Origin of the sequence: Bacillus sp. FSL R5-0443 (assembly GCF_038608285.1) — a bacterium.
Lineage (GTDB): Bacteria > Bacillota > Bacilli > Bacillales > Bacillaceae > Bacillus > Bacillus velezensis.
In genome coordinates, this window is the sequence record NZ_CP152013.1 from 1,282,769 (window position 1) to 1,339,540 (window position 56,772).

General features: G+C 46.1%; 57 protein-coding genes, 1 pseudogene and 6 riboswitches (2 of these 64 only partly in view). Of the genes and pseudogenes, 37 read left to right on the forward strand and 21 right to left on the reverse strand.

From position 1 onward, the window contains the following. The 4 genes from NYE28_RS06695 to NYE28_RS06710 all read left to right on the forward strand — a co-directional run. Positions 1-238 carry the 3' portion of an organic hydroperoxide resistance protein gene (locus NYE28_RS06695; protein ID WP_003154758.1) on the forward strand. The gene continues 173 nt to the left of window position 1, outside the view, so 238 of the gene's 411 nt are visible here — the last part of the coding sequence; its start codon lies beyond the left edge, outside the window; it ends in the stop codon at positions 236-238. A 140-nt stretch (positions 239-378) separates the two neighbouring features. After that, positions 379-1,017: a hypothetical protein gene (locus NYE28_RS06700; RefSeq protein WP_113629800.1), complete on the forward strand. Its 639-nt coding sequence runs from the start codon at positions 379-381 to the stop codon at positions 1,015-1,017. A 21-nt stretch (positions 1,018-1,038) separates the two neighbouring features. Then, the gene (locus tag NYE28_RS06705; protein WP_012117388.1) at positions 1,039-1,500 is read left to right on the forward strand and encodes a hypothetical protein; all 462 of its coding nucleotides are present in this window, start codon (positions 1,039-1,041) and stop codon (positions 1,498-1,500) included. Between the two features lie 4 nt (positions 1,501-1,504). Then, a complete protein-coding gene (locus NYE28_RS06710; RefSeq protein WP_094031673.1) occupies positions 1,505-2,632 on the forward strand; it encodes a glycosyltransferase in 1,128 nt (375 codons plus the stop codon). A gap of 20 nt (positions 2,633-2,652) precedes the next feature. Here the strand turns inward: NYE28_RS06710 and NYE28_RS06715 are convergent, their stop codons facing one another. Next, on the reverse strand, positions 2,653-3,966 hold the full coding sequence (locus tag NYE28_RS06715) for a hypothetical protein (RefSeq protein ID WP_094031674.1): 1,314 nt from the start codon (positions 3,964-3,966) through the stop codon (positions 2,653-2,655). 271 nt (positions 3,967-4,237) lie between these two features. Beyond that, on the reverse strand, positions 4,238-5,422 hold the full coding sequence (locus NYE28_RS06720; RefSeq protein WP_160223001.1) for an MFS transporter: 1,185 nt from the start codon (positions 5,420-5,422) through the stop codon (positions 4,238-4,240). An 81-nt stretch (positions 5,423-5,503) separates the two neighbouring features. Between NYE28_RS06720 and yeiL the strand changes: the two genes are divergently transcribed. Then, positions 5,504-6,175 (forward strand): transcriptional regulator YeiL, encoded by a 672-nt coding sequence (yeiL, locus tag NYE28_RS06725; protein WP_076423997.1) that lies wholly within the window; start codon positions 5,504-5,506, stop codon positions 6,173-6,175. 47 nt (positions 6,176-6,222) lie between these two features. Here the strand turns inward: yeiL and metE are convergent, their stop codons facing one another. Beyond that, complete coding sequence (gene metE, locus NYE28_RS06730; protein WP_060561787.1) at positions 6,223-8,511, reverse strand: 5-methyltetrahydropteroyltriglutamate--homocysteine S-methyltransferase; 2,289 nt, start codon at positions 8,509-8,511, stop codon at positions 6,223-6,225. 83 nt (positions 8,512-8,594) lie between these two features. After that, positions 8,595-8,749, reverse strand: a riboswitch (SAM riboswitch). 139 nt (positions 8,750-8,888) lie between these two features. Beyond that, positions 8,889-9,848, reverse strand: a complete 960-nt coding sequence (locus NYE28_RS06735) for a S8 family peptidase (protein WP_007407222.1) — start codon at positions 9,846-9,848, stop codon at positions 8,889-8,891. A 219-nt stretch (positions 9,849-10,067) separates the two neighbouring features. Here NYE28_RS06735 and NYE28_RS06740 point away from each other — a divergent pair, with 219 nt between their 5' ends. After that, entirely contained in the window at positions 10,068-10,901 is an 834-nt protein-coding gene (locus NYE28_RS06740; RefSeq protein ID WP_025284633.1) for an STAS domain-containing protein, read from the forward strand. A gap of 45 nt (positions 10,902-10,946) precedes the next feature. On the opposite strand, the gene NYE28_RS06745 is transcribed toward NYE28_RS06740, so the two are convergent. The 3 genes from NYE28_RS06745 to NYE28_RS06755 are packed head-to-tail and all read right to left on the reverse strand — an operon-like array spanning position 10,947 to position 13,906. Further along, positions 10,947-11,708 (reverse strand): energy-coupling factor transporter transmembrane component T, encoded by a 762-nt coding sequence (locus tag NYE28_RS06745; RefSeq protein ID WP_022553447.1) that lies wholly within the window; start codon positions 11,706-11,708, stop codon positions 10,947-10,949. Next, entirely contained in the window at positions 11,683-13,320 is a 1,638-nt protein-coding gene (locus NYE28_RS06750) for an ABC transporter ATP-binding protein (RefSeq protein WP_160223004.1), read from the reverse strand. Before NYE28_RS06750 ends, NYE28_RS06745 begins: the two co-directional genes overlap by 26 nt. After that, entirely contained in the window at positions 13,307-13,906 is a 600-nt protein-coding gene (locus NYE28_RS06755; RefSeq protein ID WP_069007511.1) for an ECF transporter S component, read from the reverse strand. The genes NYE28_RS06750 and NYE28_RS06755 overlap by 14 nt, the downstream gene beginning before the upstream one ends. 179 nt (positions 13,907-14,085) lie before the next feature. Beyond that, a riboswitch (TPP riboswitch) is annotated at positions 14,086-14,199 on the reverse strand. A 148-nt stretch (positions 14,200-14,347) separates the two neighbouring features. Here NYE28_RS06755 and NYE28_RS06760 point away from each other — a divergent pair. From NYE28_RS06760 to mgtE, 3 genes are all read left to right on the forward strand, one after another. Then, positions 14,348-15,610 carry a glycoside hydrolase family 18 protein gene (locus tag NYE28_RS06760; RefSeq protein WP_015239721.1) on the forward strand — a complete coding sequence of 421 codons (1,263 nt, stop codon included), beginning with the start codon at positions 14,348-14,350 and terminating at the stop codon, positions 15,608-15,610. A 90-nt stretch (positions 15,611-15,700) separates the two neighbouring features. Continuing rightward, positions 15,701-15,838, forward strand: coding sequence for a transcriptional regulator SplA domain-containing protein (locus NYE28_RS06765; RefSeq protein WP_003154740.1), 138 nt, complete (start codon positions 15,701-15,703; stop codon positions 15,836-15,838). Positions 15,839-15,944: 106 nt separating this feature from the next. Beyond that, a riboswitch (M-box (ykoK) riboswitch) is annotated at positions 15,945-16,110 on the forward strand. Between the two features lie 234 nt (positions 16,111-16,344). Further along, positions 16,345-17,700 carry a magnesium transporter gene (gene mgtE / locus NYE28_RS06770; protein ID WP_012117400.1) on the forward strand — a complete coding sequence of 452 codons (1,356 nt, stop codon included), beginning with the start codon at positions 16,345-16,347 and terminating at the stop codon, positions 17,698-17,700. A gap of 35 nt (positions 17,701-17,735) precedes the next feature. Here mgtE and tnrA read toward each other — a convergent pair whose 3' ends face one another. Further along, entirely contained in the window at positions 17,736-18,068 is a 333-nt protein-coding gene (gene tnrA, locus NYE28_RS06775; protein ID WP_003154734.1) for a MerR family transcriptional regulator TnrA, read from the reverse strand. A gap of 193 nt (positions 18,069-18,261) precedes the next feature. Between tnrA and NYE28_RS06780 the strand changes: the two genes are divergently transcribed. The 4 genes from NYE28_RS06780 (at position 18,262) to NYE28_RS06795 (ending at position 20,029) form a co-directional block, all read left to right on the forward strand. After that, positions 18,262-18,417, forward strand: coding sequence for a hypothetical protein (locus tag NYE28_RS06780; RefSeq protein WP_099566684.1), 156 nt, complete (start codon positions 18,262-18,264; stop codon positions 18,415-18,417). Positions 18,418-18,505: 88 nt separating this feature from the next. Beyond that, the gene (locus tag NYE28_RS06785; protein WP_337681396.1) at positions 18,506-18,688 is read left to right on the forward strand and encodes a stress protein; all 183 of its coding nucleotides are present in this window, start codon (positions 18,506-18,508) and stop codon (positions 18,686-18,688) included. 142 nt (positions 18,689-18,830) lie between these two features. Further along, positions 18,831-19,295: a MarR family transcriptional regulator gene (locus NYE28_RS06790; protein WP_007610911.1), complete on the forward strand. Its 465-nt coding sequence runs from the start codon at positions 18,831-18,833 to the stop codon at positions 19,293-19,295. A gap of 179 nt (positions 19,296-19,474) precedes the next feature. Then, complete coding sequence (locus NYE28_RS06795) at positions 19,475-20,029, forward strand: hypothetical protein (protein WP_007407215.1); 555 nt, start codon at positions 19,475-19,477, stop codon at positions 20,027-20,029. A 9-nt stretch (positions 20,030-20,038) separates the two neighbouring features. Here the strand turns inward: NYE28_RS06795 and NYE28_RS06800 are convergent, their stop codons facing one another. Then, positions 20,039-21,874: a DNA ligase D gene (locus NYE28_RS06800; protein ID WP_337681395.1), complete on the reverse strand. Its 1,836-nt coding sequence runs from the start codon at positions 21,872-21,874 to the stop codon at positions 20,039-20,041. A gap of 2 nt (positions 21,875-21,876) precedes the next feature. Then, entirely contained in the window at positions 21,877-22,758 is an 882-nt protein-coding gene (locus tag NYE28_RS06805) for a Ku protein (RefSeq protein ID WP_060561780.1), read from the reverse strand. Positions 22,759-23,357: 599 nt separating this feature from the next. On the opposite strand from NYE28_RS06805, the gene NYE28_RS06810 reads away from it, so the two are divergent. The 4 genes and pseudogenes from NYE28_RS06810 to NYE28_RS06825 all read left to right on the forward strand — a co-directional run bounded on the left by NYE28_RS06810 (position 23,358) and on the right by NYE28_RS06825 (position 27,153). Further along, entirely contained in the window at positions 23,358-23,927 is a 570-nt protein-coding gene (locus tag NYE28_RS06810) for a DedA family protein (RefSeq protein WP_007407212.1), read from the forward strand. A gap of 130 nt (positions 23,928-24,057) precedes the next feature. Continuing rightward, positions 24,058-24,955, forward strand: a pseudogene (locus NYE28_RS06815) (TerC family protein). Between the two features lie 276 nt (positions 24,956-25,231). After that, entirely contained in the window at positions 25,232-25,987 is a 756-nt protein-coding gene (sigI, locus tag NYE28_RS06820; protein ID WP_003154719.1) for an RNA polymerase sigma factor SigI, read from the forward strand. Then, a complete protein-coding gene (locus NYE28_RS06825; protein ID WP_007407209.1) occupies positions 25,984-27,153 on the forward strand; it encodes an anti-sigma factor domain-containing protein in 1,170 nt (389 codons plus the stop codon). Before sigI ends, NYE28_RS06825 begins: the two co-directional genes overlap by 4 nt. 6 nt (positions 27,154-27,159) lie before the next feature. Here the strand turns inward: NYE28_RS06825 and NYE28_RS06830 are convergent, their stop codons facing one another. Both NYE28_RS06830 and NYE28_RS06835 read right to left on the reverse strand, forming a co-directional pair. Next, a complete protein-coding gene (locus tag NYE28_RS06830; protein ID WP_003154717.1) occupies positions 27,160-27,354 on the reverse strand; it encodes an alpha/beta-type small acid-soluble spore protein in 195 nt (64 codons plus the stop codon). Between the two features lie 135 nt (positions 27,355-27,489). Beyond that, a complete protein-coding gene (locus tag NYE28_RS06835; RefSeq protein ID WP_007407208.1) occupies positions 27,490-28,191 on the reverse strand; it encodes a DUF1836 domain-containing protein in 702 nt (233 codons plus the stop codon). A gap of 148 nt (positions 28,192-28,339) precedes the next feature. Between NYE28_RS06835 and htpX the strand changes: the two genes are divergently transcribed. After that, entirely contained in the window at positions 28,340-29,233 is an 894-nt protein-coding gene (gene htpX / locus NYE28_RS06840; RefSeq protein ID WP_025284642.1) for a protease HtpX, read from the forward strand. Positions 29,234-29,296: 63 nt separating this feature from the next. On the opposite strand, the gene NYE28_RS06845 is transcribed toward htpX, so the two are convergent. Beyond that, positions 29,297-30,447 (reverse strand): IS3 family transposase gene (locus tag NYE28_RS06845; RefSeq protein ID WP_160223007.1). Its coding sequence is split into 2 segments (ribosomal slippage): positions 29,297-30,174 and positions 30,174-30,447, totalling 1,152 coding nucleotides; the frame shifts between segments, so codons are not numbered across the junction. 233 nt (positions 30,448-30,680) lie between these two features. Here NYE28_RS06845 and NYE28_RS06850 point away from each other — a divergent pair. From NYE28_RS06850 to NYE28_RS06860, 3 genes are all read left to right on the forward strand, one after another. Beyond that, a complete protein-coding gene (locus NYE28_RS06850) occupies positions 30,681-32,033 on the forward strand; it encodes a TrkH family potassium uptake protein (protein WP_060561776.1) in 1,353 nt (450 codons plus the stop codon). 94 nt (positions 32,034-32,127) lie between these two features. Then, positions 32,128-32,802, forward strand: coding sequence for a YetF domain-containing protein (locus NYE28_RS06855; RefSeq protein WP_041482012.1), 675 nt, complete (start codon positions 32,128-32,130; stop codon positions 32,800-32,802). Position 32,803: 1 nt separating this feature from the next. After that, the gene (locus NYE28_RS06860) at positions 32,804-32,974 is read left to right on the forward strand and encodes a hypothetical protein (RefSeq protein WP_007610936.1); all 171 of its coding nucleotides are present in this window, start codon (positions 32,804-32,806) and stop codon (positions 32,972-32,974) included. A 41-nt stretch (positions 32,975-33,015) separates the two neighbouring features. Here the strand turns inward: NYE28_RS06860 and NYE28_RS06865 are convergent, their stop codons facing one another. Beyond that, positions 33,016-34,038 (reverse strand): acyltransferase family protein, encoded by a 1,023-nt coding sequence (locus NYE28_RS06865; protein ID WP_337681108.1) that lies wholly within the window; start codon positions 34,036-34,038, stop codon positions 33,016-33,018. Positions 34,039-34,293: 255 nt separating this feature from the next. Here NYE28_RS06865 and NYE28_RS06870 point away from each other — a divergent pair, with 255 nt between their 5' ends. From NYE28_RS06870 to NYE28_RS06880, 3 genes are all read left to right on the forward strand, one after another. Continuing rightward, complete coding sequence (locus tag NYE28_RS06870; RefSeq protein ID WP_124693072.1) at positions 34,294-36,513, forward strand: PAS domain-containing sensor histidine kinase; 2,220 nt, start codon at positions 34,294-34,296, stop codon at positions 36,511-36,513. Beyond that, the gene (locus NYE28_RS06875; RefSeq protein WP_342490343.1) at positions 36,510-37,007 is read left to right on the forward strand and encodes a methylated-DNA--[protein]-cysteine S-methyltransferase; all 498 of its coding nucleotides are present in this window, start codon (positions 36,510-36,512) and stop codon (positions 37,005-37,007) included. Before NYE28_RS06870 ends, NYE28_RS06875 begins: the two co-directional genes overlap by 4 nt. 90 nt (positions 37,008-37,097) lie before the next feature. After that, complete coding sequence (locus tag NYE28_RS06880) at positions 37,098-37,217, forward strand: hypothetical protein (RefSeq protein ID WP_007408472.1); 120 nt, start codon at positions 37,098-37,100, stop codon at positions 37,215-37,217. A 31-nt stretch (positions 37,218-37,248) separates the two neighbouring features. On the opposite strand, the gene mtnA is transcribed toward NYE28_RS06880, so the two are convergent. The 3 genes from mtnA to NYE28_RS06895 form a co-directional block, all read right to left on the reverse strand. Continuing rightward, positions 37,249-38,310 carry an S-methyl-5-thioribose-1-phosphate isomerase gene (gene mtnA, locus NYE28_RS06885; RefSeq protein ID WP_052827356.1) on the reverse strand — a complete coding sequence of 354 codons (1,062 nt, stop codon included), beginning with the start codon at positions 38,308-38,310 and terminating at the stop codon, positions 37,249-37,251. Positions 38,311-38,316: 6 nt separating this feature from the next. Continuing rightward, positions 38,317-39,501, reverse strand: a complete 1,185-nt coding sequence (mtnK, locus tag NYE28_RS06890) for an S-methyl-5-thioribose kinase (protein WP_124934915.1) — start codon at positions 39,499-39,501, stop codon at positions 38,317-38,319. Between the two features lie 109 nt (positions 39,502-39,610). After that, positions 39,611-39,765, reverse strand: a riboswitch (SAM riboswitch). A 92-nt stretch (positions 39,766-39,857) separates the two neighbouring features. Beyond that, positions 39,858-40,637, reverse strand: coding sequence for a carbon-nitrogen family hydrolase (locus NYE28_RS06895; protein ID WP_015239733.1), 780 nt, complete (start codon positions 40,635-40,637; stop codon positions 39,858-39,860). Positions 40,638-40,728: 91 nt separating this feature from the next. On the opposite strand from NYE28_RS06895, the gene NYE28_RS06900 reads away from it, so the two are divergent. The 6 genes from NYE28_RS06900 to NYE28_RS06925 all read left to right on the forward strand — a co-directional run bounded on the left by NYE28_RS06900 (position 40,729) and on the right by NYE28_RS06925 (position 45,738). Further along, complete coding sequence (locus NYE28_RS06900; RefSeq protein WP_015417339.1) at positions 40,729-41,925, forward strand: pyridoxal phosphate-dependent aminotransferase; 1,197 nt, start codon at positions 40,729-40,731, stop codon at positions 41,923-41,925. A 36-nt stretch (positions 41,926-41,961) separates the two neighbouring features. After that, positions 41,962-42,061: riboswitch (SAM riboswitch) on the forward strand. An 81-nt stretch (positions 42,062-42,142) separates the two neighbouring features. After that, the gene (gene mtnW, locus NYE28_RS06905) at positions 42,143-43,357 is read left to right on the forward strand and encodes a 2,3-diketo-5-methylthiopentyl-1-phosphate enolase (RefSeq protein ID WP_124934916.1); all 1,215 of its coding nucleotides are present in this window, start codon (positions 42,143-42,145) and stop codon (positions 43,355-43,357) included. Next, positions 43,354-44,058, forward strand: coding sequence for a 2-hydroxy-3-keto-5-methylthiopentenyl-1-phosphate phosphatase (gene mtnX, locus NYE28_RS06910; protein WP_007408467.1), 705 nt, complete (start codon positions 43,354-43,356; stop codon positions 44,056-44,058). Before mtnW ends, mtnX begins: the two co-directional genes overlap by 4 nt. Next, entirely contained in the window at positions 44,016-44,645 is a 630-nt protein-coding gene (locus tag NYE28_RS06915) for a methylthioribulose 1-phosphate dehydratase (protein ID WP_014417578.1), read from the forward strand. The genes mtnX and NYE28_RS06915 overlap by 43 nt, the downstream gene beginning before the upstream one ends. 15 nt (positions 44,646-44,660) lie before the next feature. Continuing rightward, entirely contained in the window at positions 44,661-45,197 is a 537-nt protein-coding gene (locus NYE28_RS06920) for a cupin domain-containing protein (RefSeq protein ID WP_012117415.1), read from the forward strand. A gap of 280 nt (positions 45,198-45,477) precedes the next feature. Then, positions 45,478-45,738, forward strand: a complete 261-nt coding sequence (locus tag NYE28_RS06925; protein WP_003154690.1) for an aspartyl-phosphate phosphatase Spo0E family protein — start codon at positions 45,478-45,480, stop codon at positions 45,736-45,738. Positions 45,739-45,947: 209 nt separating this feature from the next. Here the strand turns inward: NYE28_RS06925 and NYE28_RS06930 are convergent, their stop codons facing one another. Further along, positions 45,948-47,465, reverse strand: a complete 1,518-nt coding sequence (locus NYE28_RS06930; RefSeq protein ID WP_046559543.1) for an ATP-binding protein — start codon at positions 47,463-47,465, stop codon at positions 45,948-45,950. 198 nt (positions 47,466-47,663) lie between these two features. Here NYE28_RS06930 and NYE28_RS06935 point away from each other — a divergent pair, with 198 nt between their 5' ends. Then, positions 47,664-48,110, forward strand: a complete 447-nt coding sequence (locus NYE28_RS06935; protein WP_007408463.1) for a MarR family transcriptional regulator — start codon at positions 47,664-47,666, stop codon at positions 48,108-48,110. A 35-nt stretch (positions 48,111-48,145) separates the two neighbouring features. On the opposite strand, the gene motB is transcribed toward NYE28_RS06935, so the two are convergent. The 3 genes from motB to clpE all read right to left on the reverse strand — a co-directional run bounded on the left by motB (position 48,146) and on the right by clpE (position 51,984). Continuing rightward, entirely contained in the window at positions 48,146-48,931 is a 786-nt protein-coding gene (motB, locus tag NYE28_RS06940) for a flagellar motor protein MotB (RefSeq protein WP_085341936.1), read from the reverse strand. Further along, positions 48,903-49,718: a flagellar motor stator protein MotA gene (gene motA, locus NYE28_RS06945; protein WP_007408461.1), complete on the reverse strand. Its 816-nt coding sequence runs from the start codon at positions 49,716-49,718 to the stop codon at positions 48,903-48,905. The genes motB and motA overlap by 29 nt, the downstream gene beginning before the upstream one ends. Before the next feature lie 169 nt (positions 49,719-49,887). Next, entirely contained in the window at positions 49,888-51,984 is a 2,097-nt protein-coding gene (gene clpE, locus NYE28_RS06950) for an ATP-dependent protease ATP-binding subunit ClpE (RefSeq protein WP_253613029.1), read from the reverse strand. A 402-nt stretch (positions 51,985-52,386) separates the two neighbouring features. Between clpE and NYE28_RS06955 the strand changes: the two genes are divergently transcribed. From NYE28_RS06955 to queF, 6 genes are all read left to right on the forward strand, one after another. Continuing rightward, entirely contained in the window at positions 52,387-53,424 is a 1,038-nt protein-coding gene (locus NYE28_RS06955) for a hypothetical protein (protein WP_060386908.1), read from the forward strand. A 97-nt stretch (positions 53,425-53,521) separates the two neighbouring features. Then, a complete protein-coding gene (locus NYE28_RS06960) occupies positions 53,522-54,643 on the forward strand; it encodes a hypothetical protein (protein WP_160223013.1) in 1,122 nt (373 codons plus the stop codon). Positions 54,644-54,751: 108 nt separating this feature from the next. Then, a riboswitch (PreQ1 riboswitch) is annotated at positions 54,752-54,796 on the forward strand. Between the two features lie 96 nt (positions 54,797-54,892). Then, positions 54,893-55,552 (forward strand): 7-cyano-7-deazaguanine synthase QueC, encoded by a 660-nt coding sequence (queC, locus tag NYE28_RS06965; RefSeq protein ID WP_003154679.1) that lies wholly within the window; start codon positions 54,893-54,895, stop codon positions 55,550-55,552. Beyond that, complete coding sequence (gene queD / locus NYE28_RS06970; RefSeq protein WP_007408455.1) at positions 55,553-55,996, forward strand: 6-carboxytetrahydropterin synthase QueD; 444 nt, start codon at positions 55,553-55,555, stop codon at positions 55,994-55,996. Next, on the forward strand, positions 55,989-56,720 hold the full coding sequence (gene queE / locus NYE28_RS06975) for a 7-carboxy-7-deazaguanine synthase QueE (RefSeq protein ID WP_003154676.1): 732 nt from the start codon (positions 55,989-55,991) through the stop codon (positions 56,718-56,720). The genes queD and queE overlap by 8 nt, the downstream gene beginning before the upstream one ends. 17 nt (positions 56,721-56,737) lie before the next feature. Next, positions 56,738-56,772, forward strand: partial view of a preQ(1) synthase gene (gene queF, locus NYE28_RS06980; RefSeq protein ID WP_003154673.1) — the 5' portion only. The gene runs 460 nt beyond the window's last position; only the first 35 of its 495 coding nucleotides appear in the window; it begins with the start codon at positions 56,738-56,740; the stop codon falls past the right edge of the window.

A 56,772-nucleotide genomic window follows, 5' to 3' on the forward strand; every position in this document is an offset into this window, starting at 1 on the left:
AGCGCTTGAGCTCGCCGCCCAAAAACAAAAAATCGACATGACCTCTGAAATTGAAGGACAGGTCAGCCTTTTAAAAGATGAGAGTGACGGAGGTTACAAAATCGGCGTAACGCTCGTCATTGATACAAAAGATCTTGACAAAGAAACGGCGGAGAAGCTAGTGCATGCCGCTCACGAGTTCTGTCCGTATTCAAAAGCAACAAGAGGAAATGTAGACGTCAAACTTGAATTAAAATAAATAACCGAACGAATATCCCGGATTTAATATCCGGGATATTTTATTAACGAAAACATCAGTAATGATCTCTTCTCTCCCGGAATAAGAATACGATATAGCACTTTTGCATAATGACACCAAGAGAAAAGAGGGAGAAATCGATGTCTCTTCCAAACATACCGAACATCACCCCCGACATTACACTCTCCAGATGTGAGACCCTGAACCTCCTTCTTTCATCCGTGGCTATGGAAGAAATCGGACTATCCCATATTCTGCAGGCGGAAGCGGAAAGGATTCAAATGTTTCTCGGCGCTTCCGGCGATCCCTCCTTGGAGGAATTGTCATCAATCAATAGAAGCACTGAACGGCTCCTGCGCACCGTCATGAAATCACAACTCCTTTTGCAGACGAAGCTTGAGGACATTATCTTCTTACAGGATTCTGAAGTCTGTATGGACCCGGACGACCCAAGCAATCCGAGTAATCCGGGCGATCCTGATGACCCGTGGAATCCGGACGACCCGAGCAATCCGAGTGATCCGGGCGATCCTGATGACCCGTGGAATCCGGACGACCCGAGCAATCCGAGTGATCCAGGCGATCCTGATGACCCGTGGAATCCGGACGACCCGAGCAATCCGAGTGATCCAGGCGATCCTGATGACCCGTGGAATCCGGACGATCCCAGTGATCCGGAAGATCCGTGTGACGGCCTGTTTTACGGCCGCATTGGCTGCTGTGAGTGCGGGGATTGTGAGGACTGCGGTTGGAAGAAAAAAGGCGGGGAGCGTTCATAAAAAAAGAGACGGGTGAAGCATATGCCGTATCCAAGCATCTCAAAAGCGAAACAGGCATCTTTTGAAGCCTTGCATTGTCTCACGATGGCGCTGTTACATATATTATCTGTGACCGTGGATAAAAGAAGGGGTTCAAATTACAAAGAAGAAATCAGGCTGTTCTCCGCATTGTGCCGCTGGCAGATGGAAACAGGCGGCCGTCTGTTTTTAATGATCAGCTTGGAAGAAGAGCAGAAGCAGATGTATGAGCGGCACTTTCTTGAAATGAAGACAGTTACGGAACGAACGAAAAAATTCATTTCTGAAAGCCCGCGCGAATTCCGGGCGCATCCGATTACGAAGCGGGCTGTCAGGCAGCTTCAGGAATGGAATACGGAAACTGCCGAACCTGCCGTCAGATGGGTGCGGCCTGTCATCATCACGATGAACGGCACTCCTGAACGGCCTTGGTTCAATCAACAACTCCAAAATCGGGAAAGGTGAGAAAATGAGCGGAAATGCTGAATGTAAACTGACTCTTTGCATGATTGTGAAAAACGAGGAGAGATACATCTCCCGTTGTTTATCAAGTGTACAAGACATCGCTGATGAGATCGTCATCGCAGACACCGGATCACAAGATAATACAAAAGATATATGCAAAAGTTTTCAGGCAAGAGTGTTTGATTTCGAATGGGAGAATGATTTCGCAAAGGCCAGAAATTACGCCCTGCAGCATGCCGAAGGAGATTGGATTTTAGTGCTTGACGCGGATGAAGAGCTCGATCAGGAGACGGGCCGTTTTTTAACTTCGCTGCTTCATGACGGATTACCGAGCCGGGGCCTTTTGAAAATCATCAATTATACGGGGAAGCAGCTCGATGAAAACGAAGCGTTTGAAAGCATGCAGCCGAGACTGTTCCGCAATCATAAAGGCCTTCTGTATCAAGGCAGAATTCACGAGAATATCTCGGCTCCCAATGAGGAAGAAAACAATGCTTTTTTCACGCTCCCATGTGTGATTCATCACTACGGCTACTTGGAGCAGGAAGAAAAGATCAAGCAAAAACATAAACGGAATATCAGCATTTTAAATGAAGAGCTTTCAGAGGAAAATCCTGATCCGTGGCTTGTCTATCATTTGGCAAGTGAATGCTACAGAATCAAAGACTATGAAAAAGCATTACATCTTGTCAACGGCTCAATTTTTCAATTTTTAAGCGAAAAACGAATGCCTCCGTCTCTCCTGTATTATTTGAAATATACAATATTGCTTGAGCTCAAACGGTATGAAGAAGCCGAACAAGGGATTGAAAAAGTGCTCAAGCTATATCCTGATTACAGCAATCTTCATTATTATAAAGGCCTTGTATTATATCATTTGGAAAAGTACAGAGCGGCAATCAAAGCATTTGAAAACGGAACGCAGGTTGAAGGAGAAAACGCTGATCACTTAATGTTAAAAGGTGCCGCCGATTTCAGAGCCTTTTATTATATGGCAAAATGCCATTCTGCATTAAACCATGATATGACGGCCATCGCTTACGCCAAAAAATCCGTGAAGTTCAATCCTCAATTTAAACCCGCGAAAGAACTTCTGTCTCAATTAAAAAAGGATCAGCGGACAAACGCTTGATCCTTTTTTTGCATGTTCCATTAAGATAATCGAATAATGTTTAAAGCTGCACCGACGCTTCCTCCAAGCAATGTGGCCGCACCCAATAATCCGAACAGCTGAAGCTGGATGGTGCTGCCTGCTGGCAAAGTCACAATAAAGGAGTTATTAAAGTTTGCCAAAGACGCGACCGGGGCGATAATCGAACTTGCAGGAGGAGTGCCGTTGATTAAAATACGCGAACTTACAAGCAAGCCGGCCGTTAAATTAATATGGTAGGAAATATAGTACCGTCCCGCCGGAGCAACGGTAAATATGGTATTTGCGGCATTAGCCGTAATATCTGCCGAAAGGTTTTGTTCATTCGGTAAGGAAATGGTCGTGCCGCCGACAATAACTGCGACAACACCGCCGCCCGTATTGCTCGCATAGCCGGAAGTTGCTGTCAGACTTGTTCCGGTGCTTCCGGTCGGTCCGGTGCCGCCAGTAGCGCCAGTGCTTCCGGTCGGCCCGGTACCGCCAGTAGCGCCGGTGCTTCCAGTCGGTCCGGTGTCGCCAGTAACGCCGGTGCTTCCAGTCAGCCCGGTGCCGCCAGTAGCGCCAGTGCTTCCAGTCGGTCCGGTGTCGCCAGTAACGCCGGTGCTTCCGATCGGTCCAGTAGCGCCAGTAGCGCCGGTGATCCCGGTCGGCCCGGTACCGCCAGTAGCACCGGTAATTCCAGTCGGTCCGGTGTCGCCAGTAGCGCCGGTGCTTCCGGTCGGTCCGGTAGCGCCAGTAGCGCCGGTGATTCCCGCCGCAGCTAAAAGTGTATAGTCAGCTGAGGCTCCAGGGGTTCCCGCCGGGCTGTTTACGTTTGCGACGTAAGAGCTTCCGTTATACAAGACAACCTGTCCGGTTGTGTAAGTGGGAGCAATCAGCGGATTAAAAGCAACAATCCCTTGAAGGCCCGCACCGGTGACCCCCGTCGGTCCGATCGATCCGGTTGGCCCCGTCGCTCCGGCCGGTCCGATTGCTCCCGTAGGTCCCGTCGGCCCCGTAGCACCAGTCGGTCCCGCCAGTGTAGGGATATTTGAGATACTGTCCAATTTTGAACCGAGAAGAAGCTCCTGTTTCATTAAGCTGTCAAGCGTATCACGGACGCTCTCATTCAGGTTAAGAATATCCGCAAGACTTGACGGGGGCCCTGTTAATCCGGGAATCGTTCCGAGCGCGTATTGGATTTTTTCCCCTTCCGCATTCAGAATATGTGCCATTCCCAGCTCTTCCATAGCAATTGACGAAAGAAGAAGGTTAATGGTATCGTCTCTGGAAAGTGTAACGACAGGGGTGATATTGGGCAAATTAGGCTGTGACACAATGTCCCTCCTTATGAGTTGGCTGAAAATCATTTTATTACGAACAAAGTTCCCCGAAATGAGCGTAAGCAGTACTGTATCAGTATATTCACTGATTCTGTCCAAGTTTCTGAATGGATTCCCTTTATAAACCAATTGAGCGGGTTATACCACTGTTTTTGATTTCAACATATATGAAGGAAATACTTTAAATATAGAGAAAATACATCGCACAGCATTCGCAAATCGGTCAAAATGACAGCGGGACATGTGATCGTCTATAAAGCGATGGCTATATATCTTGTGCGTTTCCTGTAAAAACTCTCTTTTTCATTTCAAGTTTTCTGTATAAAAGGGCGAGAAGCATGGATGGGATCGTACAAACAATCATTCCGATAAAGGCATACCGGGGTTCAATTTCATATAAAAAACCTCCGAAAATAGTAAATACCGCAGTGCTCCAGCTGAGAGCAAGCGCTGAATATATGCCTTGGGCTTTCGGGATTTGCGCGGGTGAAATATTTTTAATTAAGTATTTCATAAATGCATAGTGTCCCATCGCGAATGAACAGGCATGCAGCGTCTGCGCAATACAGAAAATGATGACATGCGGAAATGCAAATACGAGTATCCAGCGTACGGTAGCACCAAGCGCCGCCAAGGCGAGCAAAGAGCCTGCTGTAAATTGATGAAAGTATCGGTCAGCGATTGCAAAGAAGATAATCTCCGCGATAACGGCGATGTTGATAATGATTCCGATGGCATATGCGGGGGCATCGATTTCCTGCAAAAAGAGATAACCGTAATTGTAGTAAGATGCATGTGCCGCCTGCAGTAAGATAACGATTGCGAGCACCAGACCGAAATATTTGATGCGGAATAAGGCAAACATGCCCTCTTTTCTTGCGCGGTCTGTTTCCGGCCGTTTTGAAAGAACAGCTGGCGCATGCATAAAGCTGAGGCATGCGAATATCAGGGTGCCCAAAAGCAGTGCCCATAAAATCGCTTGATCTCCGAATATACCTGTAAAGACGGACAGGATGACGCCGGCTGAAACAAAACCCGCGGACCCCCACTGTCGGCTTGTCCCATAGGCCTTTAATTCGTTATGCTGTACAAGGACGCCGCAAGCGCTGTCTAAAGCAGGCATTAAAGCAGGGTAAAACACATGCAGCACTAATGTGACAAGAAGCAGGCTTTGAAAAGAATCAGCGGGAATATAACATAAAAGTGCGAGAAGCGTCCCGATTCTGGCGCCGTTTAATAAGGCTTTGCTGCTGAATTTTCCTGATAAATAAGGGAAGAATAATAATGTGGAAATCCCTCTTGCCGCCAAGCCCAGGCTCATAATGAAACTGGCTTCGGATACGGAAACCCCTTTTATATGCACCATCCATCCCGTCCAATAGGGCAGAAAAACACCCCATGTCATAAAAAAACTAAAAAAATGCAGACTCATCCAGCGATATGCTTTCATTCCCGTTCCTCCTTTAATTGGCATGTTATCATGTAAAGACATAAAGACAATATGAGATATCTCATATTTTTGGGGTGGACGATGGAAGTTTATAAAGGCGAGAAAAAGCGGCATCAGTTAGAAAAACACTCAATCGCGCATTTATTCTCTTTCCCCGCTGAAGAGTTTATGGAAGTGCGCGAATATGAGCGGGACGAATGGATTATTCAAGAGGGCAGGAGGCCTGACTTCCTGTTTTACGTGATTGAAGGAAAAGCGAAAATATATGTAACCCACCAAAACGGGAAAGTTTCTTTAATTAATTTTATCAACAAAGATGATTACATCGGAGAGATGGAACTATTACATGAAGTGTATTACACAAAAGGAATTCAAGCCTCAGCGAAGACTGTTTGTTTTGCTCTGCCTATTTACCGCTGCCGCGCGCAATTGCTGCAGGATGCGAAATTCCTGCGTGAATTGGCTAAGTTTTTAAGTGCGAAGGCAACGCTTATGGCTTCGAAATATTCACAAAGTCTGGCGTTCCCGCTTGAAAACCGGCTGGCCGATTTTATTTTGCAGACGGCTTATGAAGGGGTTTATAAAGAGAAGCACGTAACGGTCTGTGATTATTTGGGTGTATCTTACCGTCATCTCTTGCATGTGCTGACGCAATTCTGCCAAAAAGGGTATTTGCAAAAAGAAGGGCGGGGCTATCAAATTAAGCAGCATGATTCACTAAGTGAACTTGCGAAGGCGCTGAAGAATAAGTAGCACGCCCAGAAAAAACAGCCACCCGCGATTTGCGGATGGCTGTTTTTTTATACAAGCTGAGCTTGTTTTTTTCGTGCCTGTTTCGCGGCGTCGACCATATTTTTTAATGCCGCAACGGTTTCTTCCTGCTGTCTTGTTTTCAGTCCGCAGTCCGGGTTTACCCAGAAGCGGTCAGTCGGACACACTTCAAGCGCGTCATCAATAATTTGATAGATTTCTTCAGTTGCCGGCACACGCGGGCTGTGAATGTCGTATACACCGAGTCCGAGGCCTTTCACGTAAGGATGTTCTTTCAAATATTCTAAAAATCCTCCGTGGCTTCTGCTGTGTTCGATTGTAATGACATCCGCGTCAAGATCATTGATCGTATCTACGATATCTTCAAAGTTGCTGTAACACATATGCGTATGAATCTGCGTCTCATTTTGCACAGAAGACGTCGTTAACCGGAATGCTTCTGCGGCCCAAGTTAAATATTCATCCCAATCCTGCGTTTTTAACGGCAGTCCTTCGCGGAGCGCGGGTTCATCCACTTGGATAATCTGAATACCGGCATCTTCAAGCGCTTTTACTTCTTTTCTGAGGGCAAGCCCGATCTGGAAGGCGATTTCTTTTCTTGAAATATCCACACGCGGGAATGACCAGTTTAAGATGGTGACAGGTCCCGTCAGCATGCCTTTCATGTGTTTTTCCGTCAGCGATTGGGCGTAGACCGTATCTTTTACCGTCATCGGTTCGATAAATTCGACATCTCCGAAAATGACAGGCGGACGTACGCAGCGTGAACCGTAAGACTGCACCCATGCATATTTCGTAAAGGCGAATCCGGCCAGTTTTTCACCGAAGTATTCGACCATGTCCGTCCGCTCAAATTCTCCGTGAACGAGCACGTCTAAGCCGATTTCTTCCTGAATGTCAACCCAGCGCTTCGTTTCCGCATTAATAAAGGCTTGGTACTGTTCATCCGTCCAATCTTTTTTGCGCCATTTTTGTCGTGCGCTCCGCACCTCTGCAGATTGAGGGAAGCTTCCGATTGTCGTCGTCGGCAGAAGGGGAAGACCGAGTGATTCATTCTGCAGCGCCAATCGTTCTTCAAAGCTTGCCGGACGGGAGAAATCTTTTTCCGTCAGCTGATTCAGCTCTTCTTTTTGAGCTGAGTTCGCTCCTGTTGCGAATGCTTTTAAAGCCTTAAGTGCCGCTTTTGATTCTTCGATCTGCTCACTGACGGCCGCTTTGCCGGACAGAAGCCCTTCTTTTAAGACGCCGAGTTCCGCCAGTTTTTCTTTAGCGTATGACAGGCCGTTCAGCAAATCCTTTTCAAGATGCTCGTCAGGGTGTTTCGCCACCGGCACGTGCAGAAGGCTGCTTGAAGGCTGAATCCATAACTCCTCAACATCAGCGTGGCTGAGGATATCCAGAGCCGCGTCCAGGCGTTCTTCAACATCGATTTTCCAAATGTTGCGTCCGTCGACCACACCGGCTGCCAGCACTTTATCTTTCGGGAAGCCGTGCTTTTTCAGCTGCTCAAGGTTTCTGCCTTTATCATGCACGAAGTCAAGCCCGATTCCCTGTACGGGATAAGAAACGAGTTCTTCATATGCATCAACCGAATCAAAGTATGTCTGCAGGAGGACATTCAGTCCTGAAAGCTCTTTTGTGATCGCTTCATAGAGTTCTTTTGCGGCACGGACGTCTTCAGAAGAAGCTGTCACAAGGGCCGGCTCATCGATCTGAACCCATTTTACGCCTTCAGCTTCAAGTTCTTTCAGCAGCTGCACATAAAGAGGAACAAGGCGTTTTTGAATCGCTTTCGCTTCTGATTCTTCGTATCCTTTCGCAAGTGTGACGAATGTGTACGGACCGACGATGACAGGTTTTGTTTCCGCTCCGAATTCTTCTTTGATCCGGCGGTAGTCGTCAAGCTGTTTGTTTCTCGTCAGACGGAATTCAATGCTTTCGTCATATTCAGGGACGATGTAATGGTAGTTGGTATTAAACCATTTCGTCATTTCACTGGAAACGGCGTCTTTTACACCGCGGGCAATCGCAAAGTATGTATCAACGGGATCCGTGATGCTGCGGAATCTTTCCGGAATCCAGTTAAAGCTGACGGCGGTATCAAGCACATGGTCATAATGGGTGAAATCAGAGACCGGCACGATATCGATATGTTGGTCAAGCTGTGTTTTGACAGCTGATAAGAATAAACCGTCAAGTTCTTTAAGAAACGTTTCTTTGTCAGTGTTTCCTTTCCAATAAGCCTCAAGCGCTTTTTTCCATTCTCTGTTCAAGCCGATTCTCGGAAAACCGAGGTTCGAAGTTTTGATTGTTGTCATTAAGTTTCCTCCTTTAAGTGAGATGTAACAAAAAAGCCTCTTTCTCATGAGAGAAAGAGGCTTTAACTTCAAAATGCAAGCCTCTCTTATCTCTCAGATCACGTCTGATGGAATTAGCACCGTGCCTTATGAGACAGTCGTCTCGGCGCAAAAATCACGCGCCCCATTTCACAATGGAATTACGGTCGGTTGCTGTTGGGGTCAAAAGGCCAATCCCTCGCCCAACTCTCGATAAGAGAAAATATTTCAATTTTTTTGAAAAGTTACATCATTTGTTGGTTATCTTATCAGCTTATTCAGATCACTGTCAATAGAAAATCTCACATTTTAAAAATTGGTGATGTGACAAGCTGATCAATCATTATATGAGAAAAATATCAGAAAGACAGCAGCTGTGCCTGTTCGGCTCTTTCCATCAGCACTTCAGGCGCGTCTAAATACAGGAATCCGTTCCCGGCCAATGTTTTGGCGATGTCCAAAGGAAGGGTCCGCCGCACGAGCTGGGCGTAGACTTCAGCCTCAGAAAGCGTCCGCTGAAACGCGTCCTGTTCAAGCCCTTTTATTAAGGCAAGCGCTCCGCTCACATGCGGGGCGGCCATTGAAGTGCCCGTCAGCTTCCCGTATTTATGGTTGGGAAGGGTGGAGAGAATATTTTCTCCCGGAGCCACCAGGTCAATCTCTTTATTAGCGTTTGAAAATTCAGACGATTTACGGGCGATTGAGACTGATCCGACTGCGATCACTTCGTTGTAAGCGGCCGGATACGACAGTTCCTCTGTACGCTCGTCTCCGTCGCCTTCGTTTCCTGCCGCGCAAACGACCAGAACACCGCTTTTTACCGCATTTGTGACGGCTTCTTTCAATTCAGGCACATCGCTTGGCCCGCCGAGTGACATGGAAATGATATCTGCCTTTTGTTCAACGGCGTAGTTGATGCCGTTAATGATCCATTCGTATTTGCCGCTGCCGTTTTGACCGCCGAGAACTTTAACGATTAAAAGGCTTGCTTCCGGCGCGACACCCGAAATTCCGCCGTTTGAATCATTGGCGGCAATCGTTCCGGAAACGTGTGTCCCATGTCCGTTATAATCGGAAATCGCGTCTTCTTTGCCTCCGTCATCATCGGTGAAGTTTTTCCCGCCGACAATCCGGTCTTTCAAATCAGGATGATTGATGTCGCAGCCTGTGTCAAGCACCGCGATTTTAATATCCTTGCCTTTAAACCCTTTTGCCCACAACTCTGGCGCCTTAATCACTTTAATCCCCTCTGGAAGCTCGTTCACCTCCATGATCTGTTCATCCGTGACATAAGGAATCAAATGCATTTCACCATTCATAAAAAAGCCCTCCTTTTTTATGCTTGCGAGTGGATACAAGGGTGTTGCTACTATTTTATGGCAGAGCATGCCGGCCGGAAAGAGTCATTTGAAGCATTTTCATAAAAAAGGCGTAATCTATCGCACTAAAAAATTTCAAATATATGGATAGTTTAACAGCTTTTATTTTCATTCATGATCCGCTGACGGTATAATTGGAAATGGGAAAGGAGAAGAGATATGAAGATAAGTGAAGCATTATACAACTATTTTTCAGAACAAGTGGATCAAATTGCGAAAGAGTGGATCGAAACGATGGAAGATTCGGATCCGAATTCGATTTATTCTTTGACAAATCCCATCATCACAGAAGAACTGACGGAGCAGGATAAAGAATTTTACCGGCATATTAATAAAATGTATATCATGCCGAAAAAAGAATTTTTAGAAGAGTTCGAGCGGTGGGTGATTGAGCTTGCGAAAGACCAGAAGCATCTGGATACTCCCGTCCAGTATGTGGTCCGTGAATTCATGAGAAACCGGAGACTATATGTCAGTTATTATGATGCGTTTGCCGATAAACATGAATCTTCGTTTGCACAGGGAGAAAGGAAGAAATGGGAGAATTTAATTGTACAAGTATTTGATTTTACGATTTACACGTTTGTCGATCATGCCGAGCATAACTCAAAAATGCAGCTGAATGCGCAAAGAGAAATGATTTTGGAGTTAAGCTCGCCGGTTATCACACTGAGCAAACGGACGGCGCTGCTGCCGCTTGTCGGCGATATTGACACGGAGCGCGCCAAATTCATTCTTGAAAATACGCTGAGCACATGTGCAAAACGGCTGATTGAACATCTGCTAATTGACCTGTCGGGTGTAGTGGTTGTCGATACGATGGTGGCGCATCAGATTTTTAAATTAGTTGAGGCGCTGAAATTGATCGGCGTCACGTCCACTTTATCCGGAATCAGGCCGGAAATCGCTCAAACCGCCGTACAGCTCGGCATTAATTTCTCAGATATTACGATCAAGTCCAATCTCGCTCAGGCTCTCAATTATCATCAATAACATACATAACAAAACAGGCTGCCGAATCACTCCGGCGGCCTGTTTTTATACAAACAACAATGAAATGAGCCAGCTTGCGCCGAATAACAGAAGCACGAGCAGGAAAAAGCACCAGTCGGCGCGGCGCACGGTAACAGTTCTGTAAAACGTGCGGTTTCGGCTCCCCGTAAAGCCTTTAGATTCCATCGCGATCGCCGTGCGTTCCGCCTTTCTGATTGCGCCTGCCAATAGCGGAATGGTGAAGCGCCTGAAGGCGGAGAGCTTTCCTTTCAGCCCGGAATCAGACGCCGCGCCCCTGATTCTGTGCGCCTGCCGGATGATCAGGATTTCATCTTTCAGAAGAGGGAGAAACCGGAACCCCGCGATAACGCCGTATGCAAGCTTGGGCGGCAGCTTACACTGCTGAATCAGACTGAGCATGAACAGAATCGGATCGGTTGTGAAAAGAAACATCATCGACAAAGCGGAAAAACATAAAATACGAAACGCGATAGAAATCCCGAGCGCCGCGTTATCACTGTTGACGGCAATCGGCCCGAGCTTAAACAGCAGGTTGCTTCCGGTTGTCGGGACGTTTCCGAATACGGCGGCTGTCCATAAAGAACCGAAGGCCAGAATGACAAACGGAATCGTGAACAGCAGCCATTTTTTCAGCGGCACACGACCCGCCGAGAGGACGCCTCCCGCAATGATGATATAAAACAAAGCAGGGGTGTACGGATTATAAATAAACGACAGCATTATGACGCATAACAATACAGCCGCCGCCTTTATTGACGGATTAACAGCCTCCAGCCGCAAGTTCATTTCTCCGCCTCCTGTCGTGTCTCATCCATTCATACCGCAGCGGCAAAGCCAAATGCGCCTGCTCGGCGATCCTGGTGTTATCAGAAAATAAAGCGTCGGGAGTTCCCCGGAATACCAGTTTCGTGCCGCAGAGCACAAGGATCGTGTCGGCATAATCTGAGACGAGTTCCATATCGTGTGTCACCATCAAAACAGCCGTTCCTTCCTTTTGAATCTCACGGAGCATTTGCATACACTCCCGCGCCGTTTTGGCATCCTGTCCGAAAGTCGGTTCATCAAGCATCAAAACGTTCACATTGTGCATAAGCATCGTTGCGACGCTGAGCCGGCGTTTTTGTCCTTGGCTTAAAGAAAACGGATGCTGTGAGGCATGGCGTCTCAGGCCGAATCGGGTTAACAGCTGAAGAGCTTTCTCCTTTGCGGCTCTGCTGCTTTCAAAACCGAACATCAGCTCTTGAATGACGGAATCTGTGACAAACTGGTGTTCAGGATTTTGGAAAACATATCCGATCAGCCGCCGCAGCTCTTTTTCAGAATAGGAATCAATCGGTCTGCCGTCTATTTTGATGTCTCCGCCCAGCGGACGGATGAGCTTGGCCGCGGCAGAAAGGAGCGTGGATTTTCCTGTTCCGTTAGGACCGGCAATCGCGGTGATTGAACCTTTTTTTACGGAAAAGCTCACATCCTGAAAAATGACGTCTGCTCCTCTTGAGAATGACAGCCCGTGAACGCTCAGCGCGTCTTCTGCCGAAAGCGCGGCGGGCCGGGGTTCGGGCAGAGACGGTACAGGTTCGTGAAACAGCTTTTCTTTACACAATGTAAAAGGAATGCTGACGTGCTTCTGCAATGAGATTACACGCGGAATCGGAATGCCGAGCTCTATCAGCTCTTCAACCTTTGTTTCAAAGATAACGTCCGTCTCTCCGTCCATCACCTTCTGACCCGTTTCGTCAAGGACAATCGTCCTGTCCATCCACGGCGCCCAATGATCAAGCTGATGTTCGATAACGAGAAGGCCGAAGCCTTTTTTTGCTTGAAGATCTTTGATCAGCCGCACTAATTCACGTGCGGAATATGGATCAAGCTGTGCCGTCGGTTCGTCCAAAATAATGAGTTCCGGTTCCATCGCAATGATACAGGCAAGCGCCACTTTTTGTTTTGAACCGCCTGACAGCGAAGCGATCGTTCGCGTTTTCAGATGAGTGATCTCTAATTTTTCTAAAACGTCATCGATGATTGCGTCCATATCTTCTTTTGTATATTGCAAATTTTCCAGGCCGAAGGCGATTTCATCTTCGACCGTCAGCATGCAAAACTGCTGGTCCGGATCTTGAAACACGACGCCGATGGATCTGGCGGCGGGTTCTGTCAGATGTGAAAGAGGTGTTCCGTATAAAGACACGGTTCCCGATTGAACCCCATCGCATGCTTCCGGGTACAGACCGTTTAAACAGAGAGCGAGCGAGCTTTTGCCGCATCCGCTCGGCCCGAGCAATAAAGCCCGCTCTCCTTTGCGGAGCTGAAAGGACACGTTTTGAAGAATCGGCTTTTCATCCTGATCATAAGAAAAGGTAAGACGGCCGGCCGATAGAAGGGGCTCACATGCCTGCATCTTGGTTCACCTGTTTCTTTTTCTTCTTGAATTGTTTTCCGAGCGCCATGCCGCTCAGCACCCCTGTGTAAGCCAGCGCATCACTGATTGCTTTGCCGAGAAGGCCGGCAAGAAGCGCACCTGAGACCAGACGGATGAGAAGCATGACGGCTAATAAACCCGGATTCAAAACAGAGTATCCGGAAACGAACAAGTCATAAATGAAGCTCGTCACAGAAGACCCCATACCGGATAAAAGAAGCACGGGCAGGGTATACACCCGCCAGCGTGTCGCAAAAAAGACCGCTTCCGCACCGATTCCCTGTGCGATCCCGATCAGAATCACCATCGGTCCTGACGGATTTCCGAGTAAGCACTCCACAAACGCGGCGATGATTTCAGAAACGAGAGCCGCTCCCGGTTTTTGAATAATGTACGCGGCAATCACCGAGACGATAAACCAGATACCGTAAATCGGCTCATAGCTCATCCGGCCGAAAAATCCTGCCGCTATATTGCTTGCATGAGTTGATACTAAATAAATGACAGCAAATACAACACTGATGACGGACATGACGACAATTTCTCTCATTTTCCAATTTTTCATTGTGATCTCCTGCTTTCTTATCGGATAGTCGTATGTATGAAAGAGTTGATTTTACAGGCGGTTTATATTCAGTTTCATATTGCGGTGTCCTCCCCCGTTTTTTAATGAAAAATAAAAAACTGCATATCCGAGGGAATATGCAGCAGCAGAACGAAAACGCATGGGGAAAAACCCTGCGCTCCGGTCAATCTGCACTTCCCCACGCTGGTATTATCCAGATCGGGTTATAAGGGATCAAAACACGCCTGCCGCATGTTTTATCTCAGCCGATAACAGCACCCCTAGTGCGTTTCCTATACAGTTTTTTATGATGACATCATCATAGTTGATCATGTCTGATTTGTAAACAGCCTTTCTCCGAACAGAGTTTGGAATCGGACCGGATGATCATTCATAAAGATAAGAAGAGCCCTTTTGATCAAAAGGAAACGGAGGACATCTATGTTTGTTCATACAGTGCAGTCTGGTGACTCGTTATTTTCCATCAGCAGAAAGTACGGATACCCTGTTGACAGCATCAGAAGCGTCAACGGGCTTGAGGAAACGAATATCGTTCCGGGGCAGGCGCTTTTAATCCCTCTTAATGAATATACGGTTCAGCCGAATGATACGTATGCCGTTATCGCAGGTAAGGCTTATGTGCCGCAGATGCAGCTGATGCAGGCAAACCCGGATATTCCGCCGAACCGGCTGCGGGCGGGTATGAAAGTGAAGATCCCTGATATCTCTAACTATCTTGCGGGCACCCTGCAATTTTATGTCATACGGACGCCTGAAGCGGATAGAGAGTTAATTAATGATTTTGCGCCGTATTCTTCGGCGATTTCTTTGTTTGAATATCATTTTGGCCCGAACGGAGATATCATTAACGATTTAAACGACAGAACCGCAATAGAAACCACATGGCAGAACAGAGTGCGCCCGCTTGCCGTCATTACGAATCTGACAGAAGGGGGATTCAGTCCGGAATTAGCCCATCAAGTGCTGCAAAATCCGACGGCAAGGACGAATCTCGTCAACAATATCGTCTCCTTAACCGTAAGAAAGGGGTACGGCGGTGTAAATATCGATTTTGAACGGGTCAGAGAAGCTGACAGGGACCTCTTCACAGGATTTCTCCGGCAGTTAAAAACCCGGCTTTCAGAGCATCAGCTCGCGTTAACGATATCGGTTCCGGCGAAAACAAGTGATGCAGTGCCGTGGCTGAGGGGATATGATTACGGCGGAATCGGAACCGTCGTCGATTATATGTTCATTATGGCGTACGACTGGCACCACGCCGGCAGTGAGCCGGGACCCGTGGCGCCTTTGACAGAGGTCAGGCAAACGATCAATTTTGCCATCAGCAGGGTGCCGAGAAGAAAAGTGATTCTCGGTGTTCCGCTGTACGGGTATGATTGGGTGATTCCGTACCGTCCCGGAACGATCGGATCCGCCATCTCCAATCAGCGCGCCATGGAAACGGCCATGAAGCATCAATCAGTGATCCGTTATTCCCAGCAGGAGCGTTCCCCTTACTTCCGGTATACTGATGAAAATGGAAGAACGCATGAAGTGTGGTTTGAGGATGTGCGGAGCATGAGTGAAAAAATGGTTCTCGTTCGGGAGTTCGGACTGCAGGCGATCGGCGCGTGGCAATTAACGCTCGGTTTCAAACCGGGCCCGTGGCTGCTTAGGAACTTTTTCACGATCCGAAAAATATAGCTGCATGTCCTGCTCTGCAAGTGATTTTTTCTTTTCTATGATAACGGGTCTTCTTTTGGACAATCTAAAATTGAACAGGAGGTCTGTCATATGAAGAAAAGGGAAGAGCAGTATATCAACGAGGCTGAGTATGTACCGCATCCGACAAAAGAAGGGGAGTACGCGCTCATGCTGCATGAATCCTATCATTTCCTTTCAGAAGAGGATGAAAGCGATTTGCCGGAATAAGGGCTTTATGCCTTTATTCCGTTTATTTTATAGGCATGTGCTGAAATCACAAATTTAAGGTTGACACATTCCTTTTTTTTCTGTAATCTCAGTGTGTCAATTCAAATAAGAACTTCGTTAGGTGAGGCTCCTGTATGGAGATACGCTGCTGCCCAAAAATGTCCAAAGACGCCAATGGGTCAACAGGAATCATCGACATAAGGTGATTCTTAACGCAGCTGGATGGCTGTCCTATGCCATACAGTGCTAAAGCTCTACGATTGGAGGCCCCGCACGTTTATTTGCCGTGCTTGTTTTCGCCTTCATATCAGAAGGTTTTTTTTATGCCTCAAAACGTACACGACTGAGCATGATAAGGAGGTGCGGAGTATGGATTCTCCCCATTCGAGTATGTCAGAAGAAGTACCCATATACAGCCAGATAACCAGTGACGACATGATGAGGAGACAAACCGCCGCACTTCCCTTGACGGACGGCGCGTCTCCGTAAAGGAGGTACGAGTCCCGATGGTCCAAAACATGACCTATGACGAACTCATATTACGCATAATTATTTTATTGCGGGACGGAAAAATAAAAGAATTCCGAAACATGATAGATGAGCTTCAGCCCTATGACATGGCATTTTTGTTTAAAGAAATGCCGGAAAAGCACCGGGCCCGCTATCTGTCATATATGACGGTTGATGACATCACCGACATGATCGGAGAGCTGGAGCGGGAATTTCAGCTTGCCGTTTTGCATAAAGTCGGTAAAACGAAAGCCACTCTCGCAATGAATAAAATGGATAACGACGATCTCGCCGCATTGCTGGAAGAGATGGATGAAGAACTGAAAGAACAGCTTTTATCCAGCATGGAGGCTGAGGAATCAAAGGCCGTGCAGCTTTTGATGAACTATCCGCAAGAATCGGCGGGACGGATGATGACGAACCGCTTCGTCTGGATTCCGCAGCATTATACAGTAAAAGATGCGGTTGTGAAGCTGAAAAGCTTTGCAGAAATCGCAGAATCAATAAATTATTTGTACGTAATTAATGACAGCAAGCAGCTTGTCGGAGTGCTCTCTTACAGAGATTTAATTCTCGGCGAGCCTGAGGATAAAGTGCAGGATCTCATGTTTACGCGTGTCATCTCGGCCGGGGTGCTCCAAGACCAGGAAGAAGTCGCCCGGCTGATCCAGCGGTATGACTTTTTAGCCATTCCGATCGTGGAAGAAAATCATGTGCTTGTCGGTATTGTCACTGTCGATGATATTATTGACGTCGTGATTAAAGAAGCCGATGAAGATTACGAAAAATTCGCAGCCTCCGGTAAGGCGATTACATTTGATACGAAAGCGTACGTTGCGGCGTACCGCCGTTTGCCGTGGCTCATTCTGCTTTTGTTTATCGGATTGATTTCCGGAAGCATTCTGAATTATTTTGAAGATACATTGCAAAAAGTCGTCGCCCTCGCGTTTTTCATGCCGATGATCGCGGGAACGACGGGTAATACAGGCACACAGTCACTCGCCGTCGTCATCAGAGGACTGGCTAAAGAAGAAATGAATAAAAAAACCATCTTTAAACTGATTTTCCGTGAATTAAGAACCGGTATCTACATCGGCATCGTCTGTGCGATCGCGATTACGATTGTCGCAACCGTCTGGCAGAAAGACTTAACGCTCGGTTTTGTCGTCGGTTCATCGCTGCTTGCAACGTTGATTATCGGTACGATGGCCGGAACGATCGTCCCTATTATTCTTCATAAACTGAACATTGACCCGGCGATTGCATCAGGACCGCTGATTACGACGCTGAACGATATTTTGTCCTTATTAATTTATTTCGGCATTGCAACTGCATTTCTTCATGCTTTATAAAAAAAGTCCGTCTCACAGGAGGCGGACTTTTTTGATCAGCGGTTTTTATACTTAAAATGAGCATTAAGCTGTCCTTCCAGCATTTTTTTGCGGAGCTGCGGGTCGTTTTTGAGAGCCTGTTCTTTTTTTCGCATGTCTTTTAAAATTTCAGCCGTCTGCACGCCGTCTTCCCGCTTGTTGGCAATATCCATCAGCCGCTCAACGTCCGCGAAGGAATACTTTCTCGTTCCCCGTGATGAACGCTGCGGATAGATTAATTTCCGTTCTTCATAGTATCTGATCTGTCTGACTGACAATCCGGTTAATTCGCTTACAATGCCGATCGAGATTACTTTTTTATCTTTGTAAGATTGTTCGTCTGTCGTCATTTTCCCACCCCTGGATGTCTTTTACTCATATTATATAAGAAAAAAAGAGAAAAAACCTGACGCTTGTCAGGTTTTCTGACGCGGAATAGAAAATTTTAGAAAAAAAGCGGCAGAAAAATTGACAAGGTTAATGCATGGTCCTGTGCCCCGTTTTATGCTTACTGTACAGACACAATGAGGAGGAAGGATAGGAATGGAGAAAGAAAAAGCGGTTTCGCTGGCAAAAGAAATCATTGAATTAGATATGAAACGTGATGAAATGCTGGAGGCGTTCATGCAGATTGCCGGGGAACACGCTTTTCCGCTGCTCAGAGCCGTTCAGAACGGACTTTACCGAAAAACATCATAATCTACAGAAGTTTTACAATGGCTTTATACGTCTTTGATATAAAAGCGTTATTCTGATCATAGAATAGCGGAAAACAAAGGAGGCTGCCATGAGTCGTTTGCTTCAAAATGCATTGGACAAAGAGAGAAACCATTATTCCAAAAAGCTTCTGCAGATCGGAGTCTATACGGAAGAAATACTCAATTCCATGACAATTACGGAGCTGAGAAAGGAATACGCGTATTTTTTTCGGAACATTCCCTATAAAGAACGGAACCCTTATACAAATTAAATGATGTATAAGGGTATTTTTTTATATAAAAAAGAAGGAATTCTGAAAAACGGCACGAATAGAATATAAAACAAAGATCGACTCTTATGAATTGTAAGGGTTTACATTATTTTTTTATAAAAATCTTAAATACGGGGTAGATATGATGAGATTATCATTTAACGAAGAAGAAGTGATGCGTTCGATGAATTTGTACAAAGTTTTTGCAAGGGCTTTCAAGAGTGTGTCTGAACACAGCATCCGCGACAGTAAAGAACACGGTTTTAATCCGACTGAATTTGCCGTTTTGGAGCTGCTCTATACGAGAGGGCCGCAAAAGCTTCAGCAAATCGGGTCGCGTCTTTTGCTTGTCAGCGGGAATGTCACCTATGTCATCGACAAGCTTGAAAGAAACGGGTTTTTGGTCAGAGAACAAGACCCTAAGGACAAACGGTCTGTTTACGCCCATTTAACTGATAAAGGAAACGAGTATTTGGATAAAATTTATCCGATTCATTCATTGAGAATTGCGAGAGCGTTTTCAGGACTTATGCCTGAAGAACAGGAACAGCTGATAGCCTTACTGAAAAAAGCGGGCATTCACAGCCAGCATTTGCTTTTCCGTTAAAAGAAAGCGGATACAGACACTCTTCTTCACGAAGAGTGTTTTTTTTCTGTTCCGGACAGTAGAGCCTGAAGCGGTTTTTGCATAAGCTGATACAGGTCGGCATCATTATTTACCAATCATAATGTGACATGCCCCATGCCAAAATATGAGGGTGCTTTGATTATAAAGAAGGTGAACATGTGAGAAGCTGTCTGCTGTCTATATGGTACTTACTTGATCCGCTTTATTTCTTCTTTACCCGGCTGACGCTGATTGATAAACGGCAATCGAATGTATTCCGCGTCCGTTTGACTAGATATAAAGGAAAAGAAGTCATCCTGAGCGACGGAACCAGAATTAAAAAAAACGACGTGTTAGTTAAGATTCATCTTCATAATGTCAAACTCCTGAAAGAGCTGCAGCCTATTGAAAGCGCGGTCAGAAGGGGGATTATGCTATATCAGAAGGTATATCAATCCATGCCTCATTTAGCGGATTATATTAACCAGCATAAACGGAAAGACGAGATTAAGGGAGTCGTCGGCATTACAATGCTTCATAAAGGAGCGGCGAGACTCGGTTTTGATGTGATAAAACCGTCCAGCGGCTGCTACAGGCTGTTTAAGAAAGCGGCCCATATTCCGATTTTATACTTTACTGCAAAACAGCTCACCCTCAAAAACATTCCTTACTCCTGCTATTTATTTATTTCCAAAGAAAAATTGATGTGCACGTATCAGACTGAAAAGAGCTGACAAAAAGCGTCAGCTCTTTCTCTTGATTTGCTCAAGCACGATTGAAAGCGGGCCGTCCTGCGGATTCCGGTAAAAATCATAAAACGGATCTCCCTCTGTCCTGACGCGGTTCACTACTGTATCGATCGTATAATCATCAGGTGTTAAAGAGGAGTTGACTTCGCTCCAATAAAGGGGAGCCGCAACCGTTCCCAATTCGTTGCCCCGGGTCGAATAGGGGGCGATAATGGTTTTCCCTTCGGCATGCTGCAAGTAATCTAGGTAGAGCCTGCCGTTTCGGTTTTTGATAAACCGCTCTGTCGTAAAAAGATCCGGCCGCGTCCTGACGCAATAATCGGCGATGAGCATTGTGAACGCACGGGTTTCTTCATAGGTGAATGCTTCCGGTGAAAGCGGGATGTAGAGCTGAATGCCTTTATTTCCGGAGAGCTTCGGGAATGACGTAATGCTGAATGAGTCAAACAGCTGTTTCAGCACATGCGCAGCCTCCACTGCCATAGGAAAATCATTCCTTGACGGAGGATCAAGATCAATGACAATCTCTGCGGGCCTTTCAGAATGCACTGTCTGAAACGGAACGTGAAATTCAAGCGCCAGCTGATTAGCCAGCCATAAAAGTGACGGTATGCTGCTGCATACGATGTGCTCATGGCTCCCGTCAAACACGCTTGAGACAAAGTCCGGCGTGTAGTCCGGTTTGTTTTTTTGAAAAAAAGATTCGCCAGGCGCGCCGTGCGGATAACGGATCACCGTGACGGCCCGATCTTTAAGAAAGGGCATCAGAAAATCGCTCATTTTTACCATATAACTAAGGAAATCTGCTTTCGTTTTTTCACGTTTTTTAAAAACAATCTTATCCAGGCTTGTGAACTGCAGCTTCGGCGGCAGCGTTTTAGAGCGGAGGATAAGCTGCTGATACGTGCATTCCGTCCAATCCATTTCAAACTGAAAAGACACAAAAGATACTTCACGCAGCGTGTCCTGCAATATGGTTAAATACTGCACGGTCATGCAGATAGAAGGCTCAAGTGTATACTCGCCGCTTTTTTGTTTTTTTCCGTGGGTCTCCATAATGGTTCTGACGGCGTTTTTTTCTTCCGCCCGCATGCCGTGGGAAACGGACGCGATCGGGACGGCGGTGCCGTCTTTTAAAACAGAGGCCGTTACATACCCGTTCTTCGGATTAAACCCGGTTAATAGCACATGTGCCGTTTTCATATGTTTATACTTTTGCCAGTCGGGAGACCGTTTATTTTCCGCCCAGCCGCTGGAAGCCCTTTTTGCTACGATACCTTCTCCGTCATGGCGGACGACCTTGTCCCAAAGCGCATCAAAGTCAGTGTGTTCCGGAATGTATTGAATCGCTTCTTCCGCTAAGTGATGAGGGCAGGCGGGAAGATTTGCTTCTTTAAGCAGTTTGGAAAGGGCACGCTTCCGTTTCACATACGGTAATGAGACGGTGCCGGCGCCTTCCAGAACGAGGAGATCAAATGCCAGAAAGCGGCACGGCCGTCTATCAGCGGTGCTTTCAATTGCTTCCGTCCGTTTTAAACGTCCGCGGATTTGAAGATGCTCAAAGTCCGCTCTGTACGGATTGATTAAATAGACAAGCTCTCCGTCAAGCGTAATGGGGAACCTGTCTTTCATGTGCTGAAAACACCGGGCCGCAAAAGCCGTGATTTCCGGAAATTGATTCGTCAGCGTCTGTCCGTTTCTGCTGGTTAATGTAACGCCGCTTTCGTCTATGCGGAGAAGACAGCGGAATCCGTCATACTTTACCTCATAGCGCCACTCACTGCCTTCAGGCGGTACAGAGGTCAAAATCGGCTGCATCGTCAGCACCATGATTAAGACGTTCCGGCTTTTTGTCTGGTCGTCTTCTGCTTTTTGCCTCCGCCGCCTGCTGACGCGGCGTCTTTTGTCCGCGCCGGTGCAGTCTGTTCTCGATCCGGCCGCTTCGTCCGGTCAATGCTTGCCTGAAGCGCGCTGACAAGATCGATGACATCTTCGCGCGGGCCGGCAGCAGCCGGTGTCACGCCCGCTTCTTCATGTTCGAGCTTATCGTTAATTTTAGCGAGAAGGGCTTTCCGGTACGTATCTTCGTATTGTTCCGGGTCAAACTCGGTTGTCAGCTCATTAATTAACGTAATCGCCGTCTGCAGCTCTTTTTCATTAACGGCTGTCTGCTCGGGAACGCCCGGCACATGTCCGGCATTTCTGACTTCATCCGGATAATGAATGGATTCCATCACGATGCAGTTGTCATACACGCGAAGAATCGCAAGCTGCTGTTTAGAGCGGATCGTAATGGAGGCAATCCCGATTTTACCCGTCGTCCTCAGCGCTTCCCGCAGAAGTGTATAGGCTTTTGTGCCGTTATCTCCCGGCCCGACATAATATGACCGGTTAAAATAAATCGGATCAATTTCCTGCAGCTGGACAAAGTCAACAATCTCAACCGCTTTTTCTTCATGTTCCTGTTTTACGTCTTTCAAGTCTTCGTCTGTCATAATGACGTATTTCCCTTTTACATACTCATAGCCTTTCACGATTTCATCAGGTTCCAGACTCTTTTCACATCCGGTGCAGATTTTTTCGTATTTAATCGGCGCATGGTCTTCTTTATGAAGACTGCGGAATTTTATATCTTTATCTTCAGTGGCCGCAAAGAGCTTGACCGGGATATTGACGAGGCCGAAACTGATCGAACCCTTCCACATCGTGTGCATGAATAAAAACTCCTTTTTGTCTTTATTGTGGATAAACGGGTCCGTTCCATGTGTAGCAACTTATGGATGTTGCGGCGCTTCATGGAGCGGCTGTTCCATTTCCTCAGGCGGAAATGGTCGGCTGAAAAGCAAATGAATTCTTTATTTACAATCAGTGAATCGGTAAGTTCTTTAAAGCGCTGAAGTCCCTGAAAATCATCAGTGGTAATCAAAAAGATTATACAAAATCATTCCCCGGGAAATGCCTACGCATTCCCATGTAGTGACTGAGAGAATTTCCCGCTCCCATATGAACTGAATTCGCGTTCAGCCGCCGCTTACTTTTCCGGAGATCTTAAGTGATGTAAACGCCGCCAGACAAGCAATCAGGAGACAGGCGGGACGTTGTATTGCGCATGTCATTCCCTCCCGCTATACCGATCTGAAACGACTCACATTTATAACGGGCATGTCTAAAAGATATTTCAGACTCAAGGTTTTGTGTTAAAATCATTCTTAAGTTTCGGAATATAGACGTAAGCCGGGAGTGATAGATCATCGAAGATTTCATCATATCAATAATTGAAGCGTTTAAAAGTTTATCTTACGCCGGAATTTTTTTGGCGCTCAGTATAGAATTCATCCCGGCGGAAATTGTTCTTCCGCTTGCGGGCTATTGGGTCTCAAAAGGGGATATGACGCTTGCCGGGACCGTGTTTGCCGGTTCGCTCGGCGGTGTTTCAGGTCCGCTTGTCTTATATGGAATCGGCAGGCTGGGCGGTCGGCCGTTTTTGCTGAAATATGGAAAGTATATATGGATAAAACCCGAATCCCTGCAGAAATCAGATGATTTCTTTCAGAAGCACGGAGGTTTGGTCGCGTTCAGCGGCCGTTTTATACCGGGGGTCAGGACGCTGATTTCTTTACCGTGCGGCATTGCGAAGATGAATGTCTGGGTGTTCTCTCTATATACATATGCAGCGATGCTGCCGATTACATTTGCTTACGTATACCTCGGAATGAAACTCGGGGAAAATTGGAAAAGCGTCGGTTCCATTCTCGATCAATATATGCTGCCGCTCGGTATATTCATTGTGTTGCTTCTCATTCTTTGGATGTTTTTAAAGAGAAGAAAACAGCGGGCCAAAACAGAAAAAATTTCTCAATTTGTTAAAAAAGTTAAGCGTTGACAAATGATGAAACAGGCTTTATCATGAGCGTATAAACAAATATTTCTTGAAATCCCAAAGGGGAGTAGCGTCCGGATATTCCGGAAACAAAGTCGTCAATTCATGGATCATATCCATCGGCTTTGTTGGCATGCCAATCATTCATGTCTAGCAAGACCTTTGCCTTATATCGGCAAAGGTCTTTTTTGCGTAAAAAACCGCCGGTATAAGCTCGGATGATAGAAAAAAGAAACGGAGGGAATGGATTGGACTTTGCATTATTATTGGAGTATGGATGGGTTCTTCTCGTTTTAATCGGGCTGGAAGGGATTTTGGCGGCGGATAACGCGCTGGTGATGGCTGTGATGGTGAAGCATCTTCCTGAAAAACAAAGGAAGAAGGCTTTATTTTACGGATTGGCGGGCGCATTTATTTTGCGTTTCGGGTCGCTGTTCGCCATTTCTTTTCTGGTGAATGTTTGGCAGGTCCAGGCCGTCGGCGCTTTATATCTGTTTTACATTGCGGTCAGCCATTTGCTGAAGCGGTATGTATTTAAAGATAACGCCGGTCAAAAAATGCAGAAAGAAAGCGGGTTTTGGCAGACTGTCTTGAAAGTGGAGCTCGCGGACATCGCTTTTGCCGTTGATTCCATTTTAGCGGCGGTCGCGCTTGCCGTAACGCTCCCGGGAACTCAGCTTCCTGCCATCGGCGGCTTGGACGGCGGTCAGTTTCTCGTTATTTTAGCCGGCGGCGTAATCGGTTTAATTATTATGCGTTTTGCGGCATCAATGTTCGTATCCTTACTAAAAACCAGGCCGGGCCTTGAAACGGCGGCATTTGTGATTGTCGGATGGGTAGGCGTGAAGCTCGCTCTTTATACATTGGCCCATGAGGAACTCGGTATAATTCCGGCAGATGTCATCCATTCGGCGGCCTGGAAAATCATTTTCTGGGCGGTTCTGGCTGCCATTGCGGTTTGCGGATGGTTTATGTCAGGAGCAAAACAAATAGAGTCTGGCGCGGAATCGGAAAAAAGAGAACACGCGTAAAATGATCAAAAAGGGAGTCTGGCTTTTTAAAAAGCAGGTTCCCTTTTTTGTTTGAAACGCTTACATTTAAGACATATGATAACAATTTTATAACAGCATTGTTACAAAAAACACAGAGAAAACCCCCTTAATTCTGCATGGGGGCACGAAATCATGTATAGTACGTCTTATTGGCTTGTCATAATTGAGACAAATGAAATCGATTTCTCTTTTTCTTCCTTTGCGAATCCCTACTAAATTAGCTATGATTATGAGTAGTTATAGGGAGGAACTGAGGTGAAACCAGTGCTTAGCCTTTTGTTTAAATTGGGAAAAAAGAAGCAAACGCTTGAAACATCTGTTGAAAAAATACAAAAAGGCGACAAAGATCTGCAGAACGATTTAATACAGCAATATAAGCCTTTTATCGCGAAGACGGTTTCATCCGTTTGTAAACGATATATAGATGAAAAAGACGACGAATTCAGCATCGGGCTGATCGCGTTTAACGAAGCCATTGAAAAATATTCGGCTGAAAAAGGTAATTCGCTGCTTGCATTTGCAGAGCTGATTATAAAAAGAAAAGTGATAGATTATATCAGAAAAGAAGCAAGAACCGCTCAGCATATCAATATGGATGTGCAGGAAGGCGACGACCAGGAATCTTCGCAGAGCCTTATCGAAGCGGAGCTTTCCATTGATGAATACCGCAAACAGATAGAACAGGAACAGCGCCGGGAAGAAATTCTTTTTTTTCAGAAGCAGCTGAAAGAATACGGCCTGTCTTTTAAAGAGCTGCTGGAACAATCGCCGAAGCATACAGATGCGAGGCAGAATGCGATTAAGGTAGCCTACACGCTTGTTGAAAATGAAGAGCTGGCGTCCATTTTGCACCAGAAAAAACAGCTTCCTGTCAAGCAGCTGGAGCAGCTCGTGTCGGTCAGCAGAAAAACGATCGAACGGAACCGAAAATATATCATCGCCATGAGTATTATTATTACCGGTGATTATATTTATTTAAAAGATTATCTTAAAGGGGTGTTGCACTCATGAGAAGAGGGATCATAGTAGAGAAAAATAAAAAATTCGTCACGTTGCTAACCCCTGACGGACAATTTTTAAAAACAAAAAATGATCACCGCACTTGTGAAATCGGAGAGGAAATTACGTTCGAAGGCGAAACGCGTATGGGAAGAAGGGCCAGCTTTTTTGATTTTCTGAAACTGCGCCCTTTTAAATTGGGAGTGTTTACGATGACTGCTATTATTTTGTTTATTTTAATTTTGCTCCCGGTTTTTTCTGATAACAAAGCTTACGCGTATATGACGCTTGACATTAATCCCAGCATTGAAATGGCTTTAAACAGCAAATATGAAGTCATTGAACTGACACCGCTGAACCATGACGCCAAACAGGTCATCAGTGACATCGGAGATTGGAAAAGCAGCGATTTTAAGGAAGTCATCAGTAATATTATTACCGATTGCAGCAAGCATGGATATGTAAAGGAATCAAAAGAGATTTTAATTTCCACGGTTTATGAAAATACAGATGACAATACATATAAAAAAGGCGTTAAAAAACAGCTGGCCGACATGACTGAAAAATATAAGGGCACCTACCAGGTCCAATCGCTTGAATCTGATATGGAAACAAGAGAAAAAGCAAAACAGGAAGGGATGTCAACAGGCAGCTACATAAGAAGAAACGAAAAGAAAACAGAAGAAAAACAGCCTGAAAAGCAAACCGACGGCAATGAAACAGATCAAAAAGATACCGAAACAGACGCTGATCAAAGCGAGCAGCCGGACACAGAAAAGCCGGCGGCTGATGAAAAGACAGCTCCTGATGAAGAAAAGGCAGCAGAGAAGCCGGGAAACAATGAAACAACGCCCGGTACGGAAGAAGCGAAGCCGGACAGTCAGGACGGCAATCAGCAAACCGAAAAAAATGCAGCTTCCGGATCAGAGGAAAACACACAGAAGGAACAAGATGGGGAAACAGAGCAGCCCCCAACACAAAATCCTCAGGAAAACGGAAATGACAAAGAGCCTAAGCAAAAGTATTACAATCATTACTGGAATCATGATCGCAATGAACATTGGGAATCCTATCGGCATCATGAAGATTCGTCAGACCGAAGGAATCCGAACGGCTACCGGCACGGAAAGGAGAATGCCGATAAATATCAAAATTCGCCGAGAAGTCCCGGCGAATAAGCTGCATTATTGATTTTTCCCGTTTAATTGTGATTGAGCCTGCTGTACAAGACGTTTTGTCATTTCCCCGCCTACAGAGCCGTTTGCGCGTGCTGCTGTATCAGAGCTAAGGTTCACGCCGAATTCTTGAGCCACTTCGTATTTAAATTGGTCAAGTGCCTGCTCAGCCCCTGGAACTAAGAGTTTATTTCTGCTCGCCATCTTTTTCATCTCCTTTTCTCTGGCAAGATGTGTTTTCGCGTTTTAGTTTCAAACGGAACGGTATTGATTATGCTGGCAATTGTTGTACAGCAAAAAAACCCCGGCGCAGACACCGGGGCGAAGAAGCGTTATGAATTATAATAAATGGCTGGTCATTTTGTAGGCTGAGGCTTGAATATGGAAAGTCAAAACGGAGAGCACCGTGACGGCGATTATGGATCTGATATTGTTCCATTGTCCGCTTCCGAGTTCTTTAAAGCAGCCTTTGAGCTTGTCCGTCTGCTCTTCGACGAGCTCCTGCAGGCTCGTTTCCTTCATCGGCGGGTTTGCCTTATGATGAAGATAATCAATCACTTGGGCGCAGCTTTCATAGTAGCTGATCGGGCTGATGACGTCGTCTGATCTGTCTGTGATCGTGTTAAAAGCGATTTTTAATATGCCGCGTATATGTTCGAAGTCATAAATTGATTTTAAATCACGTACAATGAGAAGGATGACAGCTTGTTCAATTGTATATTTTTTGCCGAGTAAGGGGTGGCCGATTAAATCTTTAATATCGCGCTTCACCCAGTTTTGGACGGCGGTTGATTTTAAAGACGTCAGCTCGCACAGATTTCCCAGCTCGACAATCTCGTTAGTTGAAAGCCCGTATTCCTTTTTCTCTTTTTTTCGTTCGAATCTCGTCAGAAATTCAGGGATATGCAGACGGCTTTCCGCCTCATCCAAGGTCATATCCGCTGACTGCAATAAGATTTGGAGAGGGGTTGCGTCTCCTTGGCCTTTTAGCGCGTAAAGAAGCCGGACCATATCAGTTCGGGTCAGTTTAAACGTGTTCATGGTTCACCTCTGATTGATTACGTGTTCACTTTTTAATATCACTGAGAATTACATTAACATCATACGTCGAAATTGTTGCATTTTCAAACAGATCATTTATAATTTAAGTAAATAAGTTCTTTTGATCTTAAAAAAGACGGAGGTAATTATGGCGAAAAGAATATTTCTGTTTATTTTAACGAACCTTTTGGTCATTACGACAATCGGAATTGTGCTTACGATTATTACAAGCGTTACCGGTGTCGGCTCGTATATACAAAATGGCCGCATTGATCTGATGGCATTGCTCGTGTTCAGTCTTGTCGTCGGTTTTGTCGGTTCTTTTATTTCTCTCGGAATGTCCAGATGGATGGCCAAAACGATGATGGGCGTCCGGGTGTTAAATCCGAAGAAACAGTCGCTCAGCTATGAAGAACAGCAATTGGTTGACCGTGTGCACAGATTGGCCCGTGCCGCAGGGATGACGAAAATGCCTGAAGTCGGCATTTATCATTCCCCGGAGGTCAATGCTTTTGCGACCGGACCTTCTAAGCGCCGTTCGCTTGTCGCGGTTTCTTCAGGTTTATTGCAGCAGATGGATGATGCTGCGGTGGAAGGGGTTCTTGCCCATGAAGTCGCACACATCACAAACGGTGATATGGTCACGATGACGCTGCTGCAGGGAATCGTCAATACGTTCGTCGTATTCCTTTCCCGAATCGCGGCTTGGGTTGCAAGCCGCTTTGTCAAAGAAGACCTCGCGCCGGTCGTTCATTTTATCGCGATGATCGTGTTTCAGATTATCTTTTCCATTCTCGGCAGTCTTGTCGTCTTCGCCTACTCGCGCCACAGAGAGTTTCACGCTGACCGCGGCGGTGCAGACCTTGCCGGCAAGGATAAAATGATTCACGCCCTGCGTACGCTGAAGTCTTATACAGGACATGTGAATGAAGAGGACCAGACGGCGGTGCAGACGTTAAAAATTAACGGCAAAAAGCATTCGTCACTGTTCTCCACACACCCTGATCTCGATGAGCGCATCCGCAGGCTGGAAGCAAAATAATCAACAAAACCTCTGACAATCGTGGGACTGACCCCCGTTTTTGAGACAGGGATCAAAACACCTTTAAGCAGCCAGCTGTCGGTATGTTACCGGCGGCTGGTTGTTTAGTTTCGTTTGAATACGAATGTTGTTATAATAGTGTATATAGGTTTCGACAGTTTGTTCTACGATGGTCGTCGTAGTGCTTTCCAACCTGTCGAGGTAGAACGTTTCAGACTTTAGTGAGGAATGAAACGATTCGATGGAGGCATTATCAGCGGGCGTCCCTTTGCGGGACATGCTCATGGTAATGCCTTTTGTTTTAACAGCTTTCTGATACTCATAAGATGTATAAACAGAACCTTGGTCACTATGTAACACACAGTTCTCTGGCAGTGCGGGCAGCTGATCAAGTGTGTGTAAGACAAAGTCTGTGTCCTGTCTATCGCCAATCGTAAAAGCAATCACTTCTCCATTGTATAAATCCAATATACTGGAAAGATACAATTGTTTCTGCCCATAAGGCAAATATGTGATATCCGTTACTAGCTTTTCCAGAGGGCGATCAGACTGAAAGTTCCGATCCAATATATTCTCGGCCACGGCATATGGCTGCCCATCCTTCTTGCGCTTTTTCACCTTAACCCGACACTGCCATTGATTCTTCTGCATAATACGTTGAACCGTTTTATGGTTAATACACATTCTCTTTTTTAGTATGGCTGTGATTTTTCGATATCCATATCGATACTTGTGCTCTCGGCACAACGTGCCGATTTGTTTTTCCAAATGGCGCTTGGGATGATCCTTCATCAGATTATTCTTCCAACGATAATAAGACGCTCGAGAGATACCTAAATGAATACAGATATCCTTTATGGTCATTGTGCTGCGCAATGCTTCTACAAGCTCGACTGGCGTTTCGCTATCAGCTTCCTTTCCAATTCGTTGTACTTTTTTAACACTTCATTCTGTTGTCTCAGATAACGATTTTCTGCCTGCAGTTTCTCTAATTCGGAAGAATACTCTGGACCTTTTCCATAAGAATATTGCTTTCCGACAGGTTGTTCGAATCGATGTGTGTCCCCAGCTTTATACCACCTGACCCATGTCTGCACCTGCGTCTTATTCTTTATATTCAATTCCTGCATGATCTCCTTCACAGGCACGCCCGCCAATCTCATTTCTACAGCCTTCTGTTTGACTTCAACCGGATAACTCACTCTTGCCCTCATAGAAAAACACCTCCAAGTCTAATTTCGGATAACAACGATCCGTTTTCAAACTTGAAGGTGTTTTTTGTTTGTCTCATATTATGGGGTCAGTCCCTCGTTTCAGAGGTTTTTTGTTTAAAGATCGGCAAATTACATAAGGTAATGAAAAATCTTTCTAAAAAGACCTTTAAAAATTCTCCCAATATCATTAGAATAATTACGTACTACATTTGAGAGGCAGAAGGAACTATCTTATGAAATTAAAACTGAAGAAATTCATACAGATCTTGTCGCCAGCACAGCTGATTGCATTATATTATTTTCTTGCTGTGACGGTGGCATTTATTTTGCTAAGTCTGCCGGCCGCCCACAAACAAGGGGCCAGCTGGTCGTTTATAGACGCGCTGTTTACGGCTGTCAGCTCAGTCAGTGTCACCGGTTTAACGGTCGTCAACACGGCTGACACATTCAGCACGGCCGGGATTGTCATTTTGGCTTTCGTGCTTCAATTCGGCGGAATCGGCATCATGACGCTCGGAACATTCGTCTGGCTCATTATGGGCAAACGGATCGGTCTGCGGGAACGGAAGCTCATCATGGTGGATCAGAATCAATCGCAGTTTTCCGGTATCGTCAACCTGATGAAGCAAGTGCTGTTTTTGATTTTATTAATCGAGTTTTTAGGCGGCATCATCTTAGGAACATATTTTTTAACGTATTATGATTCGTTTGAACAGGCGTACTTGCACGGATTCTTTGCGAGCGTCAGCGCCACGACAAACGGCGGTTTTGATATTACGGGAAATTCACTCGTCCCGTTCAGACATGACTATTTCGTGCAGTTTATTACGATGCTTCTGATTATTTTCGGTGCGATCGGTTTTCCGGTGCTCGTAGAAGTAAAGGACTTTTTGTTTTCAAAACAGCGCAGATACTCATTCACGCTGTTTACGAAAATTACGACCGTTACGTTCGGAATGCTCGTTTTGTTCGGAGCCGTGGGCATTTACGCGCTTGAAGCAAGCCATGTCATGAAGGGGAAAAGCTGGCATGATGTTTTATTTTTATGTCTCTTTCAATCAACCGCTACGCGAAGCGGCGGGCTTGCGACAATTGATATCAGCCAGCTGTCGGCGCCGACATTATTTTTCATCTGTGCCCTCATGTTTATCGGCGCATCACCGAGCTCGGTCGGCGGCGGAATCCGTACGACGACATTTGCGCTTAACCTACTTGCCCTGTTTCATTTTGCCCGGGGGAATAAAGCGGTCAAGGTCTTTAAACGCGAGCTTCACCAGGCTGATGTCATGAAGTCGCTGGTCGTTACGATGATGGCGATTCTGCTCGTGTTCGGATCGACGCTGATTCTGGCCGTGACCGAGAAAAATCAGACGCTGCTCGGACTGCTTTTTGAAGTGTGTTCCGCATTCGGAACGACCGGCCTGTCGCTTGGGATTACTCCGCATTTAAGCGACATCGGAAAATGCGTCATCATGATTGTCATGTTTATCGGCCGGATCGGCATTTTGACGTTCCTCTATCTGATCGGCCGAAAAGAAATCGAAGCAAATTATCACTATCCGAAGGAAAGAATAATTATCGGCTGACACCGCTTTTCAGAAAGCGGTGTTTTTTATTGCCGTAAAATGGATGTGTGGAAACAGTTTCTTTGGAGATTCTACTTGTAAAGAGGTGACGTCATTGTTTGCCGTATTTTGGAAGTCGGTAGTTATGATAGCGGTCGGTACCTTTTTATTGCGGATTGCCGGACGGAAATCAATCAGCCAGCTGTCGGTGACCCAGACAGTCATCATGATTTCGATCGGCTCGATTATTATTCAGCCGTTTATTGAACATAATTTATGGGAAACTATTTTCGCGGCGGCAATTTTTATTGCGGTATTAATCCTGATGGAATATTTAGAAATCAAATCAAGCTTTTTTGAGTTTTTATTTTCAGGAAAAACCGTCGCCGTTGTCAGAAACGGAAAAGTCATCCCGGAAAACCTAAAAAAAATGCGTTTTACCGAAGCTCAGCTGTCAATGAGGATCAGGCAGGAAGGCCTCGGAGACATTCAAGATTTTAAATATGTGCTGCTTGAGCCGAACGGACAGATCGGCTATGAACTCATTGATGAGGCCAAAAACGTGACAGTGCGCGACTTGAAAAAAATGCTTGATGAATTCAAAACAGATTTGCTGACAGAAGGAGGAAATCAAATGAAACGCAAAGCAGCAAAGAATGAAGCTTTGACCAACAACAACACACCGACTGAGAGCATGGACAAAGATGCATACAAAACACAATATGACGGTGATCCCGGACTGAGAGGCGCAAACCGCAAATCAAAACACGGCAAACAAGGAGGCGAGTAACATGACGAAAAAAAACCGCCACAGCAAAGACATGCAAAACCATAAAAAGCCGATGGACCCTAAATTGCTTGAAGAAGAGTTTGCAAGCGAGCTCGGTGATTATAACGCCGGAAAATGGATTGAAACGCTTGAACAGACGAAGCCAAAGAAAAAAGAAGACGGCAAACAATAAAAAATACCTCTTAGGCGGCAACGCTTAAGAGGTATTTTGCATTATTTCGAATAAGCACCGTTTCTTGTTCCTTTCACCGCTTCAAGCCAGCCGGTTATCCGCAGCTCAATGAACGGCTGTGCGGCCGTTTTCACTGCATTGCTGGAGAGAATGGACGTAAGAGCGGCCGTTAAAATTAAGAGCATGACTAAATTCTGATAATCAGACAAGTGATCTTCAAGCCCGATCTGCCGCAGCGTTTTTATAATGAATCCATGCAGCAGATACACGTAAAACGTTCTCGTACCCCATTTCGTAAAGAAATAACGCCTTTGCGGAACGAGCGCCAAAAAGCTGAAAGTGGCGGCAAAGGCCAAAACATACCAGCCGATGCGCGACAGACCGCTCAACAGCGACACTGTGCCGAATGTAGAATAAGGCTCCGATCCGAACAGCCACGAGTAATCAAAATCAATACACCAGCATAAGAGGAAAACAATCCCCAGTACGCCCGCGGCAATCTGCCTGCCTCTTTTAGCCCGAAGCAAATCAAAGTGCCGTTTCTTTAAATAAAACCCGACGAGAAACATCGGTAGAAAAACAAACGTCCGTGAAAGACTCAGCGTGCTGCTGATAAAATCAAGATACCCGATCATGACGGCAAGCCCGCAGCTCGCCCCAAGCGCCCACATTTTCGGCAGCTTCGTAAAGGGGTAAAGCAGCAGATTCCAAAAGAATAAGCTGACTAAAAACCAGAGAGACCACTGCGGATCAATCGGATTGACGCTTGCCATGCTTTCATCCTGAATCAAATAGTAAAAAACTGAGTAAATGCCCTGAAAAATCAAGTACGGAATAATCAGCTTCACAGCCAGCTTCTTCACATAACCTTTCCGCTTAAAGTTTTTTGCGAAATAGCCGGAAACCAGGATAAAGGCCGGCATATGAAAAGTATAAATGAATTTGTAGAGATGGAGCATAAACTCATTTCCGTTAATAAATGACCGGAGGATATGGCCGAACACCACCAGAAAAATCAAGATAAACTTGGCGTTGTCAAAGTAACTGTCTCGCGATTTTGTCATAGCATCACCTTCTCTTCAAAAATCATCCACTGCATGATTATTTCCTGTTGGTGTTCATTTTAAAATAAAAAACAAAAAATTGAAGGAGGACAAAAGGGATTGTTAGGATGATGTAATGGGGAGGTAAGGATCGTAGAAAAAGACTTTAACTTGTCATATCATTGAAATTTTCTGAAATGTATAGGGCGAATGAAGGAAGATGAGGTATTTTGTAGAAATATTGAAGGATAGGTTTTTGAAGAAGGAGTGTACTGAATGGCTGAAACTCTGGATTTGCAAACAAACGAGTCGCTGAAAGAGCAGCTGAAGCGGATGAAAGAGGAAAATGACCGCCTGAAGAGTGATTTGAACCGGTATCACGTGATTATGAATAACACGCTTGATGCCATTTTTATATGCCGTAAGGAAATGAAAATCGTCCAGGCGAACGAGGCTGCGGCCCGGATGATGCAGATTGAGGCAGAGAGCCTCATTAACCGCTCAGTCCTGGATTTTTTATATTCCGTGCCTCAGGAAGAACTGAATAAGGCCGTGAAAAAGTTTTTTAAAAAAGGCCATCTGTGGAAAGAGGTGCCGATTAAGCTTGACAGCGGCGCGACGAAATACATTGAATTCCTCGCCAGAGACGGAATTGGGGAGGATTATTTTTTTGTGGTGATGAGGGATATCTCCTCTAAAAAAATATTAGAGCGCGAATTCTCCATGAACGAGCAGCTGTTTAAAGATTTGTTTGACAGGGCTGTCGACGGCATCGTGCTGTTTGATAAGGACGGCGGGTTTATTGATGCGAACCTCTCTTTTTGCAAAAGCTTTGAGATCGGCCAGAATGAATTGTCCCATCTGTCGCTCCGCCATTTTACCGACGGAGAAAACAAAAAGCATCTGAAAGAAATCTGGGAAACCCTCCGCAGAAAAGGAAACGCCAAAGGAGAACTGCCCGTCAAGCTTCGGTCGGGTGAAGAGAAGCTGTTTGAATTTACGATTACGTCCAACTTAATCAGCGGGTTCTACATGTCCATTATGAGGGACATAACAGAGAAACGGTTGATGGAATTGAAACTTTTCAAAAGCGAAGAGCGATTCCGCGAAATTTTTGAAAACGCAATGGACGCGATTGTCATTTGGTCTGATGACGGAAAGATTGCCAAAGCAAACGAATCGGCGTGCCGCATTTTCGAACTGCCGATGGATAAACTGGTGGAGACGAATTTATGTACGTTTATCGTTGATCCGCAGAAAAAATACAAACAGATTAAGAAAAAATATGAAAAATACGGGGAAATCCGTGAAGAAATGCTGTTTCAGATGGCAAACGGCCAATTTAAAGAGTTGGAATTCACATCAAAACGAACCATACTTGAAGGTCAGCATTTAACCATTTTAAGAAATGTCAGCGATCGTAAGCGGATGGAAAAGGAATTGCGGGAAAGCGAGCTGAAATTCAGAAAAGTATTCAACGGCTCAATGGACGGCAAGGTCTTATTTGACAACCAATTCCGCATTATTGACGCGAATCCTCTCGCAAGCCGTATACTCGGCATGCCGGATGAGGAGCTGAGAGCGTACACCGTTCCGGATATTCTTTCTTTATTTGATATTGAAAACGCGGGTGTTCCCGCCAGAAAGATTGATTTAGAAGGAATGGATAATGAAATCCCCTTCCTGTTAAGCAGCAGCGACAGCCGCAAACTGGAATTCTCCTTCAAAAGAAATATCATTCAAAATATGAATCTGGCCATCTTTAAAGATGTCACAGAGGCCAAAGAGCTTGAAGAGAGGCTGCGGAAATCCGACACTCTTCATGTTGTAGGGGAGCTGGCGGCGGGCATCGCCCACGAAATCAGAAACCCGATGACGGCGCTGAAAGGGTTCATTCAGCTTCTTCAAGGAAGCATTGAAGGCGAATATTCTCTGTACTTTAACGTCATTACCTCAGAATTAAAACGCATCGAGTCTATCATCACTGAATTTTTAATTTTAGCGAAACCCCAGGCGATATTATATGAAGAAAAAGACGTGACGCAGATTATGAAAGACACGGCTGATCTTTTGAATGCCCAGGCCAATCTTGTCAATGTGCAGATCCATCTGAACCTGACCGGAAACATCCCGCCGATTTACTGTGAACCGAATCAATTAAAACAGGTGTTTATCAATATTTTAAAAAACGCCATTGAAGTCATGCCGGGCGGCGGCAATATCTACGTGACCATTCAGTCTTCTGATCAAGACCACATTTTGATTTCTATTCAAGATGAAGGAACAGGCATTTCCGAAGACAAATTAAAACGTCTGGGTGAACCATTTTACACGACAAAAGACAGGGGAACGGGCCTCGGTCTCATGGTCAGCTATAAAATCATCGAAGAGCATCAGGGACGCATTCATGTGGAAAGTGAAGAAGGGAAGGGCACCGTTTTTCATTTGACGCTTCCAATCCGGCAGAATACCGAAGAAAGAAGGAGCGGCGAATGATCTGTTTTACAAGTATGAAAGTACCGTTTGGAACCGTCATCGTAACAGAGGAAGAGAGCTTTATTACCGGCCTGTTTCTCACCGGGGAAGATTTTGAGGAATGGCGGAAAGATGCGCCCGGCGTAAAGCCGTGCGAAACCGCTTTGCTGTCGGAGGCGAAACAGCAGCTGACATCATATTTTTCAGGAGAAAGAAGGCAATTCTCTCTGCCTCTGAGACAAAAAGGCACACCCTTTCAGGAAAGAGTATGGAACGCGCTGACGATGATTCCTTACGGGGAATCCCGAAGCTACGGCGATATGGCTGAAGCGATCGGAAAACCGAAAGCGGTGCGCGCCATCGGACAAGCCAATAAACGAAACCGGCTGCCGATTTTGATCCCGTGCCATCGGGTAATCGGCAAAAACAGCGCCTTAACGGGATACGCTGGCACGAAGACGGATGTAAAAGCGGTGCTGCTGAACATCGAACAAATATCCTATAAAGAAAAATAAAGCGTATGGCACGTTCCGTTTTTTCGCGTCCGACATATCATTTTATTAAGTGAAAAAAGTTGGTCTGATGAAAAAGGAGGACGAAGCCTGATGAAAATGAGCCGTCCGCAAAAGATAGCCGGTTATGCAGAGCTGTTTTTTAAAATGCATCTCATTACAGCCGTCCAAAAAGATGAAGTGATTACATTGTGCAGACAAAAAAACCGCTGACATTGCCTGAGGCAATATCATCAGCGGTTTTTCAGCTTAGCTGGCAGTCAGCGAATAATTGTTCAATTTCTTCCGTGTAAGAGCCGGTCACAATTCCTTTCTCGGTTATAATGCCGGAAATCAGGCTGCCCGGTGTGATGTCAAAGGCCGGATTGAAGACCGGCACATCCTCGGGAGCGGTGCGTATGCCGGAGATCTGTCTGACTTCATCCGGATCTCTTTCTTCAATCGGAATCTGATCGCCGTTTTCAATCTGCAAGTCAAATGTCGAAAGCGGTGCGGCAACAAAAAACGGAATTTGAAAGGCGTTTGCCAAAATAGCGAGACCGTACGTTCCGATTTTGTTGGCCGTATCACCGTTTTTTGCAATTCTGTCAGCGCCGACAATGACTGCAGAAATATGTTTTTCCTTCATTGTATGGGCGGCCATGCTGTCCGTAATGAGCGTGACATCAATTCCGCCCTGCATCAGCTCCCACGCCGTCAGCCGTGATCCTTGGAGAACGGGTCTTGTTTCACATGCGTAGATATGAAGGCCGAGATCTTTTTGTTTCGCTAAGTAAAAGGGGGCAAGCGCCGTACCGTATCGGCTTGTGGCAATCGAGCCCGCATTGCAGATGGTCATGATCTGGTCGCCTTTTTTAAAAAGGTGCAGCGCATTCTGGCCGATCATTCGGCATGTTTCTTCATCCTCAATCTGAATTTGAATGGCTTCATGAACGAGCGTTGTCTTCGCTTCATTGATTGAGATCGCATCCCTGATGGAATCCGTCAGTCTGTCAAGCGCCCACGCGAGGTTGACGGCAGTGGGCCTCGAACTGTTTAAATACGTTTTGACATCTGCAAACTGACGTCGGAAATCTGAAAGGTCGCGGGCTTCAAACGACTTGGCGGAGAGCGCGAGTCCGAACGCCGCGGTTATACCGATGGCCGGGGCGCCCCTTACTTTCAGCGTGACAATCGCGTCGAATACATCTTCCTTTGTTTCAAGTTCCGCATATTCAGTGACGTCGGGAAGCTTTTGCTGATTTAAAATACGGATGTAGGTTTCTTTCCATTCTACAGAACGGGGGATGGCAAATTCATTGGTCATGCTGCATCATTCCTTTACACGGAGCTTAAATTGGTCCAGAACCTCGGTGATATGCTTCAGTTCTTTTCTGTTTTCGATATAATAGGCGCCGATGTCAAGCGCGAGCTTCTTCCGTTCGATTCGTTTGTCAAACGGAGTGATTTCATCTAAGTCAGCCACATGAGCGAGTCCGATCGTGCGCCGGATCAGTTCGCATCCCGCAAAACCGACCGCTTCCTCAAACGCGTTTTTCAGTGTGTCTTCCAGCAGGTGTCTGCGGGAAGGCAAGCAGTCTTTCTCCCATGCTTCACTGAATGTTTTCACAAATGTATCCCATACGGCGGCAGTATGATCATATAACGGCTGTCTGTCGTCACCGTCGCGGCTGAGGGCGTTTAAAAGCAGATTGGCGATAAATTGGCCGATGTCAAACCCGATCGGTCCGAAGAAAGCAAACTCGGGGTCAATCACCTTTGTTTCATGTTCATCTGCGAAGATGCTTCCCGTGTGCAGATCGCCGTGAACCAATGTTTCCGCGGAATTCAGAAAGATGGCTTTCAATTCGTCAGCGCCTTCTTTCAGCCGGGAATTGTTCCAAACTTTTTCTGCGTATGGGCGCAGCTCCTCTTCAAAATCGTTTGTCTCATGGTCGAGAAACGGTTCTGTAAACACAAGCCTTTCCGTAATATTGCAAAGCTCAGGATTTGTAAACTGCTTTGCGAGCTGCTGCTTTACTTTCGCATCAAGCGCATAATCGGATGAGTAAAAGAGCGTTTTCCCTAAAAATTCACCGATATGAACCGATAAGTTCGGATAATGCTGCCCTTCCAGCAGCCCTTTTCTTGAAATTCGCAAATGCGAGAGGTCTTCCATTACCGTGACGGCCATTTCAGTATCGGAATAGTAAACGGCCGGAACGAGGTGCGGCACGTGTTCGCCCTGGCGGATGAGGGCGCTGCTTTCGATTCTCGCCCGGTCAATGGTAAGCGGCCAGCTTTCACCGACGACTTTCGCGTAAGGAATCGCCTGTTTGATAATCAGTCCTTTTTTGTTTTCGTTATCGTAAACATGAAAGACGTAATTTAAATTGCCGTCGCCGATTTCACGGCATGTCAGAGTGCTTTTGCTTTGGAATAAACCGAGCTTGACGGCTAACCCGGCGGCGGAGCTTTCTGTTAATTGTTCATAAAGACTTGTTTTAGTTGCTGACATGGATTTACCCTCCAATTATGTAGTGGCAGTAAGAGATCGTGACGGAGAATACGCCCGAAAAAAAGCCTCCTTCTCTGAAAGAGAAGGAGGCTGAAACAGTGCAGTCCGCCTCTTATCTCTCAGATAACATCTGATGGAATTAGCACCGTGCCTTATGAGACAATCGTCTCGGCGCAAAATGTACGCGCCCCATTTCACAATGGAATTACGGTCGGTTGCTGTTGGGGTCAAAAGGCCAATCCCTCGCCCAACTCTCGATAAGAGAAAAATATATTGATTTGTATCACAATTCGGATTAATCAGTTGATGAAAATATTAGCAGGTGCCGGATATTCTTGTCAACATTTTTTTGAAAATTAATATAAATCACGCCGCAAGTCTTGGAAAACCGGAATGGTTCCCCGCACGTCCGCGCTTTCTGACACATCGATTTCCGCCCGGACTGCGCCTTCCGTCCGGTCTCCTTCGGCTAAAATCCGGCCCCACGGGTCAATAATCAGGCTGTGGCCGGCAAATTCATTATCGGGATTGGACCCCGTGCAGTTAGAGGCTGCGACAAAACATTGGTTTTCAATTGCTCTGGCGATAAGCAGGCTTCGCCAATGATCAAGGCGGGGCAGAGGCCATTCCGCAGAGATAAACAGGACATTCGCGCCCTGGGACGTATGCTTTCTGATCCATTCGGGGAAACGGATATCATAGCAGATCAGCCCGGCGCACTTGACACCGTCAAGCTCAAAGGAACCGTCGCTGTTTCCTGCTGCCAAGTAAAGGTGTTCATCCATCAGCTGAAACAGATGGGCTTTCTGATACCGCTTCACGATCTGTCCGCTGTTATCGGCGATGTACATGGTGTTATAGACATTTTCGCCTTCTTTGACCGCAAAAGATCCGGCAACGAGGTGTACGTTGTATGTTTTTGCCGTTTCTTTAAGCCATTGTTCCGAAACTTTGCCGTTTTCATCCGCCAGCTGGTCTAGCCGTGTGAGATCATAGCCGGTCGTCCACAACTCAGGAAGCACGATTACATCAGCATGGCGGCTTTCTTGCTCAATCAAAGATTCTGCTTTTTTAAAGTTTTCTGAAGGATTTCCGTATGAAATATCAAATTGCAAACAGGAAACGGTCCATTTCATTTTTTAACACCTCAAGTTTCTCTTTACTTTTTTTATTTAACCATATATGATGATGGACTATCATTTCAAGACATTTTTAGAAGGTGAAAATATGAACTTTGAAATCTCAGATGTACTCAAACAGCTGCCGGAACAATTTTTCGCATCATTGGTGCAAAAAGTGAATCAAAAGCTGAAAGAAGGCAGAGACGTCATCAATTTAGGGCAGGGAAACCCTGATCAGCCGACGCCTCAGCATATCGTTGAAGAAATGAAGCGCGCCGTCGAAAGGCCGGAAAATCATAAATACTCATCATTCCGGGGCGCTTACAGCTTCAAAAAAGCAGCCGCTGCATTTTATGAAAGGGAGTACGGGGTCACGCTTGATCCGGAAACGGAAGTCGCCGTGCTGTTCGGAGGCAAGGCGGGACTTGTTGAGCTTCCGCAATGTCTTTTAAACCCGGGAGATACCATTCTGGTGCCTGATCCCGGATATCCTGATTACTGGTCAGGCGTCGCCCTTGCAAAAGCGAAAATGGAAATGATGCCGCTGACGGAAGAAAGAGGGTTTCTCCCTGATTACAGTGTAATTCCTGAAAAGGTGCGGAGCGAGGCGAAGCTGCTGTATCTCAATTATCCGAATAATCCGACCGGCGCTGTGGCGACAGAGGCGTTTTTCGAGGAGACGGTCGGTTTTGCGGAGCAAAACGGCATTTGTGTCGTTCATGATTTCGCGTACGGAGCCGTCGGCTTTGACGGGCATAAACCGCTGAGCTTTTTGCAGACCGAAGGCGCAAAAGAGACGGGAATCGAAATCTATACCTTGTCCAAAACGTATAATATGGCGGGCTGGCGGGTCGGATTTGCCGTCGGAAACGCTTCTGTCATCGAAGCGATCAACCTTTATCAGGATCATATGTTTGTCAGCCTGTTTCCCGCGGCGCAGCAGGCGGCGGCAGCCGCACTTTTAGCGGATCAGGCATGCGTCGCGGCGCAAAATGACAGATATGAATCGAGACGCAATGCATGGATTAAAGCCTGCCGCGATATCGGCTGGGATGTGACGGCTCCGGCGGGCTCCTTTTTTGCATGGCTCCCTGTGCCTGACGGTTATACGTCACAGTCGTTTTCAGACCTGCTGCTCGAGAAAGCGGATGTCGCGGTCGCTGCCGGAAACGGATTCGGAAAATGGGGGGAAGGCTATATAAGGGTCGGTCTTCTGACAAGTGAAGAAAGACTTAAAGAAGCTGCGGAACGGATCGGGAAACTGAATCTTTTCACCCGAAAAAGCATTGACATATCAGAATAACAATGCGATAATTCAAAATACTTTATAAAATCATTATTCTTATCAAGAGCAGGCAGAGGGACGAGCCCGATGAAGCCCGGCAACCGACTGATAAAGCACGGTGCTAATTCTTGCAGCAGGAGCTGAGAGATAAGATTCGGACATAACACGGAGCCTCTTTCTGCTCATACGGAAGAGGTTTTTTTATGTTTTGCGAAAGAAAGAGAGGCGTTCACGCATGAGCGAAGTATTGGCAACATATCTTCTGACAGACACAACGGACAGTGAAAAGCGGGCGGAACAGATTGCGGAGGGGCTGACGGTAGGCTCCTGGACTGACCTGCCTCTGGTGAAGCAGGAACAGCTCAGAAAACATAAAGGGCGGGTCGTAAAAGTTGAGGAGAAAGAAGGAACCTCAGAAAACGAAACACAATCCGTCATCACCATCGCCTATCCCGAGGCGAATTTTTCAAGAGATATTCCGGCCGTCCTGACGACGGTATTCGGAAAGCTGTCACTGGACGGAAAAATAAAATTGACTGATCTTGAATTTTCCGAAGGGTTTAAACGCTCCCTTCCCGGGCCGAAATTCGGTATATACGGCATCCGCAAACTGCTGGGCGAATTTGAAAGACCGCTTCTGATGAGCATATTTAAAGGCGTGATCGGACGGGATCTTGCCGACATTAAAGAACAGCTCAGACAGCAGGCGCTCGGCGGCGTGGATCTGATTAAAGATGACGAAATTTTCTTTAAAAATGAACTGGCTCCGTTTGAAACCCGCATTATCGAAGGAAAACAAGTCCTGAAGGAAACCCGGGAGGAAACGGGGCATAAAACGCTGTATGCCGTAAACCTTACGGGAAGGACCGCTGAATTGCGGGATAAAGCGAGGCGCGCGGCAGAACTCGGGGCGGACGCGCTTTTATTGAATGTGTTCGCTTACGGTTTAGATGTGATGCAGAGCCTTGCTGAAGACAGGGAAATCCCGCTTCCGATCATGGCGCATCCGGCAGTCAGCGGCGCGTTCACATCATCTCCCGTTTACGGCTTGTCGCATGCGCTTTTGCTCGGCAAGCTGAACCGCTATTGCGGCGCTGATTTCAGTTTATTTCCGTCACCTTACGGATCCGTTGCTCTTCCGAAGGAGTCCGCGCTTGCAATCCATGATGAATGTGTAAAAGACGATGTCTTTCATCCGTCGTTTGCCGTCCCGTCAGCAGGCATTCACCCCGGTATGGTGCCATTGTTGATGCGCGATTTCGGCATCGATCACATCATCAATGCCGGCGGAGGCATTCACGGCCATCCGAAAGGAGCCGAGGGCGGGGGAAAAGCGTTCCGCGCCATCATTGATGCGGTGCTTGAAGCGCAGCCGATTGAAGAAAAAGCCGCGTCGTGCAAAGATCTTCAGCTCGCATTAGACAAATGGGGAAGGGTGGAAGCCGTATGACCCGCACGCCGCTGATTATTTGTGATTTCGACGGAACGGTCACCATGAACGACAACATTGTCAGCATGATGAAAGAATTCGCGCCTCCTGAGTGGCTTGAATTAAAAGACGGTGTTCTGTCTAAAAGCATATCAATCCAAGAAGGAGTCGGCCGGATGTTCGGACTGCTGCCGAGCAGCTTAAAAGAAGAACTGACCGGCTTTATTCTGAAGGATGCGAAAATACGGGACGGCTTTTTGGATTTTGTCTCGTTTGTCCGGTCAAACGGTCTCCCGTTTTATATCGTAAGCGGGGGAATGGACTTTTTTGTGCATCCGCTTTTGGAAGGGATCGTAGAAAAGGAGCGGATTTTCTGCAATCATGCATCCTTTGACAATGAGCATATTCATATAGACTGGCCGCACGCCTGTGACGGAGACTGTACCAATCAATGCGGCTGCTGCAAACCGTCAGTCATCCGTAAGCTATCCGATCAGCAGAAATTTCTCATTATGATCGGTGATTCGGTCACGGATGTCGAGGCTGCAAAGTTGTCCGATATGTGCTTTGCGAGAGATTATCTTTTGACTGAATGCAAAGAACTCGGCCTCCGGCATCTGCCTTTTCAAGATTTTCATGAGGTGAAAACAGGCATTGAAAACATCGGGGAGGTGCAGGCATGGCTGCAAAAGAAGAACGCTGGCGCGAACTTGCCGAGGTAAAACGCGAGCTGGCTGAAAGAGACTGGTTCCCGGCAACGAGCGGGAATCTTTCCATCAAAGTATCCGACGGGCCGCTGACTTTTCTCGTTACGGCGAGCGGAAAAGACAAACGAAAAGAAACAGACGAAGATTTTCTCTTAATCGATGAGTACGGGAAGCCCGCTGAGACCGGCCATTCTTTAAAACCTTCAGCGGAAACGCTTCTCCATACTTACTTATACCAAAAGACAGACGCCGGCTGCTGTCTGCATGTCCATACTGTCAATAATAATGTCATCTCAGAGCTTTACGGGGATGAAAAACAAATCACTTTTCAGGGGCAGGAGATGATTAAGGCGCTCGGATTATGGGAGGAAAACGCGTCCGTGACCGTTCCGATCATTGACAATCCGGCGCACATCCCGGCATTGGCCGAAAACTTCGCGCACCATGCGGACGCCGGCTCAGGCGCGGTGTTAATCCGCAATCACGGCATTACGGCATGGGGGCGGACCGCATTTGAAGCGAAAAGGGTGCTGGAAGCCTATGAATTTTTATTCAGCTGTCACCTCAAGCTTCTGTCACTTCGGCCGCAGCTGGTAAAATAAAAGGAGGAATAGAAAATGGCGACCATCAGAATTCATGACGAAAAAAATACGCTCATTGAACATCAGGAAGAAGTAGCGCGCTTCTTAGACGAACAAGAGGTGATCTATGAGCAGTGGAACATTGAAAAACTTCCGTCTGAGCTTTCGGAAAAATACGACCTAACCGAAGATGAAAAAGAACGGATTCTCGCGGTGTTTGACACGGAGATTCAGGACATTTCAGCCCGGCGCGGATATCAGTCTCAGGATGTCATTTCTTTATCAGATACCACGCCGAATCTTGATGAATTATTAAAAAATTTCCAAAGAGAACATCACCACACGGATGATGAAGTCCGCTTTATCGTCAGCGGACACGGCATCTTCGTCATTCAAGGCAAAGACGGCACATTTTTCGACGTCCGTTTAAATCCGGGAGATTTGATTTCAGTTCCGGAGAACATCCGCCACTACTTTACGCTTCAGGAAGACCGCCGGGTCGTCGCAATCCGAATCTTCGTGACGACTGAGGGCTGGGTGCCGATTTACGAAAATGAAAGTGTGCAAAACTGATAGACGCCCGAACCTCTCATGCACCCACCGGCATGAGAGGTTTTTTATTGTAATATAAAGTCAGCTGTGGCTGTTTTTTAATTCTTGAATATGCCGCATTCTGTTTATATCATTACCCGAATGGGTATTATTCTCGTATTCATGCTAAAGATTCCAATATGAAATGAAAAAATAAGTTATTTAGTAAAAAAATGTTTACAAATAAAGTATAATCTGTAATAATGCTCAATAACCCAATCAAACTTGTTTCCTATTCTTTTAGCGGTGAGGGGTGAAGTGAATGGGCAGTTATTCTGAACAAGAAAAATTGCTTGTATCTATTGATAAAAAAAGAAAAATGATGATAGATGCAGCTAACAGGCAAGGGTTTACAGGATATGACACGATCAGGCACAGCCAGGAACTGGACTGTCTGATGAACGCGTATCAGCAGCTGGTAAACCGTGATCGTACACATCACCAAGGAATACAGGGCCTTGTGAAGAAAATAGGCTTGTTCTCCCGCGGTGACGTCATGCCTGCATATGAAGCAAACAAATGATTGATGATAAAACAGATAACGAAGACTGAATGCGCTTCCTGATCAAGCGCTGCATCCGAAAGATGACCGCGTACAGTCAGCACATTTTTCCGCTGGCACGGCTCACGAAGCGCCTCGTACTATCTGCCGGCTATGATGCCGTTCCTCTGGTATATCCTCTTACACATACTCTCCTTTAAATAAAAAACACCCCGATCAGGGTGTTTTTTTCATCGAGAAGCGGCAGGGAGGGTAATGGTGACCTCTGTGCCCTTATCGACTTCGCTTTGAATGTCAATCGAACCGCCGTACATCAGCATGATTCGTTTACATACGACAAGGCCGAGGCCGGTGCCTTTTTCCTTTGACGTTACAAACGGAAGAAAAATGTGCTCAAGCATATCTTCAGAAATGCCCATTCCGTTGTCGGCCACCTTAATGACTGCTTTATGATCGCGGGCTTCTAAATAGATGGACAGCCGGCCGCCTTCCTGCATGGATTCCAGCGCGTTTTTCGCGACATTTAAAATCACCTGTTTAATATGGTCTTTCGTGCAGTTGACCTTGAGCGGCCGATTGACGAGAATCTCCACATTCACTTCCACATTGTATAGATTCCCTTCAGAATAAATAATCGGCATAATCTCATCAAGAATATCCTGCAGCGAGTTCACTTCCAACCGTTCAGCAGTGGGTTTTCCAAGCACTAAAAACTCACTGACAATCTGATTGATCCGTTTAATCTCCTGCTCAATAATTGAGAAATACAGCTGATCTTCCTCCGATTTGTATTTTTTCTGCAAAAGCTGAATGAAGCCGCTGATCCCTGTAAGCGGGTTGCGGATTTCATGGGCGGTGCTGGCGGCAAGCGTTCCGATCAGCTCCAATTTCTGCGCTTCATTTTGAGCGCGCTCCAGCTGGGTCTTGCGCTTAAGCAAATAATATTGAACGAGGATGAACAGAATATTCAGCAGCACGGCAATACTGGACATCGGCAGCAGCACGCTTTTGGTCAGCTCATTCAGCTCAACCGGTTTCGGATAAACATTGATATTCCAATTAATATCATCCAGATAGCCGCTGACCGGTTTCACACCTTCTGATTGATCAGCCCGTCCGCTGGCAAATATCACTTTATTCTGATTGGTTGCCTTGACATAAACGTCAGGGCTCAGCATATTGATCATATTTCTCAAATAATCGACTTGTATGGCGGCTACTAAATAATCCGTGACTTCCCGTTTTGCGTCTAACACCGGCACGCAGATCGTGAAGATGCGCTGGCCTGTAATTCTGCTGGAGTAGTCATTTGTGATGACCGTTTTTTTCGTCTTTTTCGCCTTCGTAAAATACGGTCTGTCGGCCAAATTCACCTTTGATTTCAGATCAGTCGTGCTTGCGATGACATCACCTTTGGAATTCAGCATATACAGTCCGCTGAATCTGGGTTCATCCTCAAAAGCCTGATCGAGAATGTCAATGATCTTTTCTTCATTGACAGGCTTATCGACAGCGATCGCAAGTGTTGTCATCCGGGCTTTTGTTTCACCGATTAAATAATTGAGCTTATTGCGGTGAAGGTTGAGCATCATACTGGCTTCCTGTATGTGTTTATCGGCTATTTTCTGCTTTTCTTTTTCATAAATGAAAAAGCTGATAATAAGTGCCGGGATGATCACCAATATGAGATAAAGCTTGATCTTTCCCCGGGCACCTTTAAATGTATTCACTCTGCATCGCTCCAACATTACACTTGAATAGAGGTATTATATCATTTTTATACTTCTTTAATAAGAAAAAATAACCAAAATGATAGAAAAACAAATTATTTTATTAAGGTCTGACAAAAAGAAGAGAAATTTTGGAAACATTTTTGTTGACATTTTTCATTTTGTTTATTAATGTTTCTCTGTAACGGTTTCTTTTGTAAAAGGATGATTGAATGTATGACGGATAAAACAGAAAACTCATTGAAATTATTTATTGTACTGTCACGTGCGTACCGATCTATTAACGACCATATGAATAAACATATTCATAAGCACGGCCTGAACCCGACGGAATTTGCGGTGCTTGAGCTGCTGTACCACAAAGGCAACCAGCCGCTTCAGCAGATCGGCGACAAAATTTTATTAGCGAGCGGAAGTATTACATACGTTGTTGACAAATTAGAGAAAAAAGAACTTCTCATCAGAAAAGCCTCGCCGACTGACAGAAGAGTGACTTTCGCACAGATTTCCGAAAAGGGAATCCGTCTTTTGGACGATATTTTCCCTGATCATGCTGACGAAATTAAAGAAATGATCAGTGTGCTGAGTGATGAAGAGATAGAAATGTGTACGGAAATGCTGAAAAGAGTGGGGTTAAACGCTAAACATTTTCATCAGAAATAAAAAAGGAAGCCATTTGAAAGGCTTCCTTTTTTATATTACTGATTTTGGTCAGTCGCGGCGTTTCTAGGCTGTATCAATACCTCGACGCGCCTGTTTTTGCTGCGCCCTTCAGCGGTTTTGTTCGACACGGCCGGTTTATACTCTCCGAAACCTTTGGCGCTGAATACTTTTGCGTCAAGTTTCGGGTTTTCTGTCAGAATAGCCATGAAGTTGACGGCCCGCATGACGCTTAAATGCCAGTTAGATTGATATTGTGAGTTTTTAATCGGTACATTGTCCGTATGTCCGCTGATAATAATGTTCCTCGGCGGATTCAGCACAAGGAGATTCGAGATTTCCTTGGCAAGCGGAATATCTTCCTGACGGATATCCGCCCGTCCGGAATCAAAAAAGATACTGTCTTTAATGGTAATTAAGAGTCCTTCTTTAGTCAGCTTTGTTTCCAGCTGAGTTTCAAGCTTTTTATTTTTTATAAATTGATTGACTTGCTTTTGCACGCCTTCAAGTTCTTGGCGGTCGGCTGCTTCTCTTTCTTTCTTTTTCTGTTCTTTATCTTTTTCCTTGTCTTTTTTTAACTGATCAACGCCGTCTTTTTCGTTTTCAGGAGGGGTGACGCTTGAATATTCAAGAACACCCGTGCCTCCGGTAAACACGGCGTTAAATGATTTAGACAGCATTTGGAATTTCGCCGCATCGACCGAGCTCATGGCGAACAATACAATGAACAGAGCCAAAAGAAGGGTGAGCAAATCCGCGTACGGGATCAGCCAAGACTCATCCACATGCTCGTCATCATGCTTCTTCTTCTTTTTTCTCGCCATTGTTTGCCTCTCCTTCTTGTTCAGCGACTTTTGCGCGTTCATTCGCAGGAAGATACATGAGAAGTTTTTGTTCGATCACTTTCGGGGCCTGTCCTTCAAGCACTGACAGAACGCCTTCGATCATGATTTCACGCAGTTTGACTTCCTGCTTTGATTTGCGTTTCAGTTTGTTGGCGAAGGGATGCCATAGTACATATCCTGTGAAAATCCCGAGAAGGGTGGCGACAAACGCCGCACTGATGGCATGTCCGAGCGCCTCGGTATTGTTCATGTTGGAAAGAGCCGCGATAAGGCCGATGACCGCACCCAAAACGCCGAGTGTCGGCGCATATGTGCCGGCTTGTGTAAAGATGGCTGCGCCGGCCTGGTGTCTGTCTTCCATCGCTTCAACTTCCTCAGTCATAATATCTCTGATAAATTCTGCGCTTTGTCCGTCAACCGCCATACTCAGGCCGTTTTTCAAAAATGCGTCATCCACGTCTTCAATGCTTGCTTCCAATGCGAGCAGACCTTCACGTCTGGCGATTTGCGCCCATTGAGAGAACATAGGAATTAATTGCGCAATTGTCAGCTGTTTGTTTTCTTTAAACAGCACTTTAAAAAGGGCAGGCACTTTTTTGATTTCTTTTCCGGGGAATGCGATGATCACCGCAGAAATCGTACCGAACAAAATAATCAGAATAGCTGCCGGGTTAGCGAGTGCGCTTAAGCTGACCCCTTTCAGCACCATGCCCACGCTTAAAGCAATCAAGGCGAGGATGATACCGATAATCGATGTTTTATCCATAGTTTTCACCAAATCCTTTATACTAGCTTTCTATGGTTAATATCGGTGGCAGTGCATGGAACTTTAGGGTGATTGAGAAATTGTTCCCGAATTCTTCACAGTTTCTCCCTTCTGACATGGATAAAGAAACAAAAAAGCGGCTCCCCGCGAGGAGGGAACCGCTTTTTTCTTATTGTGCTCGGACTTTGATGCCGTCCTCTTCCATTACGACATGGAAGGCTTTTATATCGTTGTTATCCAATAAGAGATCTGTCATTTCGTCCTCGATCAATTCTTGGATGGTTCTTCTGAGCGGGCGTGCTCCGAAAGCTGGGTGGTAGCCGATTTCAGCGATTTTTTCTTTCGCATCATCGGTGACGTTCAGGCTGATGCCGCGCTCTTTTAATGTGTCTTCAAGCTCTGTGAGAAGCAGGCTGACGATTTTCACGAGATGTTCTTTTTTCAGGGATTGGAATTCAATGATGCTGTCAAACCGGTTTAAAAACTCCGGTTTGAAGAACGCGCTCAGTGAATCAATCAACGTTTGTTCTTCCAGGACGCTCTCTTCAGATTGGAATCCGACTTTCACCTGTTTTTCGTCGGTTCCAGCGTTGCTTGTCATAATCAAAACGGTATCTTTGAAGCTGACCGTTCTGCCCTGGCTGTCTGTCAGACGGCCGTCCTCCATAATCTGCAGAAACATATGCTGGACATCAGGGTGGGCTTTTTCAATCTCATCGAGCAGCACGATGCTGTACGGATTGCGGCGCACTTTTTCCGTTAATTGACCGGCTTCATCGTGTCCGACATATCCCGGCGGTGAACCGATGATTTTTGATACGGCGTGTTTTTCCATGTATTCACTCATATCGAGACGGATAATGGAATCTTTTGTACCGAACAGTTCATCTGCGAGTGTCTTTGATAACTCGGTTTTTCCGACTCCGGTCGGTCCGACAAAGAGGAAGGAGCCGACAGGTCTGTTTTTGGATTTTAAGCCGGCGCGGCTTCGTCTGACCGCTTTCGCCACTTTTTTCACGGCTTTTTCCTGACCGATGACGCGCTGATGAAGATGCTCTTCAAGTTCCTTCATTTTGACTTGTTCATCAGCCTGGAGTTTTCCGACCGGAATGCCTGTTTTCTGTTCAATGATGGCTTGAATATGCTCCGCCCCGATTTCAGGTGAAGAGGCCGGAGCTTCTTGTGCCAGCTGCTTTTCCAACGCCGCTTCTTCATCACGCAGTTTCGCGGCAAGCTCATAATTTTCTTCATGAAGCGCTTTTGTTTTCTCCGCGTCAATTGCTTTGAGTCTCTCAGCCGCATCTTCTTCATTTACGGTATCAAGCTCCAGGTTCGCCTTAGAGCCGGCTTCATCTAATAAGTCGATCGCTTTATCCGGCAGGTGGCGGTCCTGAATGTAACGGGATGAAAGCGTAACACAGGCGTTTATCGCTTCATTGCTGAATGTGACGCCGTGGTATTTCTCATATTTATCTTTAATGCCTTCCAGAATGCTGATGGCTTGTTCTATTGTAGGCTCGTGAACCATGACAGGCTGGAAGCGTCTTTCAAGCGCCGCATCTTTTTCAATCTGACGGTACTCTTTCAGCGTTGTCGCCCCGATGACCTGCAGCTCGCCTCTGGCAAGCGCCGGTTTCAGGATGTTCCCGGCATCCATTGATCCCTCGGCAGAGCCGGCGCCTACAAGAAGGTGAATCTCGTCAATGAACAAGATGACGTTTTTCCGTTCTTTTAATTCGTTCATTAATTGTTTCATTCTTTCTTCAAACTGGCCTCTGATCCCTGTATTGGCGACGAGAGAAGCGACGTCAAGCAGGTAAAGCTCTTTGTTTTTCAATTTGTTCGGCACATCGCCTTCAGCGATTTTAAGCGCGAGGCCTTCTGCAATAGCCGTTTTACCGACGCCCGGCTCACCGATCAGCACCGGATTGTTTTTATTCCGGCGGTTCAAAATTTCAATTACGCGCGCCACTTCATGATCGCGGCCGATCACAGGGTCAATCAGACCTGCTTTTGCGCCGTTTGTGACGTTTTGAGCGAGCTCGTCGAGCAGGCCTTTTTCAGGGCCGGCCTGCTGTTTATTTTGATTGGGAGCGAAACCTTGCTCAAACGGGAATCCGAATGATTGCGGCCCCATGCTCATAGACGGTTTTCGGGTTAATTCTGTATAACATGTTTCACATAAAACGAATTGTTTTTGAATGGAATTGACTTGCATGTTCAGGCGAATCGTCGCCTCGTTTTTCTGACAATGTTGACAACGCATTTGCCAAAACCTCCTCCGGAAAATGTTTGATCATCTTTGACCAAATAGATTAGAAAATAAGGTCTTAACTTTGACCTTCTTTGATTAATAGTATACTCTGACCTTCTTTGACTTTCAAGTGTTTTGTTTCAAACCCCGAAAAATAAATGTTTACAGCATGATAAGTGATATTTGTGAGGTCTGATTATTTTTGACCAATATAGTCAGAAAGGAAATGAAATGCTTTGACCTTTCTTGATGAAGAGTATACGCCGGCCCTTTTTTTCTTTCAATATTTTTGCTTAGAGGAGAGAGCTGAATCTGTTTTCTCCGGGGAAGGACGATTTGTTCGTCTTTTCGGGCGACTTGTCTCATAAGCATATATAAAGGCCTGGACAAATCTGCGCTTAGCCGGAGGGTGAAATGGGACAAACAAAAGGTTCTGCAAGTCAGCTTGCATTTGTATACGTAGGCACGGTTGTAGGAGCCGGTTTTGCCACGGGAAGGGAAATCGTTGAGTTTTTTCTGAAGTTTGGCTGGATCGGTCTGTTCGGTATCGTGGTAAGCGGTCTGATGTTTACATATTTAGGCGCCAAAATCATGATCATTTCCAAACGGATTCACGCAGCATCTTATCAGGAATTGAACACATATTTATTCGGCCAGTCCATCGGCCGCGCCGTGAATATGTTTATGATGTTTATATTGCTGGGAGTGACCTCTGTCATGCTGTCCGGAGCGGGAGCGCTGTTTCATGAACAGCTTGGCTGGCCCGCACAAGCCGGGATCCTTCTGACGATCGTACTGAGCTTTGCCGTCATGACAAGCGGTGTTAAAGGTGTGTTCGGCGTCAATATATTGGTTGTGCCGCTTTTAATTTCTTTCTCTTTTATCGTGACAGCTGATTCATTTGTATTTACAAGCACGAGAAACGCGGACGAATGGGTATGGCCTGACAAGTGGAATTGGCTTTTGTCCGCCGTCTCTTACGGCGCGTTAAATTTATCGCTCGCCCAAGCCGTCCTTGTGCCGCTTGCGAACGAAATGTCTTCAGAGAAGGTGATCAGAAGGGGGGCTTATATAGGCGGCGTTCTGTTGACACTGGTGCTTGCCGCGAGTTTTTTATCATTATCGGTGCTGCCGGATGTGCTGGAGTTTGACATTCCGATGGCTCAAGTCGTCTATTCGTATTCGCGTTCACTTCATATCATTTATTTGTTTATTATTTTCGGGGAAGTGTTTACGTCGGTCATCGGCAATCTATACGGATTGGAAAAACAATTAAACAGTTTTCTTCATATAAAAAGTACATATATTTACGGCGGCATTTTGGCGTTTGCTTTCATTATCAGCCAAATCGGCTACGGACAGCTGATTTCCACCGTTTATCCGGTGTTTGGGTATGTGAGCCTCGCTTTCATCGGCGCATTGATTTGCAAAAAAATCCCGAAAGAAAAATAAGGATATAAGGAAAATGTCTGTATTTTTTGGGAATTCCCCTTCTTTTTTCCTGACATTTCTGTATAATGAATTGGGAAATGATGGGGAGGAGTAAGAGATGAAAGCTCGACGTGTATTATTGGGATTTATTTTTATTTGTATCGGCATTGCGTTTTTTTTACAGAGGGCGGGAGTTATTCATATATCCGCAGGTTCGGCGTGGCCGTTTCTTTTCATTATAATGTCCGCAGGGTTTCACGCCGGATTTATTTTTGTGAAAAAAACGCCTGAACAGGCGGAACTGCTCGTTCCGGGCGGTATGTTTTTTGTGCTGGGCTGCCTGTTTTGTTTTGAAACGGCAACGGGATGGACGTATTCAGACGTGACGTGGCCTGTTTATATATGGGCGCCTGCTCTCGGTCTGTTTGAGCTGTGGTATTTCGGCGGGAGGAAGTTAGGTGTATTGATTCCTGCTTTCATCCTGACAGCCGTGGGAGCACTATGCTTTGCCGGTATGCTGATGACGGGGCTGTGGCCGCTTTTGATCATCGCAGCCGCGCTTTTGTTTCACGCCGTTGCCTTTATGCAGCCGAAAAAAAGATCGGGCCTTCTTATTCCGGGCGGCATTTTGCTTGTGACGGGTTGCTTGTTATGGTTTGAAACGCTGACGGATTGGACATACGCAAATGTGACATCGCCTGTCTACCTCTTTGCCGTTGCATTCGGCCTGTTTGAAGCCTGGCTGTTCGGCAGAAGGCAAAGAGGGCTTTTGACTGCTGCGGCGGTTCTGTGCGCCGCGGGCATTTTCGGCATATTCACCAATGCAAATGAAGTCATCAGCGAACGCGGCTGGCCCGCTCTCATTCTTTTGCTGGGCGCCGCTTTTCACATTCCGATTTTCGGCCCGAAACCTGTCAAAAACGCGGGACTTCTTGTACCGGGCGGCATCTTATTGATTACGGGGATCTTGTTTGTCTTTGAAACGGCAACCAATTGGTCCTACTCCGGTGTGACATGGCCTGTTTACCTGTTGGCAACGGCATTCGGTTTATTTGAGCTGTGGCTGTTCGGCGGGAAACAGAAGGCGCTGCTCATCCCGGTTGCGGTGCTGACCTTGACAGCACTTTGCTTTATGATGACGAATCAGCCGATCATTCCGGTTTCTGTTTTCTGGCCTGCTTTATTTGTTCTGATCGGGATTGCGCTGATGGTATTTCCGGGGAAAAAACGCGGGGCTTAAACCCGCTTTTGCAGCCTGACACAGGGTTCAGGCTGTTTTTTTATTGTCACGGGAAACAACATTATGGTATGATAGCAAAAGTGAAAAAAGAAGAAAATCCGTATTGATGCGGGAGAGGTTCTAGCTACACCCTCTATAAAAAACTAAGGACGAGCTGTATCCTTGGATACGGTTTTTTTATGTTTTTTAGGGCGCCTTCTCCGAAAAAGGCGCTTTTTTTATGGAATGATAGATAAGGGAGAGAAAGACATGAAAAAAGAAAAAGCAGTTGTGGTGTTCAGCGGAGGCCAAGACAGCACGACTTGTTTATTATGGGCTTTGCAAAACTTTGAAGAAGTGGAAACCGTTACATTCCATTATAATCAGCGTCACCAAGAAGAAATCGATGTGGCAAAATCGATTGCCGAAAAGCTCGGTGTCAAAAATCACTTGCTTGATATGTCTCTTTTAAATCAGCTCGCGCCGAATGCGCTGACAAGAGATGATATCGAAATTGAAGCGAAGGACGGGGAACTGCCGACAACCTTTGTGCCGGGACGCAACCTTGTATTTTTATCCTTTGCATCGATTCTTGCATATCAAATCGGCGCGCGCCACATTATCACCGGTGTTTGCGAGACTGATTTCAGCGGCTACCCGGACTGCCGTGACGAGTTCGTCAAATCCTGCAATGTCACCGTCAACCTGGCGATGGAAAAGCCGTTCGTCATTCATACGCCGCTTATGTGGCTGAACAAAGCAGAAACGTGGAAACTTGCTGATGAGCTCGGCGCGCTTGATTTTGTAAAGAATAACACACTGACTTGCTATAACGGCATCATTGCGGACGGATGCGGCGAATGCCCGGCATGCCTGCTCCGCAATAAAGGATATGATGAATATATGAAAATGAAAGGAGAGCGGAACTAATTGCTTTCTCAAATTTACCCGCAGGTTCAGCATCCTTATTCGTTTGAGTTGAATAAGGACATGCACATCTCAGCCGCGCACTTTATTCCCCGCGAAAGCGCCGGAGCGTGCAGCAGAGTCCACGGGCACACGTATACAGTAAATATTACAGTTGCGGGGGATGAACTGGACGATTCGGGCTTTCTCGTGAATTTCAGCGTGCTGAAGAAATTGGTGCACGGCGCTTATGACCATACATTGCTGAATGACCATGACGAGTTTTCTGCTGATGATGACAGATATTCACTGCCGACGACCGAGGTCGTGGCCAAAACGATTTACGATAAGGTGCAGTCCTACCTCGAAACACTGGAGAATCAGCCGGTCTGCGTGCAGATTTTTGTCAGGGAAACCCCGACAAGCTATTGCGTATACCGCCCGAAAAAAGGTGATAGGAATGGCTAAAGGAATTCCGGTATTAGAAATTTTCGGACCGACGATACAAGGGGAGGGCATGGTTATCGGCCAGAAAACCATGTTCGTCCGCACGGCGGGCTGCGACTACTCCTGCAGCTGGTGCGACTCCGCTTTTACATGGGACGGCTCTGCCAAAAAAGATATCCGCTGGATGACGGCGGAAGACATTTACCGCGAGCTGAGAGAAATCGGCGGAGACGCTTTTTCCCATGTCACCATCTCAGGAGGAAACCCGGCGCTGTTAAAGCAGCTTGACGCGCTGATTCTGCTGCTGAAAGAGCACGGGGTGCGCGCCGCTTTAGAAACGCAGGGAACGGTCTATCAGGATTGGTTCACAATGATTAACGACCTGACGATTTCACCGAAGCCGCCAAGTTCGGGGATGACAACCGATTTTGCAAAGCTCGATCACATTGTGTCTTCGCTTGATGCGGCAGAAAGGCTTAACGCGGTCAGCTTAAAGGTCGTCATTTTTAATGATGAAGATCTGCAATTCGCGAAAACCGTGCACAAGCGGTATCCGAATATTCCGTTTTATCTTCAGGTCGGAAATGATAACGTCCATACGACGGACGACCGGGCATTGATCGCACATCTGCTCGGAAAATACGAAACACTCGTTGATAAGGTTTCAGCCGATTCGGATCTGAATCTCGTCAGAGTCCTGCCTCAGCTGCATACATTGCTTTGGGGCAATAAACGGGGAGTTTAATAGAAAGGGAGATTTATATGACAAGAAAAGAATCAGAATTAGAAGGAGTTAC

Coding starts and splice junctions, on each gene's coding strand:
- NYE28_RS06700 (WP_113629800.1), top strand. CDS start 379: ATGTCTCTTCCAAACATACCGAACATCACCCCCGACATTACACTCTCC.
- NYE28_RS06705 (WP_012117388.1), top strand. CDS start 1,039: ATGCCGTATCCAAGCATCTCAAAAGCGAAACAGGCATCTTTTGAAGCC.
- NYE28_RS06710 (WP_094031673.1), top strand. CDS start 1,505: ATGAGCGGAAATGCTGAATGTAAACTGACTCTTTGCATGATTGTGAAA.
- NYE28_RS06720 (WP_160223001.1), bottom strand. CDS start 5,422: ATGAAAGCATATCGCTGGATGAGTCTGCATTTTTTTAGTTTTTTTATG.
- yeiL (WP_076423997.1), top strand. CDS start 5,504: ATGGAAGTTTATAAAGGCGAGAAAAAGCGGCATCAGTTAGAAAAACAC.
- metE (WP_060561787.1), bottom strand. CDS start 8,511: ATGACAACAATCAAAACTTCGAACCTCGGTTTTCCGAGAATCGGCTTG.
- NYE28_RS06735 (WP_007407222.1), bottom strand. CDS start 9,848: ATGAATGGTGAAATGCATTTGATTCCTTATGTCACGGATGAACAGATC.
- NYE28_RS06740 (WP_025284633.1), top strand. CDS start 10,068: ATGAAGATAAGTGAAGCATTATACAACTATTTTTCAGAACAAGTGGAT.
- NYE28_RS06745 (WP_022553447.1), bottom strand. CDS start 11,708: ATGAACTTGCGGCTGGAGGCTGTTAATCCGTCAATAAAGGCGGCGGCT.
- NYE28_RS06750 (WP_160223004.1), bottom strand. CDS start 13,320: ATGCAGGCATGTGAGCCCCTTCTATCGGCCGGCCGTCTTACCTTTTCT.
- NYE28_RS06755 (WP_069007511.1), bottom strand. CDS start 13,906: ATGAAAAATTGGAAAATGAGAGAAATTGTCGTCATGTCCGTCATCAGT.
- NYE28_RS06760 (WP_015239721.1), top strand. CDS start 14,348: ATGTTTGTTCATACAGTGCAGTCTGGTGACTCGTTATTTTCCATCAGC.
- NYE28_RS06765 (WP_003154740.1), top strand. CDS start 15,701: ATGAAGAAAAGGGAAGAGCAGTATATCAACGAGGCTGAGTATGTACCG.
- mgtE (WP_012117400.1), top strand. CDS start 16,345: ATGGTCCAAAACATGACCTATGACGAACTCATATTACGCATAATTATT.
- tnrA (WP_003154734.1), bottom strand. CDS start 18,068: ATGACGACAGACGAACAATCTTACAAAGATAAAAAAGTAATCTCGATC.
- NYE28_RS06780 (WP_099566684.1), top strand. CDS start 18,262: ATGGAGAAAGAAAAAGCGGTTTCGCTGGCAAAAGAAATCATTGAATTA.
- NYE28_RS06785 (WP_337681396.1), top strand. CDS start 18,506: ATGAGTCGTTTGCTTCAAAATGCATTGGACAAAGAGAGAAACCATTAT.
- NYE28_RS06790 (WP_007610911.1), top strand. CDS start 18,831: ATGATGAGATTATCATTTAACGAAGAAGAAGTGATGCGTTCGATGAAT.
- NYE28_RS06800 (WP_337681395.1), bottom strand. CDS start 21,874: ATGGTGCTGACGATGCAGCCGATTTTGACCTCTGTACCGCCTGAAGGC.
- NYE28_RS06805 (WP_060561780.1), bottom strand. CDS start 22,758: ATGCACACGATGTGGAAGGGTTCGATCAGTTTCGGCCTCGTCAATATC.
- NYE28_RS06825 (WP_007407209.1), top strand. CDS start 25,984: ATGAGAAGAGGGATCATAGTAGAGAAAAATAAAAAATTCGTCACGTTG.
- NYE28_RS06830 (WP_003154717.1), bottom strand. CDS start 27,354: ATGGCGAGCAGAAATAAACTCTTAGTTCCAGGGGCTGAGCAGGCACTT.
- NYE28_RS06835 (WP_007407208.1), bottom strand. CDS start 28,191: ATGAACACGTTTAAACTGACCCGAACTGATATGGTCCGGCTTCTTTAC.
- htpX (WP_025284642.1), top strand. CDS start 28,340: ATGGCGAAAAGAATATTTCTGTTTATTTTAACGAACCTTTTGGTCATT.
- NYE28_RS06850 (WP_060561776.1), top strand. CDS start 30,681: ATGAAATTAAAACTGAAGAAATTCATACAGATCTTGTCGCCAGCACAG.
- NYE28_RS06860 (WP_007610936.1), top strand. CDS start 32,804: ATGACGAAAAAAAACCGCCACAGCAAAGACATGCAAAACCATAAAAAG.
- NYE28_RS06865 (WP_337681108.1), bottom strand. CDS start 34,038: ATGACAAAATCGCGAGACAGTTACTTTGACAACGCCAAGTTTATCTTG.
- NYE28_RS06870 (WP_124693072.1), top strand. CDS start 34,294: ATGGCTGAAACTCTGGATTTGCAAACAAACGAGTCGCTGAAAGAGCAG.
- NYE28_RS06875 (WP_342490343.1), top strand. CDS start 36,510: ATGATCTGTTTTACAAGTATGAAAGTACCGTTTGGAACCGTCATCGTA.
- NYE28_RS06880 (WP_007408472.1), top strand. CDS start 37,098: ATGAAAATGAGCCGTCCGCAAAAGATAGCCGGTTATGCAGAGCTGTTT.
- mtnA (WP_052827356.1), bottom strand. CDS start 38,310: ATGACCAATGAATTTGCCATCCCCCGTTCTGTAGAATGGAAAGAAACC.
- mtnK (WP_124934915.1), bottom strand. CDS start 39,501: ATGTCAGCAACTAAAACAAGTCTTTATGAACAATTAACAGAAAGCTCC.
- NYE28_RS06895 (WP_015239733.1), bottom strand. CDS start 40,637: ATGAAATGGACCGTTTCCTGTTTGCAATTTGATATTTCATACGGAAAT.
- NYE28_RS06900 (WP_015417339.1), top strand. CDS start 40,729: ATGAACTTTGAAATCTCAGATGTACTCAAACAGCTGCCGGAACAATTT.
- mtnW (WP_124934916.1), top strand. CDS start 42,143: ATGAGCGAAGTATTGGCAACATATCTTCTGACAGACACAACGGACAGT.
- mtnX (WP_007408467.1), top strand. CDS start 43,354: ATGACCCGCACGCCGCTGATTATTTGTGATTTCGACGGAACGGTCACC.
- NYE28_RS06915 (WP_014417578.1), top strand. CDS start 44,016: ATGGCTGCAAAAGAAGAACGCTGGCGCGAACTTGCCGAGGTAAAACGC.
- NYE28_RS06920 (WP_012117415.1), top strand. CDS start 44,661: ATGGCGACCATCAGAATTCATGACGAAAAAAATACGCTCATTGAACAT.
- NYE28_RS06925 (WP_003154690.1), top strand. CDS start 45,478: ATGGGCAGTTATTCTGAACAAGAAAAATTGCTTGTATCTATTGATAAA.
- NYE28_RS06930 (WP_046559543.1), bottom strand. CDS start 47,465: ATGTTGGAGCGATGCAGAGTGAATACATTTAAAGGTGCCCGGGGAAAG.
- NYE28_RS06935 (WP_007408463.1), top strand. CDS start 47,664: ATGACGGATAAAACAGAAAACTCATTGAAATTATTTATTGTACTGTCA.
- motB (WP_085341936.1), bottom strand. CDS start 48,931: ATGGCGAGAAAAAAGAAGAAGAAGCATGATGACGAGCATGTGGATGAG.
- motA (WP_007408461.1), bottom strand. CDS start 49,718: ATGGATAAAACATCGATTATCGGTATCATCCTCGCCTTGATTGCTTTA.
- clpE (WP_253613029.1), bottom strand. CDS start 51,984: ATGCGTTGTCAACATTGTCAGAAAAACGAGGCGACGATTCGCCTGAAC.
- NYE28_RS06955 (WP_060386908.1), top strand. CDS start 52,387: ATGGGACAAACAAAAGGTTCTGCAAGTCAGCTTGCATTTGTATACGTA.
- NYE28_RS06960 (WP_160223013.1), top strand. CDS start 53,522: ATGAAAGCTCGACGTGTATTATTGGGATTTATTTTTATTTGTATCGGC.
- queC (WP_003154679.1), top strand. CDS start 54,893: ATGAAAAAAGAAAAAGCAGTTGTGGTGTTCAGCGGAGGCCAAGACAGC.
- queE (WP_003154676.1), top strand. CDS start 55,989: ATGGCTAAAGGAATTCCGGTATTAGAAATTTTCGGACCGACGATACAA.